49 protein-coding genes and 9 pseudogenes (2 of these 58 only partly in view) are annotated in these 57671 nt (G+C 36.3%); 21 read left to right on the top strand and 37 right to left on the bottom strand.

Translation table 11 applies throughout. The annotated features are described in order from the left end of the window. Positions 1-45, top strand: the 3' end of a protein-coding gene (locus tag RHABOEDO_RS08555) for an IS110 family RNA-guided transposase (protein ID WP_220017549.1). The gene continues 987 nt to the left of window position 1, outside the view; the window shows 45 of its 1032 coding nt (coding positions 988-1032); its start codon lies off the left edge, out of view; its stop codon occupies positions 43-45. A gap of 336 nt (positions 46-381) precedes the next feature. Here RHABOEDO_RS08555 and RHABOEDO_RS08560 read toward each other — a convergent pair. From RHABOEDO_RS08560 to RHABOEDO_RS08600, 9 genes and pseudogenes are all read right to left on the bottom strand, one after another. Next, positions 382-784, bottom strand: a pseudogene (locus RHABOEDO_RS08560) (transposase family protein); the annotation flags it as partial. A 303-nt stretch (positions 785-1087) separates the two neighbouring features. Further along, entirely contained in the window at positions 1088-5155 is a 4068-nt protein-coding gene (locus RHABOEDO_RS08565) for a hypothetical protein (RefSeq protein WP_215217290.1), read from the bottom strand. Continuing rightward, on the bottom strand, positions 5152-5511 hold the full coding sequence (gene gcvH, locus RHABOEDO_RS08570; RefSeq protein WP_215217289.1) for a glycine cleavage system protein GcvH: 360 nt from the start codon (positions 5509-5511) through the stop codon (positions 5152-5154). The genes RHABOEDO_RS08565 and gcvH overlap by 4 nt, the downstream gene beginning before the upstream one ends. Beyond that, positions 5508-6143, bottom strand: a complete 636-nt coding sequence (locus RHABOEDO_RS08575; protein WP_215217288.1) for a DOMON domain-containing protein — start codon at positions 6141-6143, stop codon at positions 5508-5510. Before RHABOEDO_RS08575 ends, gcvH begins: the two co-directional genes overlap by 4 nt. Beyond that, a complete protein-coding gene (locus RHABOEDO_RS08580) occupies positions 6140-8434 on the bottom strand; it encodes a hypothetical protein (protein WP_220017550.1) in 2295 nt (764 codons plus the stop codon). The genes RHABOEDO_RS08575 and RHABOEDO_RS08580 overlap by 4 nt, the downstream gene beginning before the upstream one ends. A 334-nt stretch (positions 8435-8768) precedes the next feature. Beyond that, positions 8769-9782, bottom strand: a complete 1014-nt coding sequence (locus RHABOEDO_RS08585) for an IS30 family transposase (protein WP_215216525.1) — start codon at positions 9780-9782, stop codon at positions 8769-8771. 132 nt (positions 9783-9914) lie between these two features. Beyond that, a complete protein-coding gene (locus RHABOEDO_RS08590) occupies positions 9915-10511 on the bottom strand; it encodes a helix-turn-helix domain-containing protein (protein WP_220017551.1) in 597 nt (198 codons plus the stop codon). 188 nt (positions 10512-10699) lie between these two features. Then, positions 10700-12214: a proline--tRNA ligase gene (gene proS, locus RHABOEDO_RS08595; RefSeq protein WP_215217475.1), complete on the bottom strand. Its 1515-nt coding sequence runs from the start codon at positions 12212-12214 to the stop codon at positions 10700-10702. 11 nt (positions 12215-12225) lie between these two features. Then, positions 12226-12915, bottom strand: a complete 690-nt coding sequence (locus tag RHABOEDO_RS08600; RefSeq protein WP_215217476.1) for a lipoyl protein ligase domain-containing protein — start codon at positions 12913-12915, stop codon at positions 12226-12228. Between the two features lie 241 nt (positions 12916-13156). Between RHABOEDO_RS08600 and RHABOEDO_RS08605 the strand changes: the two genes are divergently transcribed. Further along, entirely contained in the window at positions 13157-15679 is a 2523-nt protein-coding gene (locus RHABOEDO_RS08605) for an ATP-dependent Clp protease ATP-binding subunit (protein ID WP_215217477.1), read from the top strand. A gap of 59 nt (positions 15680-15738) precedes the next feature. Further along, a complete protein-coding gene (locus RHABOEDO_RS08610; RefSeq protein WP_215217480.1) occupies positions 15739-16017 on the top strand; it encodes a hypothetical protein in 279 nt (92 codons plus the stop codon). Positions 16018-16123: 106 nt separating this feature from the next. Here the strand turns inward: RHABOEDO_RS08610 and RHABOEDO_RS08615 are convergent. Further along, positions 16124-16360: pseudogene (locus RHABOEDO_RS08615) on the bottom strand (ABC transporter ATP-binding protein); the annotation flags it as partial. 2 nt (positions 16361-16362) lie between these two features. On the opposite strand from RHABOEDO_RS08615, the pseudogene RHABOEDO_RS08625 reads away from it, so the two are divergent. The 4 genes and pseudogenes from RHABOEDO_RS08625 to RHABOEDO_RS11870 all read left to right on the top strand — a co-directional run. Continuing rightward, positions 16363-17030 (top strand): annotated as a pseudogene (locus tag RHABOEDO_RS08625) (IS5 family transposase); the annotation flags it as partial. A 100-nt stretch (positions 17031-17130) separates the two neighbouring features. Then, positions 17131-17442 carry an IS30 family transposase gene (locus RHABOEDO_RS11585; protein ID WP_350339717.1) on the top strand — a complete coding sequence of 104 codons (312 nt, stop codon included), beginning with the start codon at positions 17131-17133 and terminating at the stop codon, positions 17440-17442. A 669-nt stretch (positions 17443-18111) separates the two neighbouring features. Then, positions 18112-19182, top strand: a complete 1071-nt coding sequence (gene mnmA, locus RHABOEDO_RS08635; protein ID WP_215217634.1) for a tRNA 2-thiouridine(34) synthase MnmA — start codon at positions 18112-18114, stop codon at positions 19180-19182. Between the two features lie 2885 nt (positions 19183-22067). After that, positions 22068-22202: pseudogene (locus RHABOEDO_RS11870) on the top strand (IS5/IS1182 family transposase); the annotation flags it as partial. Positions 22203-22284: 82 nt separating this feature from the next. Here the strand turns inward: RHABOEDO_RS11870 and RHABOEDO_RS08665 are convergent. Continuing rightward, positions 22285-23745, bottom strand: coding sequence for an amino acid permease (locus RHABOEDO_RS08665; RefSeq protein ID WP_215217711.1), 1461 nt, complete (start codon positions 23743-23745; stop codon positions 22285-22287). 401 nt (positions 23746-24146) lie between these two features. Here RHABOEDO_RS08665 and RHABOEDO_RS08670 point away from each other — a divergent pair, with 401 nt between their 5' ends. Both RHABOEDO_RS08670 and RHABOEDO_RS11605 read left to right on the top strand, forming a co-directional pair. Further along, complete coding sequence (locus tag RHABOEDO_RS08670) at positions 24147-24515, top strand: IS630 transposase-related protein (protein ID WP_215217710.1); 369 nt, start codon at positions 24147-24149, stop codon at positions 24513-24515. Positions 24516-24544: 29 nt separating this feature from the next. Next, positions 24545-24895, top strand: coding sequence for a transposase (locus tag RHABOEDO_RS11605; RefSeq protein ID WP_350339718.1), 351 nt, complete (start codon positions 24545-24547; stop codon positions 24893-24895). 167 nt (positions 24896-25062) lie between these two features. Here the strand turns inward: RHABOEDO_RS11605 and RHABOEDO_RS08680 are convergent. After that, positions 25063-25220: pseudogene (locus RHABOEDO_RS08680) on the bottom strand (integrase core domain-containing protein); the annotation flags it as partial. Between the two features lie 133 nt (positions 25221-25353). Here RHABOEDO_RS08680 and RHABOEDO_RS08685 point away from each other — a divergent pair. Continuing rightward, positions 25354-26367: an IS30 family transposase gene (locus tag RHABOEDO_RS08685; protein WP_215216525.1), complete on the top strand. Its 1014-nt coding sequence runs from the start codon at positions 25354-25356 to the stop codon at positions 26365-26367. A gap of 278 nt (positions 26368-26645) precedes the next feature. On the opposite strand, the pseudogene RHABOEDO_RS08690 reads toward RHABOEDO_RS08685, so the two are convergent. Continuing rightward, a pseudogene (locus RHABOEDO_RS08690) lies at positions 26646-27470 on the bottom strand (IS5 family transposase). A 75-nt stretch (positions 27471-27545) separates the two neighbouring features. On the opposite strand from RHABOEDO_RS08690, the pseudogene RHABOEDO_RS10990 reads away from it, so the two are divergent. Then, positions 27546-27851, top strand: a pseudogene (locus RHABOEDO_RS10990) (transposase family protein); the annotation flags it as partial. Between the two features lie 96 nt (positions 27852-27947). Here RHABOEDO_RS10990 and RHABOEDO_RS08700 read toward each other — a convergent pair. The 5 genes from RHABOEDO_RS08700 to RHABOEDO_RS08720 all read right to left on the bottom strand — a co-directional run bounded on the left by RHABOEDO_RS08700 (position 27948) and on the right by RHABOEDO_RS08720 (position 31322). Beyond that, entirely contained in the window at positions 27948-28682 is a 735-nt protein-coding gene (locus tag RHABOEDO_RS08700; protein WP_215216487.1) for a PTS sugar transporter subunit IIA, read from the bottom strand. Between the two features lie 16 nt (positions 28683-28698). Further along, positions 28699-29229, bottom strand: coding sequence for a PTS sugar transporter subunit IIA (locus RHABOEDO_RS08705; RefSeq protein WP_245397512.1), 531 nt, complete (start codon positions 29227-29229; stop codon positions 28699-28701). Then, a complete protein-coding gene (gene dut, locus RHABOEDO_RS08710) occupies positions 29207-29641 on the bottom strand; it encodes a dUTP diphosphatase (RefSeq protein ID WP_434062188.1) in 435 nt (144 codons plus the stop codon). Before dut ends, RHABOEDO_RS08705 begins: the two co-directional genes overlap by 23 nt. A 28-nt stretch (positions 29642-29669) precedes the next feature. Next, on the bottom strand, positions 29670-30617 hold the full coding sequence (gene accD / locus RHABOEDO_RS08715; RefSeq protein ID WP_215216489.1) for an acetyl-CoA carboxylase, carboxyltransferase subunit beta: 948 nt from the start codon (positions 30615-30617) through the stop codon (positions 29670-29672). Between the two features lie 93 nt (positions 30618-30710). Beyond that, positions 30711-31322, bottom strand: coding sequence for a superoxide dismutase (locus RHABOEDO_RS08720; protein ID WP_215216490.1), 612 nt, complete (start codon positions 31320-31322; stop codon positions 30711-30713). A gap of 232 nt (positions 31323-31554) precedes the next feature. On the opposite strand from RHABOEDO_RS08720, the gene metK reads away from it, so the two are divergent. Further along, positions 31555-32736 (top strand): methionine adenosyltransferase, encoded by a 1182-nt coding sequence (gene metK, locus RHABOEDO_RS08725; RefSeq protein WP_215216491.1) that lies wholly within the window; start codon positions 31555-31557, stop codon positions 32734-32736. Here metK and RHABOEDO_RS08730 read toward each other — a convergent pair. Genes RHABOEDO_RS08730 through rnc form a run of 4 tightly spaced genes read right to left on the bottom strand, consistent with a single transcriptional unit; the run spans position 32733 to position 36111 of the window. Further along, entirely contained in the window at positions 32733-33365 is a 633-nt protein-coding gene (locus RHABOEDO_RS08730) for a uroporphyrinogen-III synthase (RefSeq protein ID WP_256439891.1), read from the bottom strand. The two genes, metK and RHABOEDO_RS08730, sit on opposite strands and share 4 nt — an antisense overlap. Further along, on the bottom strand, positions 33362-34054 hold the full coding sequence (gene hemC / locus RHABOEDO_RS08735) for a hydroxymethylbilane synthase (protein ID WP_215216493.1): 693 nt from the start codon (positions 34052-34054) through the stop codon (positions 33362-33364). The genes RHABOEDO_RS08730 and hemC overlap by 4 nt, the downstream gene beginning before the upstream one ends. Then, a complete protein-coding gene (radA, locus tag RHABOEDO_RS08740) occupies positions 34041-35402 on the bottom strand; it encodes a DNA repair protein RadA (RefSeq protein WP_215216494.1) in 1362 nt (453 codons plus the stop codon). Before radA ends, hemC begins: the two co-directional genes overlap by 14 nt. Further along, positions 35392-36111 (bottom strand): ribonuclease III, encoded by a 720-nt coding sequence (gene rnc / locus RHABOEDO_RS08745; protein ID WP_215216508.1) that lies wholly within the window; start codon positions 36109-36111, stop codon positions 35392-35394. Before rnc ends, radA begins: the two co-directional genes overlap by 11 nt. 84 nt (positions 36112-36195) lie before the next feature. Between rnc and RHABOEDO_RS08750 the strand changes: the two genes are divergently transcribed. Together RHABOEDO_RS08750 and RHABOEDO_RS08755 are read left to right on the top strand one after the other, a co-directional pair. Then, positions 36196-37383 (top strand): LL-diaminopimelate aminotransferase, encoded by a 1188-nt coding sequence (locus RHABOEDO_RS08750; protein ID WP_215216495.1) that lies wholly within the window; start codon positions 36196-36198, stop codon positions 37381-37383. 4 nt (positions 37384-37387) lie between these two features. Then, positions 37388-38026 (top strand): phytanoyl-CoA dioxygenase family protein, encoded by a 639-nt coding sequence (locus RHABOEDO_RS08755; RefSeq protein ID WP_215216496.1) that lies wholly within the window; start codon positions 37388-37390, stop codon positions 38024-38026. On the opposite strand, the gene RHABOEDO_RS08760 is transcribed toward RHABOEDO_RS08755, so the two are convergent. The 3 genes from RHABOEDO_RS08760 to RHABOEDO_RS08770 form a co-directional block, all read right to left on the bottom strand. Then, on the bottom strand, positions 38023-38847 hold the full coding sequence (locus tag RHABOEDO_RS08760) for a hypothetical protein (protein ID WP_215216497.1): 825 nt from the start codon (positions 38845-38847) through the stop codon (positions 38023-38025). The two genes, RHABOEDO_RS08755 and RHABOEDO_RS08760, sit on opposite strands and share 4 nt — an antisense overlap. Positions 38848-38860: 13 nt before the next feature. Continuing rightward, a complete protein-coding gene (locus RHABOEDO_RS08765) occupies positions 38861-39691 on the bottom strand; it encodes a hypothetical protein (protein WP_215216498.1) in 831 nt (276 codons plus the stop codon). A 104-nt stretch (positions 39692-39795) separates the two neighbouring features. Beyond that, positions 39796-40206 (bottom strand): hypothetical protein, encoded by a 411-nt coding sequence (locus tag RHABOEDO_RS08770; protein WP_215216499.1) that lies wholly within the window; start codon positions 40204-40206, stop codon positions 39796-39798. 597 nt (positions 40207-40803) lie between these two features. On the opposite strand from RHABOEDO_RS08770, the gene RHABOEDO_RS08775 reads away from it, so the two are divergent. Further along, positions 40804-40980 carry a hypothetical protein gene (locus RHABOEDO_RS08775; RefSeq protein WP_220017555.1) on the top strand — a complete coding sequence of 59 codons (177 nt, stop codon included), beginning with the start codon at positions 40804-40806 and terminating at the stop codon, positions 40978-40980. 619 nt (positions 40981-41599) lie between these two features. Here RHABOEDO_RS08775 and RHABOEDO_RS08780 read toward each other — a convergent pair. Next, the gene (locus RHABOEDO_RS08780; RefSeq protein WP_215216501.1) at positions 41600-42142 is read right to left on the bottom strand and encodes a hypothetical protein; all 543 of its coding nucleotides are present in this window, start codon (positions 42140-42142) and stop codon (positions 41600-41602) included. Positions 42143-42727: 585 nt separating this feature from the next. Here RHABOEDO_RS08780 and RHABOEDO_RS08785 point away from each other — a divergent pair. Beyond that, positions 42728-43765, top strand: a complete 1038-nt coding sequence (locus RHABOEDO_RS08785; RefSeq protein WP_220017556.1) for an aminotransferase class I/II-fold pyridoxal phosphate-dependent enzyme — start codon at positions 42728-42730, stop codon at positions 43763-43765. On the opposite strand, the gene hemG is transcribed toward RHABOEDO_RS08785, so the two are convergent. Continuing rightward, positions 43751-45118, bottom strand: a complete 1368-nt coding sequence (gene hemG, locus RHABOEDO_RS08790) for a protoporphyrinogen oxidase (RefSeq protein ID WP_215216503.1) — start codon at positions 45116-45118, stop codon at positions 43751-43753. The genes RHABOEDO_RS08785 and hemG overlap by 15 nt on opposite strands. Positions 45119-45209: 91 nt before the next feature. On the opposite strand from hemG, the gene hemF reads away from it, so the two are divergent. Next, a complete protein-coding gene (gene hemF / locus RHABOEDO_RS08795) occupies positions 45210-45962 on the top strand; it encodes an oxygen-dependent coproporphyrinogen oxidase (RefSeq protein ID WP_245397514.1) in 753 nt (250 codons plus the stop codon). On the opposite strand, the gene hemE is transcribed toward hemF, so the two are convergent. Both hemE and tkt read right to left on the bottom strand, forming a co-directional pair. Next, positions 45952-46968: a uroporphyrinogen decarboxylase gene (gene hemE / locus RHABOEDO_RS08800; protein ID WP_215216505.1), complete on the bottom strand. Its 1017-nt coding sequence runs from the start codon at positions 46966-46968 to the stop codon at positions 45952-45954. The two genes, hemF and hemE, sit on opposite strands and share 11 nt — an antisense overlap. Then, complete coding sequence (gene tkt / locus RHABOEDO_RS08805) at positions 46965-48953, bottom strand: transketolase (RefSeq protein ID WP_215216506.1); 1989 nt, start codon at positions 48951-48953, stop codon at positions 46965-46967. The genes hemE and tkt overlap by 4 nt, the downstream gene beginning before the upstream one ends. A 274-nt stretch (positions 48954-49227) precedes the next feature. Here tkt and RHABOEDO_RS08810 point away from each other — a divergent pair, with 274 nt between their 5' ends. The 4 genes from RHABOEDO_RS08810 to RHABOEDO_RS08825 are packed head-to-tail and all read left to right on the top strand — an operon-like array spanning position 49228 to position 51443. Beyond that, a complete protein-coding gene (locus RHABOEDO_RS08810; protein WP_215216866.1) occupies positions 49228-49596 on the top strand; it encodes an IS630 transposase-related protein in 369 nt (122 codons plus the stop codon). Between the two features lie 5 nt (positions 49597-49601). Further along, positions 49602-50018 (top strand): IS630 family transposase, encoded by a 417-nt coding sequence (locus RHABOEDO_RS08815; protein WP_245397610.1) that lies wholly within the window; start codon positions 49602-49604, stop codon positions 50016-50018. Then, positions 50011-50991 (top strand): IS30 family transposase, encoded by a 981-nt coding sequence (locus tag RHABOEDO_RS08820; protein WP_220017558.1) that lies wholly within the window; start codon positions 50011-50013, stop codon positions 50989-50991. The genes RHABOEDO_RS08815 and RHABOEDO_RS08820 overlap by 8 nt, the downstream gene beginning before the upstream one ends. A 20-nt stretch (positions 50992-51011) precedes the next feature. Then, on the top strand, positions 51012-51443 hold the full coding sequence (locus RHABOEDO_RS08825) for a hypothetical protein (RefSeq protein ID WP_220017559.1): 432 nt from the start codon (positions 51012-51014) through the stop codon (positions 51441-51443). 25 nt (positions 51444-51468) lie between these two features. Here the strand turns inward: RHABOEDO_RS08825 and RHABOEDO_RS08830 are convergent, their stop codons facing one another. From RHABOEDO_RS08830 to RHABOEDO_RS08865, 8 genes and pseudogenes are all read right to left on the bottom strand, one after another. Beyond that, on the bottom strand, positions 51469-52905 hold the full coding sequence (locus RHABOEDO_RS08830) for a dipeptidase (RefSeq protein ID WP_215217374.1): 1437 nt from the start codon (positions 52903-52905) through the stop codon (positions 51469-51471). Positions 52906-53082: 177 nt separating this feature from the next. Further along, positions 53083-53232: pseudogene (locus tag RHABOEDO_RS11875) on the bottom strand (IS701 family transposase); the annotation flags it as partial. A 134-nt stretch (positions 53233-53366) separates the two neighbouring features. Then, a pseudogene (locus RHABOEDO_RS08840) lies at positions 53367-53979 on the bottom strand (transposase); the annotation flags it as partial. A gap of 387 nt (positions 53980-54366) precedes the next feature. Beyond that, on the bottom strand, positions 54367-54900 hold the full coding sequence (locus RHABOEDO_RS08845) for a hypothetical protein (RefSeq protein ID WP_215217371.1): 534 nt from the start codon (positions 54898-54900) through the stop codon (positions 54367-54369). Between the two features lie 10 nt (positions 54901-54910). Next, complete coding sequence (locus RHABOEDO_RS08850; RefSeq protein WP_215217370.1) at positions 54911-55996, bottom strand: hypothetical protein; 1086 nt, start codon at positions 55994-55996, stop codon at positions 54911-54913. Positions 55997-56009: 13 nt separating this feature from the next. After that, entirely contained in the window at positions 56010-56858 is an 849-nt protein-coding gene (locus RHABOEDO_RS08855; protein ID WP_215217369.1) for a hypothetical protein, read from the bottom strand. 12 nt (positions 56859-56870) lie between these two features. Further along, the gene (locus RHABOEDO_RS08860) at positions 56871-57305 is read right to left on the bottom strand and encodes a hypothetical protein (protein ID WP_215217368.1); all 435 of its coding nucleotides are present in this window, start codon (positions 57303-57305) and stop codon (positions 56871-56873) included. A gap of 8 nt (positions 57306-57313) precedes the next feature. Then, a protein-coding gene (locus RHABOEDO_RS08865; RefSeq protein WP_220017560.1) for a hypothetical protein crosses the window boundary here: on the bottom strand, positions 57314-57671 show its 3' portion. 173 nt of this gene lie beyond the right edge of the window; only the last 358 of its 531 coding nucleotides appear in the window; its start codon lies off the right edge, out of view; it ends in the stop codon at positions 57314-57316.

Genomic DNA, 57671 nt, shown 5'->3' on the forward strand with positions numbered 1-57671 from the left:
ATTGAACAAAAAGAATTTATTTACGGTGAGCCAAAGGCAGCTTAAAAACGCATTTTTTTAGAAATAAAAACATTAGGAAAAGTGACTAAAATTTTTTGCAGGAGAAAAACGAAGAAATAGGTAAAGACGACAAATGAGTTGGCTCTTAGAAGCCGTAATATACATTGTCTTGCCCATTTCATTTCGGATAGCATAATGGAGCGAAGAATCTAAAATAGTTTTCTTCAAAAAGACTCCGCAGAGAACCCTGGACTTATCTCCCGCATTAAACTTTGCTGTCCTAAGATCTTAAAAAACGCCTTTTATTTTGCAAGCAAAATATCGGCTCGGAGAGCTTATGAAGAATTAAGAGAATTTATATTCCCCTTGTGTGCAATTAGAGAACCCCATAGGATAAGAAGTAAACTTCTTCTTAAGGGGTTTTTCACCTTTTGTTTCAGGCAGACGACTTATCCCGTGCCTTTGTAAGCATCGGTAAAGGGTAGATCTTGTAAGGTTAAGGAATAGTGGACTGTAGAGTATATAAACAATCATCCAAAGAAAGAAGGGTATGCTTGCGAAAGGCAACAATTATAGCCTCTTCTTCATTGCTTAGGATAGTGGAATGAATCTTTTTAGGCCCCATAGGAGCATCGTGCTGAAACCCTCTCTTCCTCCACTTAAGAACAGTTTTAGGGTTGAGACTCAACTCATCTGCTAATTTGGCTATGCTTTTTTGACTATTTCGTATTTTCCGACGTATCGCCTCAGTTGTTTTGGCGCACCCATATAATATTTGTCCCATAATGTTTCCTTTGATGCTAAATGTTCATAGTATACACCATTATACTTTGGGACTAAACATCTAAGGTATTTCTAGAGCTACGAAGCGTTGTATCTGAAAATTTCGATTCAATCCTTATAGCTTTTAGGATTTTCACCGAGAAAAATCAGTTTATCTAATTGAAAAACAAAGAGATAAACTCAACATTGAGGTTGTTTAATTCAAAAGACATTCTCCACAATCTTTTCTACTTGCAAATAAGCTGTTTCGATTTAAAATTTTATTGTTAATATGAAAACGTATTTTAACAACAAAAACTATTTTTTAATTTTTTAATAAGATAAAGCCATATTTAGGATGATTTACATTTCCACGAATGGTGAAAGTAAAAGGATTCACCAACTTTAAAAGTTTTTTTTGTTTAAGTTCTAAATCAATAGATAAACTTCCATCAAAACCGATATAAGAAGTATGTTTTTTTCTTTTTGCTAGAGCAAATTTACAATGACCATTTTTACTAGAGGTTTTTACTAGTTGAGTCAAATAGCAGCGACTCTCTTGTAGTTTAAATTCCAACTCTCCTTCTACAGGCACAAAAGATCGCAAGTCTAAGCCAATTTTAGAGAGGATCTCTAAGGGAATTTCAAAACACTGATCTTGTTTCAAATATTGAAACTTGCATTGTCCTAAACCATACAGAGTCTGTAAATCGGATAACTGTGCTTGAATATCTTTAACTAGCATATCTATTACAAATGGCTTAGATTTTTTTAATACGTGATCTAATTGCAATTGCTTTATTTCAACTTCTGGAATCCACAGTTCCCAGCTGTTCAGATTTTTACAGCTCACTGTCTTGGCAAATAAACTACCTGCTTCATCGTCTAATCTAAAATCATAGATCTGTAGTTCTTTTGGAGAAAATTCTACTCCTGCACTAAACTTATTCACAGAAAAACCCTTTATTTTTATCTGATCTGCTTGCAAAAGTCCTCTACATCCTTGTTCGCTTACTTCCCCTTGGTAGATAAGATCGGCTTCGAGTTCTAAGGGTTTTATGATTTTTTCTAAATGAGGAATAAAGGAAGCGCATTCAGATGTGTGGATCTGTATAGTCCCTTGTAAGTGATTTGTTTCTTTTTTTAAATCAGCGGTTATACCACAGGCTTTTCCTTTGAGTGTATGTACTTTACACTTGTTTGATTCTAGATCAAAACATCCTTTTAAACCTGGTTGAAAAGGCTTATCTGAGATCTCAAAGGCTCCTTGATTATTTTCAAACCAGAGGGTCCCCCAAAAAGGCTTCTCTCCTAAGTTAAGTTCACTATTCAATGTAAAATGGGTATTCTCTAGAGAAAATGTCGTATTTTGGTACTTTACTAATTGCTGTTTTAAGATGAAATCTCCTTGTTTTAGATCTCCGTTAAGACGTACAAACCCTGGCATTTTTTTTATTTCTACGTTACCTACTAAATCCTGCTGCCAATTGATTTGTTCATTATGAAACGCTGGCAGGGAAAAATCTATGGTACTTTCCCAGGTTTTGTCCTGGTAAGATGTAGAGTGGCAAAAAACATTTGCTAATATTTCAGAACTTTTCAGATCTTGTACGCTAAGACTGATCTGTTTACTAAAAAATCCTTGCTCTGCAGAATATTCGCAAATGAAAGGAGAACTTTTTAAGCTAAAGCAGTTGCAATCGATTTGTCCGCAAACAGTATGACTTTGCAAGTCAAATACACCGCTGGCTAGAAAAGGATACCCTTCATAGCTTCCCTGCAGACTTTTGCAATGAACTGTTTTTTCATCTGATGTGAAAATACCAGCGGCTATTAAAGAGCCGATTTGCATTTGATCAATATGCCACTGAGACAAGAGCTTTTTACCAAAAATAGCAAGATCTTTACCCAAACAAGAAAAATCATATTGTTTAAATAGATCTTCTGTGGCTAGTTGCATGCGCCATGTTTCAGAATTAGCTAATCCCAAATTGCAATCTATCTGCCACTTATCTACTCCAGGATGAAGCAAGACACCCTGTGCTCGTAGAATAGGCAGTTCTTTTATTTGTAGGGAGCCTGTAAAGTCGGTAGGGGAAAAAGAATTGATAGCCCCTGCTAACGAATCTATTTGTAAACTACAAAACATTTTTTTATCTTGATAAAGCTTAGCACTTCCTTTCGTCATGCAAAGTGTTTTTGTAGAAGAAGTTAACTCTAGTCGAGCCATCCCCTCCCCTAACTTAAAGCTTGAGTTAATCGGCAAAGATAGATTTTTAAGATCGGCTATAACTTTATAATTAAAGCTAGATAGATGTATTTCAGATTCTGGACAAATAGCAATTTCTGCCGAAATAGGTTCCTCTATAAGATTCTTTTCCTGTTTCTTTATCTCTACAATTTGCAATTGCAGGTTCCATAAATCTTGATATTGTGCGAGCAAATCTGCCTTAATAGAAAAACCTTCTGTTTCTAAAGAAAGATCCTGTATGTGGAATTGAGGATACGTTGCATCAAGGGCTGTGCTAAATACATAGGTATCTTGCTTGTAAGATAGTTTCCCTTCTAATCTAGGGCAAGATAAACCCCACTTTCCCTTTTGATACAGAAAAGACAGCTCCGATACTTTGGGAATCTCTATTGTTTTATAAAAATGCTCTAAATAAATTTCTTTCGCTTCTACTTCAACCACTACTTTATCGGTATCAAATAAGCATTCTAATTGATAATTTCCTTTTACGATTAGCTCAGGTAAAAACTTTGCAAGCCATGGTTTATATTGCTCTTCTGTAAGACCTTTTAGCTTTAGATGACCTTGTATAGGTCTTAAGTGTAAACCATCTTCTAAAGAAATAGGTTTTAAAAATAGAGCTTCTGCTGAAAAAGGCGTATATCCTATAGAGCCTATTATCTCTAGTTTGTTTTCATAAATCGTGAGCTTTGTTGCTAAAGGAAGAGCTGGGGTTAAGCCAAGCATTGAGCTCAAATCCCCTTGTATATGAGCGCAAATAGCTTTTTTAGATCCTGGATAGTCTATGACAATATTTAAACCTTCTGCTTGCTGTAATTGGCAAAACCCTTCTTTTATTTGAGACTTAACAGCATCCCATCTTCCTTGCATCTGTACATCTTTTATAAAAAACTTATGAGAAGGATGATCAACCAATACATTTTTTGCTTGAAATTGTGTTAAATCTATGTTTTGTAATATTCGATCTGAAAATAGCATGGCTATTTTTGCTGAACAACTCTTCCATCTATAAGAAATAGATGAATCGATTTGGGGCAGAGAAAAACAAGATTTTGCCCAATCAAGATGTTTGCGTTCCATTTTTTGAATATCGCATTCAATGATGCCTTCTTGAGCCTGACAAATCGCTAAGCTTCCTTGAATATTTTTATCTATAGGATCGGAAAAAATAGCTTTAACTCCAATTCCTTGCTGATCTTTATGAATAGCAATGGTTTCTAAAATAAGAGGAAATGAGGTTTTTTCATGCACAGCCATTGCGCTTAAAATAGCTTTAGATCGATCTGTTATCCATAGATCTGCTTCCATGTACATCAACTGGTTTTGCCATTCTAAATTTTGAGATAAAAGAGCATAAGATCCATTTTTGAGTTGAAAGTGTCCTTTAAGAGAAGGCCATAGATTTTTTAAGTAAACCTCTTTTGCACTTAAATTCGCCTCTATTTGATCGCAGAGGAATTGTTTGTTTTCTTGCTGAACTTTCACATTCGCAAAAATGGTTTGTAAGTGTATGTCCTGGATATAACCATCTGATTGAATAGCAGCATTTAGCTCTACAGACATTTCTGCATGATAGTTCACAGATCTATTGGAATAACCCACTAGCTGTGTTAGTGGTAAAAGATGTTTTACTTCTTGGGATTTAATACTAAGGTATATATGGTTGCTAGGAGAATAATGAAGGGTCAAAAGAGCAGGGTATAAAGGATTTGGATCCATCGCTAACTTAAGCTCCAACTTTTTGTTAGCTACAGGAAGCAAAGAAAAATAATACCGTAATTGGTTTAATTCTAAAACACCGTGGTGCACTTCCACAGAAAAAAAACGGCTTAAAGCTAACACAGCTCCAAAAACATTTTGAGATGTAACACTGCGATCAGTTAGATATTGTGGATGCAGAACTCTCATATGAAAAGCTCCTTCTTGATAGAATAAATCTATACAATCCACACTTAATGCATTCTTTTCTTGCATTAGACCCTGTATTCGCATTACGTTTTTATCCCAAGCAATTTTCTGATAAGAAAATGTTTTTGGTAAAAAGCAATACAAAGCTATCTTGCAACCAGATAAAATAATTTGTTGATAAAATAGAGCCAGAACAACTAATAATCCCAAAATGCTTAAGAGCTTTTTTTTCATTGAATGAACTCTTTATATTGTTCTTCTGATAGGAGTCTTTCTAATTCCTTTTTGTCTGTTATTTTAACCTTAAAAAGCCAACCATCGGTTTCAGCTGCTTGGTTAACTCCTTGAGAAAGCTCTTGTAATTTCTCATTAATTTCTAGAACTTCCCCAGACACGGGGGAATAGATATCCGCTGCTGCTTTAGTAGATTCGAGTACAGCAATTTCCTGACCTGCTTTTACCAGTTTGCCAATAGAGGGCAATTCCACATACACGATCTCTCCCATTTCTTTTTGAGCAAAGTGGGTAATTCCAACTGTGCCTACTTCATCTTCCATTCTGATCCACTCATGTGACTCTGTAAATTTCATATAAAAATATCTCCTTTTATCAATTCACAACTAGCCCAATAACGAGGATGTTGTTCTGTTAATGGATGAGCAGAAGAAAAATGTTGCAGTAATCCTTTGCTCTGCAAACGATAGTTTATGGCTATACGAGAAAACTGCAATGGATCATAGCTATGTAAACAATGCGCTGGAATGGTAACTCTAACGAGATAAGATTTACGATTATCCTGTAGATCTACTTGTATATCTTCTGCTAAACAAAGAGGATGTGCATCTTCTGTACGAAAAACCGTTATCTCTTTTGCAAATGTCTCATCATTTGCTTTCTGAGGAAAAATGAAAAATTGATGACAAAAACGATGTGTAAAGCTAACCGTTTTTAAATCCCTTGTATCAAAAAATAGTTCTATTTTATCTGTAGGCTCTAAAAGCTTATCAAAAAATAGATCACAGTAAATCGCCTGTTCATTCCAAGCGATTGCAACCTCTACAAAAGGGACTTCATTGAGTAACTTAGATGTAGAGGGTAATAAAAACTTTTTCCTCATCATCTTAGCAGAGGGTTGATTTTTAGCATGTAAAAGCTTGCACTGAATAGCAAAACAATCAAGTGGTAAAATAGGATTTATCTCTTCTAATAGATCAATTGTCACTCAAGCTCCTTATCGGAAAAAACAATGCAATTTCCTTCTACTATTTTCTCTAATAAATGACGCATTACATCTCGACATGTATCGAAAGAGAGAAATTGAAAACCCTGTTCTATTTTTTCTAAAGGCACTTCTTCTAAATCCCCTTTAGAGCATATTTTAGCAAAGGCTAAAGAGCCCGAAGACCCTATAGAAATAGGCGACCATTGATTAACAGGAATCTCGATCCAATCATCTGTTGGAAAATCCAGTTTTTGGCTACGAGAAATGCATGATAAAGTAGAAATTAGCTCCCATTGCTTAGGTAAATGAAGCACAGCGCCCAGTTCTAATTGCTGCTTTACAGATTGCATGAATCCATACAAACGATATTTACAGTAAAAGATTCCAGGCAATTGTTTACTCATCCCTGGCAAATCCCCAAATACCTTTATATACTCCTGTTCAATATTAAGTAATAAAGGCTCATATAAAATACGTGCTATCTGCTCCTTCACCTCATAAAAAGGTTTAAAACTCCCATTTGCTTGAAGAAACAACTCTTTTCCTTTACGTATATTTGGGTAGGCATTTTCTAATTTTTGATCGAGAATAGAATCCAAAGTGCCATCCTGAAAAGCTTCTTCAAAAGAAATTAACTCTTTCTGAGTATCGCGGCTAACTAGCTCTATACGATAAAAATTATTTACATCCACACTGTAGCACTCTTTTATCGACTCTAATGGAGCATTCTCTAAAAAAACAATGAACTCTTTATCGTTGAGCAGCAAACTATAAGGACCTTGAGCTAATGGTTTTTTCCTTAAGGACAATTCGACGGTTTTGAGCGGTCTTTGCTGCAAAGCTTGCCTAATAAGCTCTTTATCTTGACGAACCATTTCGAGTCTTGCAACTCGATCTATAGAGCTGCGAGAATCTATTTGATCCAATGCTTCTCTACGATCTGTGCGGTTTTTAAGCTCAGGAAATCTGTTTTGTAAAAAAGACCATCCTTCATCTGTAGCTTCCCATTCCCAAGTGCTCTTAAGGCTAATTTGAGCAACAAGCTCTTCTATGTTAATAGAACTTAAATGAAGCTCTACTTTTTTTTGTACAAGCTCTGGTTGTCTTGCTTCAATGCAATCCAAAGAGGCAAATTCTAAGGGTAGATTCAAACTTTTTGGTTGCTCAAGAGATATAGCCTCTAAATATACCTGCAATTTAAGAAGTGCGGAAAAATCGCTTAAACGCAAATAAGAAGGCAGTTCATACAATTCAACTTCTACACTTTGATCTGCGAATAAATGAAATTGCTTTTGCGCTAATGGATCATTAAAAACGCTTCCAGAAGTATCCAATACCAAACGTCTAAATAGCATAACATGGCGCCAAGCATTTAAGACATCGGCTTCATTTAATCCAAGTACCCGCAATTCACGTTGAAAGTATTGCATAGCTTGGCTCGGCTCGAGTGATTTATTTTGAGAAAGCTGCTTATATCCCTTATAAATGTTTTGGAATAGATCGGTTTGTACTTCTTGTTTGGTAACCTGATATTTTTTTTGCTCTGCAAGAGAAGATACATTCAAAATAAACTGACTAGCTAAATGGATAAATCTATCCCCAAACCAATCTTTTACATTTTTGAACCCAAATAAAGACAGCTCTATTTCTGCTAAACGAGGATCTTTAGGGATCCCTGCTTTTTGTTCCTGAAAATGCAATACCTGTTGCATGGCTTCTTTAGGAAAAGCTATCTGATCGAGATACAACTGACATAATGTAGAAAATTCATGAACATCCATCTCCGAATTTTTCAGCTGCTCTAAGTGCTCTAATAATCCAGGGGAGTAATTTTTCCAAACAGCCCTACAGCTTAATTGAGCATCATAAGGATGGATATAGGGCTTAAATAAAGAGATCATTTGTTCCTTTTTTTTAAGCTCCGGCTCCAAATAGGAAAAATACTGTTCGGCTAACATCACAGCAAGCCCTGTCTCTAAAAAATTCTTTTCAATGACCCCATCATTTAATAAATGAGGCCAATTACTACGGTCGGTATCAAAGATGGAATGATTGAGCAATTGAGTTAAGACCAATAATTCTTTGAAGTAAATTGGCTTGCCATTAACGGTCTTGCCGATCTGCTTATCAGGATTGGATTCCACCATTTGCGTATTGATCCCTACTGCGGAAAAAGAGATTACAATGATAATAGTTACAAAAATAAAAAAAAATTTCTGATATTTGCGGAAAAATTCTAGCATAAAGCTTTCCTGACCTTTTAAGTGCTTTATATAAATGATAACTGCCATAGTACAAGGAAACAAAAAAATTGCCCAAACAAAAAAAAAGTTTTTAGCAAAATGAGAAAACAGAGCAACTGTTGATTGTGTTCTTCTCTTTTTTTCTTCCATGAAAGAGCGATATGAGAAGATTGTTTAGTCCCAAAGTATAATGGTGTATACATTAGATCTCTTGCATAACCAATAAGCAATCTAAAATTTTAAAGTATTTTAATCCAGGAGATATGATTGTTTGAGCGATATAGCTGGAAATGCTTTTGTTAAGATTAGGAATCTATAAATGAAAGGGCCCTTTCAACCTTGAAGTGCACAAAAAAGAACATATAAATACTTGAAAAAACATCTATTGTGCACCCGAGCATAGCATGTTTGTAGATAATCTCGTAAACACTTCTAGTGGAGTTTCGAAGTTGAGAGCCTTTCTAGGTCTGTTATTTAGTAAAGTTTCCACCCTTTCTATATCCTTGGAAGTCGTATCTAAAAAGCTTTGTGTTTTAGGAAAATATTGCCTAACTAGTCCGTTTGTATGCTCATTTAAGCCTCTTTCCCAAGAATGGTAGGGCGTTGCAAAGTAGAAGTCTGTCTCTAGCTCGAAACTAACCATTTGGTGATAGGCAAATTCTTTTCCGTTGTCTGCTGTTAATGTGTGTACAAAATCTTTGATAGGTTTAAGTTGTTCAATTAACGCTTGACTTACTTCCTCTGCAGTTTTATGAGAAACTTTGGCGAGCTTAGTTAGCTTGGAAGTTCTTTCTACCATTGATACAATTACGCCTTTATGTCCTGCCCCTATGACTGTATCTAGTTCCCAGTCTCCTAAACGAGTCTTTTTTTCTACAATACAAGGCCGTTGCTTAATATCTATACGACCAGGCATGTTCCCTCTTCCAGAAGCTCCCTTTCTCTGCTTGTTATATTTTTTCCCTCGATGACGGAGCTCTCTATAAAGCTGTCCTCCCTGTCGTTTATCTTTCCAGATATGATTATAGATGGTCTCATGACTAACATGTTCTTTACCATGTCTTTTAAGCCATCCGGATATTTGTATAGGGCTCCATTGCAACTTGATTTTTTCTTCAATACGGGTAACTATTTGAGGAGTCATTTTTTTATTGGGCTGAGAATTTTTTCTAAGAAATGCTTTTTCTTGAGCTTGCTGATGACGGTATCCTCGTTGCCCTTTATTTCTCTTAAGTTCCCTACTAATAGTGCTATGATGAACTTTTAGAATGTTTGCTATTGAGCTAGATGTATCTCCTCTAGCTTTTAAAATATAAATCTGACATCTTTGGTCATAGGTTAGGTGATGGTAGCCTTTAGGCAAGGTCTCTCCTTGTGTTTGATTGTTAAAAATCACAATAGAGATTCTTTCATCGCCTGCCTATTCTTTTTTTAATTCTTCTGTGCACTTCAAACTTGAAAAGACTAAGCTTTAAAATAAGGGGTTATGCAAGAAATCTATTCTCAAAAATTTAATTTCGAAAGAAGTCTATTGTTTCCCGGATGTCTGCAAAGTCTTTTGAACGCCTTTTTTGATCCATCCACATACGGCTTGGGACTGATGTTCAGGATGCACAGAATCTATGAAATAGATCTCTTCATCAGGGTTTAAGGTCTCCTTTAAAGCCCTATATTGTTCTATGAAAATTCGTTGTTTTTCAGGATCTAATTTCCTAGGAATCTTTTTAGGACGTTTATAAACAAATCCGTGCTGTATGAGCCAATCTGTCATGCCACTTCGGGAATATTTTATCCCATATTGCTCATGCACATAAGCTATGATCCCTTTGACTTTAAGATAGGTCTTTTCCTGTAGGTGTTTTAGTAGAGACTCTGTTTGGTCTTGTGAAGGTTTTGATTTGCTACCGCCTCGAGGGCTACTTCCAGTTTTATTTTCGGAATCATATTCTCTGAGGTATTCCTGAACAGTGATAGGGCTTATCCGAAGTGCTTTAGCAAGATTTTTTGTTGAGATACCCTCATCATAGCCCAAAATTACACAAAGCCTATTCCGTTCAGAATAGTCTTTTGGATGCTTTAACTTGTGTTCTAAGTCAGCTCTCTGGCTAGGGGTCAGTTTTTTCATACTCAATAGCTTAACACAAAACAAAATATTTTTCTATACGATTGAATCGGAACCACTATATTATGCCAGATCTCTGGTCATATTTGTGGGCTATTCTTTTTATCTGCTCCTAAAAAATTGTCCTGTACAGAGGGTTGTTAATGAAGTTCCCCTGTCAACTCAAGTTTTGTCTAGGACATTTTAAGATCTCAATACGACTTTGCAAAAAGCACCCGCCTTGTACTTTTTTTACCTGTAAATGGGCACTTCCCTTCTTCTTCTTCATTTAATGGAATACAACGAATCGTAACTCCTAGATCTTGTTTAATTTTTTCTTCTATGTTGGGATCTTCCGAGAAATGGGTTAAGGCAAACCCTGCGTGGATCTCAGGATTTTTAGGATTTTTGGGAGTAAAAAATGCATAGAAGTCTTCTTTAGTGTCAATTTTATGGGTATGGGTGTTTCTAAAATGCAACGCTCTTTGCAGAAGTGTATCTTGGATTGAATCGAGAATATTTTTGATGGATGAGAGAAGATTTTGTTTAGAAAATGTCTTTTTTTCTCGATGAGGGCAATCTCTCCGCGATAAAGGCAAGAGATCTTGTTCTATGTCCCGTGGACCTACTTCAATTCGAATAGGAATCCCCTTTTTAATCCAAGACCAGAGCTTTTCACCTCCTCTTATGTCTCTTGTATCGATGATGACTTCTAAAGACCTACCTGCATAGGATAAACCACGGAGCTCTTCTGCTAGGGTTCTGCAATATTTAAGCACCTCTTCTTTTTTCTCTTCTTTATGTATTACAGGGAGCAGGACAATCTGAGAGGAAGCAATCCTAGGGGGTAAAATTAATCCATCATCATCGCTGTGCGTCATTACAAGAGCTCCAATTAACCTAGTGCTTACTCCCCAAGAAGTAGTCCAAGCAAATTGCGATTCTCCTTGTGGATCCTGAAAAAGAATCTGGGAAGCCTTGGCAAAATTCTGTCCAAGAAAATGCGAGGTTCCTGCTTGTAGGGCTTTGCGATCTTGCATCATTGCTTCAATGCAATAGGTAGAAACAGCTCCTGGAAATCTTTCAGAAGCGGTTTTTTCTCCTTTAATGACCGGAATAGCCAAAAAGTCATATGCAAACTGCGTATATACGTCGAGCATGAGTTTTGTTTCTTCTTGCGCTTGCTTCTCTGTAGCATGTGCTGTATGTCCTTCTTGCCATAGAAATTCTGTTGTACGTAAAAACATCCTTGTTCTCATTTCCCAACGAACTACATTTGCCCATTGATTAATCAGAAGAGGAAGATCGCGATAAGAAGTTATCCACTTGGAAAAAGCATCACCAATAATCGTTTCTGAAGTAGGACGTACAACCAAAGGCTCTTCTAACTCTCCCGCTGGGACTAATTTCCCTTCTTGATTTTTTTCTAAGCGATGATGGGTAACCACTGCACATTCTTTAGCAAAACCTTCTATATGCTCTGCTTCTTTTTGCAAAAAGCTTAAAGGAATAAATAGAGGAAAATAGGTATTTTGATGACCGGTTTTTTTTAACATAGAGTCGAGCACTCTTTGCATATTTTCCCAGATCGCATAGCCCCAAGGTTTGATAACCATGCAGCCTCTCACAGAAGAATGCTCTGCGAGATCGGCTGCTTTTATGACTTCTTGATACCATTCTGCATAGTTTTCTTGGCGAGTAGGTTGAATTGCGGTGCGCTCTTTCATAATAAGCCTCTTTAACAATTTGCTTGTGAATATTTTAAGCAAATGCGGTTTAAATCACAGGTTAAAAGTGTTTGAAGATCTACCTTTGCTGACTCTATTTGCGCTTTTGAAACAGCTTGATCCCCTAAAAGAGGAAATGTATGCGCATACATAGCATCAATCACTTCTTTAGAACGAATGATTTGGTTAAGATATTTGCGGTCGGGAAGCTGTAGACAAATACTCCCCTGATGTAAAAAGCCCTTTTTTGTTTTACGCTGAGCAGCCCCTGCTACTTTTTTATTTTTTAACATCACATCATACTGGGTTGGCTTTGCCATACAAAAATGCTTACAATCCTTAACTAAAGATGCTCCATCTTGGGGAGTAAGGTAAAAGGAAGTGCTATTTCCTAAAAAAGATTCAATCGAGGATAGAACAATTGCATTAATCAATGCGTAATTATTTAAAGTATTTACTGAATAAAGAGCAGAACTAGCTGGTACTAAAATGCTAAAAGCAAAATCCCAAATATGAAAAATCACCCCCCCCCCTGTTGGCCTTTTTGCTAAATCAAGCGGCCCGATTTGATCTAAAAAAAGCAAGGAGGCAGGATCTGTAAAATAGCCATAGGTCGCGCTAGGAGATTCCCATTCATAGAAATGGAGCACTGGGATTAAAAAATTTTTCGCATTTTCTAAGAGCTCCGTATCAAAGCGCATATTTTCCTCGGCACTTTTTCGCTCAGTGTGTATAATTATGCATTCGGTAGTTTCCATGAATTCACTATATTTTTTTTAAATTCTAAAGCTCAAGAATACCTAAAAAAGAAAAATTGTTCATTTAAAATAACTTAATAAGCACGAAGAAATCTCTTGATTAACTTTGTCTAATTTGTCAAAAAAAGGAAAAGACCCCTAGAATTATCGGTTTATTAAGAGGATGGGATAAAAAAGGTAATATATGTTTGATAAATTTACTAACCGTGCTAAGCAAGTCATTAAACTTGCAAAAAAAGAAGCCCAACGCCTTAATCACAACTACCTTGGAACTGAACACATCTTACTTGGATTGCTCAAACTCGGTCAAGGAATTGCTGTTAATGTACTTCGTAATTTTAATTTAGATTACGATACTGTACGTGCTGAAGTAGAAAGACTTGTTGGCTTTGGACCAGAAATCCAGGTCTATGGAGATCCCGCATTAACGGGAAAAGTAAAAAAAGTTTTTGAATACTCCAATGAAGAAGCTGCCAATCTTAATCACAATTATGTAGGAACAGAGCACCTATTGCTAGCTCTTTTACGCCAGCGAGATGGCGTTGCTGCGCAAGTACTAGAAAATCTCAATGTGAACTTAAAAGATATTTACCGAGAGATCCTTAAAGAATTAGAAATCTTCAATTTACAGATCCCCCCTTCTGGTATGAGTTCTTCAAATAATCCTAATTACTCTTCTGCAAGTAAAGCCCCAGAAAAAGGAATGACCTCAGAAAAAATGCCTGCGCTGAAAGCCTACGGTCACGATTTAACCGAAGCTTGTCGCGAAGGGAAGCTTGATCCAGTAATCGGCAGAAAAGAAGAGGTGGAGCGCCTGATTTTAATTCTCTGTAGAAGACGCAAAAATAACCCGGTTTTAATCGGAGAAGCAGGAGTAGGAAAAACAGCAATAGTAGAAGGGTTAGCTCAAGCCATTGTTAAAGGTGAAGTTCCTGACCATTTGATTAAAAAACGCCTGATTTCACTCGACCTTACTTTGATGATTGCAGGAACTAAATACCGCGGACAGTTTGAAGAGCGAATCAAAGCGGTTATGGATGAGATTAAAAAGAATGGAAATATCCTTCTCTTTATCGATGAGCTACATACGATTGTTGGAGCAGGCGCTGCTGAAGGAGCCATTGACGCGTCCAATATTTTAAAACCCGCACTCTCTCGTGGTGAAATCCAGTGCATTGGAGCAACTACTATTGATGAATACCGCAAACACATTGAAAAAGACGCTGCTTTAGAAAGGCGTTTTCAGAAAATTCTCGTTACCCCCCCCTCTGTTGAAGAGGCTGTTGCTATTTTAATGGGCCTAAAAGCCAAATATGAAGATCATCATAAGTGCATTTATACCGATTCTTCGATTAAATCCGCTGTCTATCTATCAGATCGTTATATTACAGGAAGATTCCTACCAGATAAAGCAATCGATTTGATCGATGAAGCCGGAGCTAAAGCGCGGATTGCAACCATGCCCCAGTCTCAAGAAATTACAAAATATGAAACAGAAATCGAAAAAGTTCTTGTAGCTAAAGAAACCGCTTTAGAAAAACAAGAGTATGAAGAAGCTGCCAAATTACGCGATACCGAACAGAACCTACGAGAGCAGCTAAAGCAGATCAGTGAGAGATGGAAAAATAACAAAGAAGAACACCAAGTAATTGTTGATGAAGAAGAAGTTGCAGAAATCGTAGCTAAGCAAACAAAAATTCCTCTGACAAGGTTAACAGAAGGAGAAACTACAAAAGTGCTTAAAATGGAAGAGATCCTAAAGAAAAACATTATCGGTCAAGATGATGCAGTAAGCGTTGTTTGTAGAGCTATCCGCCGCAGCAGAGCCGATATTAAGGATCCCAATAGACCTATTGGCGCTTTTCTCTTTCTAGGACCCACAGGTGTGGGAAAAACGCTATTAGCAAAGCAACTTGCCATTAATATGTTCGGCGGTGAAGATGCCCTAATTCAGGTCGATATGTCTGAATATATGGAGAAGTTTTCTATCAGCCGCATGACTGGTTCTCCTCCTGGCTATGTAGGTCATGAAGAAGGTGGTCAATTGACAGAACAAGTAAGACAAAGGCCTTATTGTGTAGTGTTATTTGATGAGGTAGAAAAAGCACACCCGGATGTACTGAATATGCTTTTACAAATATTAGAGGAAGGGCGCCTAACCGATTCATTTGGCCGCCGAATTGACTTCCGTAATACCATCATCATTATGACTTCAAATTTAGGTGCAGATCTTATTCGTAGATCCTCTGAAGTAGGTTTTGCAGCGGGTGAAGGCACCCCTGACTATAAATCTATGGAAGAGACTATTAGACGCTCGGTTGCTAAAGGATTTAAACCAGAGTTTATCAACCGCCTAGACGGAATGATTATCTTTAAACCTCTGGATAGAGCTCATCTCTTTAACGTCATTGAATTAGAGGTGAAAAAAGTGTTAGAGCGTCTAGCTAGAAAACAGATATCTTTCATACTTGATGAAAAAGCAAAAGACTTTTTGGTAAATAAAGGCTTTGATCCTGCAATGGGAGCCAGACCTTTACGTCGTATCATCGAACAATACTTAGAGGACCCTCTAGCAGAACAACTTTTGCTAAATCCAGGCAAAGGCGGTCACTGGTTAATTTCAGCAAATGAGGATAAGCTCTTGCTCACTCCTCAGGAAGAATGTTTGACCATAGCTGATAAACAAGCTCCTGCAGAAGGTGGTTAAATAATAAAGAGGTGCGCTAACCCCCCCCCTTTGTTCTTATCGGCCAAAAATCTTGAAGAATGGCCGTATTACACCAGCTAAATCAGGAGCTGGCTCCTGTCGGTTTACATGAATTACTTGAAAAACTCGGGAGTAATTATGTAGAGCATTCTTTTGCATGGCTGGAAAAATGTGCCGACGCTTATGGAAAAACTGCGAAAGAAAGCTCAATACAAGCCTCTAACAGATCTTCTTTTTCCCATCGAATTATTCCTGCTTGCATTATTTTTAATTTTTTCCAAAAAGCAGAAATTACGAGGTTTATTTATGTTTTCTCATATATACTCGTTCATATTTAAATTAAGAGTTTGAATATATAAACATTTTTATACAAAAGATAACATCTTCTTGCAAGATAGAGCATTTTTTTCAAAAAAACCTAGTTATACAATTCTTAATTTGAAATCAAACTAGTATAGATGCCTGAGGCAAAAAGCCTCCTACTTGCATGTTCCACATTCTGGCATATAAACCATCTTTGGACATCAAAGCCGCATGAGTACCTTCTTCAATAATCTTTCCTTGATTAAAAACTAAAATCCGGTCCATGCGGGAAAGTGTTGAAAGGCGATGTGCAATCACAATGGTTGTTCGATTCTGCATGAGCTGAATATACTTTTCTGTTACAGAATCCAAAGACGAATTTGTACATTTTAAAAAGTGGGTGCCAGTGGCGTATGTTACCCATAGAATATCCTAAATGGGAATTATGTGATTATTATTTCCCTCTTTGGAATAAAAAAGATGATAAAAATTCTAAGAGTATTCTTGAAATAGTTTTAAAAAAAATTGGTTGGCGAGGTCAGAAAAAGCAGTGGTCGGAAAGAGAAAACAAGCTTTGTAATTATTGATGCTCAAAGTGTTAAAAATACTGATACAGCGGAGAAGAAAAGGATATGATGCAGGGAAAAAAATATCAGGAATAAAAAGACATATAGCAGTCGATACCCAAGGGCTTCCTCATGCGATTCACATTACCACCGCTAATATCACTGACAGAAATGGGTGTATAGAAGCATTTTCACTACATAAAAACCATTTGTTCGGTGTAAAAAATGTTTTAGCAGATGGAGGATATTCTGGAGAAAAATTTGCAAAGAGTGTGCAGGAGATATTAGGATGTATAGTAGAAATAGCTAAAAGAAATACACTTCATACTTTTACAGTTATTCCCAAAAGATGGGTTGTAGAGCGTTCTTTTGCGTGGATAGAAAAATGTCGCAGGCTATGGAAAAATTGCGAAAGAAAACTACATACAAGCCTGAATATGGTGGTTCTTGCTTTTATTGCTCTACTTTTGAAAAGATTTTAAACAGGCTCTTAGAAAAAATTCTCAGCCCAATAAAAAAATGACTCCTCAAATAGTTACCAGTATTGAAGAAAAAATCAAGTTGCAATAAAGCCCTATACAGATATCCGGATGGCTTAAAAGACATGGTAAAGAACATGTTAGTCATGAGACCATCTATAATCATATCTGGAAAGATAAACGACAGGGAGGACATCTTTATAGAGAGCTCCGTCATCGAGGGAAAAAATATAACAAGCAGAGAAAGGGAACTTCTGGAAGAGGGAACATCCCTGGTCGTATAGATATTAAGCAACGGCCTTGTATTGTAGAAAAAAAGACTCGTTTAGGAGACTGGGAACTAGATACAGTCATAGGGGCAAGACATAAAGGCGTAATTGTATCAATGGTAGAAAGAACTTCCAAGCTAAATTAAGCTCGCCAAAGTTTCTCATAAAACTGCAGAGGAAGTAAGTCAAGCGTTAATTGAACAACTTAAACCTATCAAAGATTTTGTACACACATTAACAGCAGACAACGGAAAAGAATTTGCCTATCACCAAATGGTTAGTTTCGAGCTAGAGTCAGACTTTCTACTTTGCAACGCCCTACCATTCTTGGGAAAGAGGCTTAAATGAGCATACAAAAGGACTAGTTAGGCAATATTTTCCTAAAACACAAAGCTTTTTAGATACGACTTCCAAGGATATGGAAAGGGTGGAAACTTATACTAAATAACAGACCTAGAAAGGCTCTCAACTTCAAAACTCCACTAGAAGTGTTTAGGAGATTATCTACAAATATGCTATGCTCGGGTGCACAAAAAAGAACATATAGTGGTTCCGATTCAATCGTATAGAAAAATATAGGATTAACGACAAGTTTCAAGTCGTTGACTTGAAACCCATTAAGCTAGCCGTTTGAATTGGCACTACTATGTTTTTGGAATTAGCTAAGCCTTTTGTGCTATTATGTCTTTTTTAAACAAAGAGGTACGGTATGGTAGAGGTTTCAGAAGGAGAAATTCAAACGACAGCAATGGATCATCATGGCTTAGTGGCTGCCAATAGAACGCGGTATAATTACTTAAAAAAAAGTCATTCATATGAAAAAAACGGTTGTTGTGGGGATGTCTGGAGGAGTAGACTCCTCTGTTGCCGCCTTGTTGCTTAAAGCAAAGGGCTATCAAGTCATGGGCCTTTTCATGAAGAATTGGGAAGAAAAAGATGAAAAAGGCATCTGTCTTTCAGCTTCTGATTTTGAAGATGTCCAGAAGGTTTGTGCCCAGATTGACATCCCTTGCTATACAGTGAATTTTGTCAAAGAATACCAAGAATCTGTCTTCTCTTATTTCCTTTCTGAATTAAAAAAAGGTTATACTCCCAATCCAGACATTCTCTGTAACCGCGAAATTAAATTTAAGGTTTTTCTCGATAAAGCAATGAGTCTTGGCGCTGATTACCTAGCAACTGGTCACTATTGCACTATTGAAGAAGAAAAGTCTTTTTATTTACATAAAGGCCAAGATCCCAATAAAGACCAGAGTTATTTTCTCTATACCCTCTCACAAAAAATATTGGAAAAAGTTCTCTTTCCCATTGGACATCTAACCAAACAAGAAGTGCGCTCAATTGCTTTATCTCACAATCTTTTTACAGCGAAAAAAAAAGATAGTGTAGGGATCTGTTTTATTGGTAAACGCAACTTCAAAAATTTCCTTCTTCCTTATCTTGGTTATCAAAAAGGGGCGTTTGAGAACACGCAAGGACAAGTCCTGGGTTATCACGACGGTCTTGCTTACTACACAATAGGCCAACGCAAAGGACTAAAAATTGGAGGAGCTGGCGATGCTTGGTTTGTCGTTGCCAAAGATATAAAACGCAATGTCATTATTGTTGAGCAAGGCTTAGACCATCCTAGCCTTTATCAATCAGAGCTTATTGCAACGGATTTAAGCTGGGTAGCGGATCTTTCCCCTCAAACGCCTTATCCTTGCTCTGCTAAAATCCGTTACCGACAGAAAGACCAAAACTGTGTCATTGAAAAAATTTCCGAAACAAAAGCTTTTGTACGCTTCTTAGAACCTCAAAGAGCAATCACCCCTAGGCAATCGATTGTGTTCTATGCTGGCAATCGTTGCCTAGGTGGTGGGATGATCGAGCCAGAAGCCCCCTAACTTTTTTCATCAGATATAGATGGATATTCTAGGGAACAGAGATCCACTTTAACAGCTTGGTGAATACTGCTCTTAAGCTCTTTGAGCTTTTTCTTATCTGGACTCTTTGCAAATAATGTTTTTTCGAATCTGCTTCTTTTCTCTAAGCAACTGTTAATATTGCCTTCAGAAATCAATGAAAATAACTTTTTTTTCTTAACCCTATCCATTCTATTCCATTTTTCAGGTGTTATATTGTTTTCAGAATCAAGGTCATAAATTGTCTGTATAACAAATAGCTGCTCTTCTTTTAATGAAATTTTTTCTTTTAACTTGATTCCTTGCTTAGTTGCTTCCTGGTTAAAAGTTTGAACGCCTTTGTCAATGACCTTTTTTAATCCTGGCCAAGAAGCTAACAATTGTTCTAATTGTTCTTCTTTAAGTAAAGGAACCTTTCTTCCTTCATGCATAATCTCGGTGAAAACCCCCAATAAATGCTGAGGAGAGCGTATTTTATCGCATCTTCTTTTCAGTCTTGCAAACTCTGTATTTGAAAGATTTTTTAACTTATCTTTTATATAGCCTTTTACTTTTACTGCATGATAAATATTCCATCCTAAAACCTCTTTAATACGCCCCTTGTATATAACGTGTTGTGTAGTAGGATATGTAGGATTAAATCTTTTTATAAGCTGATTTCCCTTCTCAAAAATATTTTGAGAAAGTGTTAATTTTGGTAAGCCGGAAATAAATACGCCATTCAAAGAAGATAAATCTGCCTTACTGGTTTTTAAAGGAGTTAAATCTTTATTAAGATCCATAGCAGCCTGAACAGCATTAATTAATAGTAACATGATAAAATCCTGTATTAAATTATTTATTTTCATAACTAGCGTTATGACAATGAACCATATCATTTTCTTTATAAAAATCAAGCCATTTATTTTTAATTAAATTAAATTAATTATATTTTAAAAATGCAAAACAATAAATAATTTAATATATTAATTTGTAAATCAAGCATTTGGATTTGATTTAAAAACCAGATAGGGCTATGATTCCCCTTTATCAAAAGCTGTTTTTATACAAGAGCTCCTCTAACCTTCCTGTCAGGTTAGGAAAGGTGCAATACCCGAAACTTAAACCGGTTATAAAGCTTTAGCCTTAGAGCCTGTTTAAAATCTTTTCAAAAGTAGAGCAATAGACCTCTTGCGTAGTTAAATAAAAATTTCATAATTGTAGATTCCAGCAATAAGATTGAACCGTAAACCAAACCTTTTTCTTCTGTTCCTATATTTGCCACTTAAAATTTTACATCTTTTTAGACTGCCAATCACGTTTTCATTAACAACTCGCTCAGAGGAAATCTCTTGATTCTGCTTTTTCTCTTCTTTTGTTAACGGCTTCTTCTTACTGGATTTTTTTGGAAGTCTTGAGTTTTTTTGAAAAAGCTGCTCTATCTTGCAAGAAAATGTTGTTCTTTTTATAAAAAAGTTTATATACTCAACCTCTTAATTTGAATGTAAACGAGTATATAGTAGTGCCAATTCAAACGGCTAGCTTAATGGGGTTCAAGTCAACGACTTGAAACTTGTCGTTAATCCTATATTTTTCTATGCGATTGAATCGGAACCACTATATCCTTTTTGGGGAGGAGACCTCTCTTGAAATTTCTTGGAGAACTATGAACCTATCTCATGCAGAACAGGGTACGCTGATCGAAGCCTTGGATAAGGCAAGAAGTAAAGTCTTTCAGAGAGGAGATCTTCCTTATATTTCTGTGGAACGACAGCTAGAGCTAGTTGAGGAGCTTTCGCAATTCGGCTTAGGACGCTTTGTTTTGGAAAGAGGAGGCTTGAATGGATATTGGACACATTACGTTGTCACTCATCCTCAGCAAGGGCTCTTGACGAGACTAGATGCTGAAAACAAACCTTTTACTGCCTTGGAGTCATTTATCCTGGATCAAGCCCCCACCAGCCTTGCCACTCAGGAACGCTTTCAGATTTTTAAACGAGAGATCCAAAAAAGACTGAGCAATAGCATGTCTTTAGCATCTGTCCCATGCGGCTTAATGGCCGATCTATTAGATCTGGATTTTTCTCAAATCTCTGGCTTTTCTCTTTGTGGGATAGATATTGATCCTGAGTCCATAGCTCAAGGCCAAGCGCTTGCCAGAGATCGTGGATTAGAGAGCAGATCTTCTTTTCTACAAAGGGATGCTTGGGACTTATGTTGTGATGGTAAATTTGATCTGATCACAAGTAATGGACTGTCCATCTATGAGCCCGACAATCAAAAGATTGTGGATCTATATCGTCAGTTTTTCTTCGCTTTAAAACCAGGTGGGTGGCTCATCACAAGTTTTTTGATTCCTCCACCCAAGTGGAATGCGGATAGGATCAATCCCGAACATGCACTCTTACAGAGAGCGATTTTTTCCGATATCCTCGAAGCGAAATGGCAAATATTTCGATCAGAAGAATTGGTAAAATCTCAGCTACTGGATGCCGGATTTGACGAGATCGAGATTATTTATGACCAAGCCCATATTTTCCCAACAGTAATAGCCCGGAGAATCTGATCATGAATACTTTCATCTCTAACTTCTTTTTATCGTTGTCCCTTGCCTGTGCTTCCTTGCTTTCGGCAAATGAAGTGCGCGATCACTGGAAAGGCAATGAATATGCAAAAAACTCTGAATCACAAAAAGCCATAGAATATCCTAAATGGGAATTATGTGATTATTATTTCCCTCTTTGGAATAAAAAAGATGATAAAAATTCTAAGCGTATTCTTGAAATAGTTTTAAAAAAAATTGGTTGGCGAGGTCAGAAAAAGCAGTGGTCAGAAAGAGAAAACAAGCTTTGTAATTATTGATGCTCAAAGTGTTAAAAATACTGATACAATGGGTTGTAGAGCGTTCTTTTGCGTGGATAGAAAAATGTCGCAGGCTATGTAAAAATTGCGAAAGAAAACTACATACAAGCCTGAATATGGTGGTTCTCGCTTTTATTGCTCTACTTTTGAAAAGATTTTAAACAGGCTCTTAGTATTTTTAGGAAGAAGTAAAAAGCCCTTACCAGAACCATCGGTTCTGGCAAGGGCTAGTCATGAATAACCTTATTTCTTAACCGGATGACGGATTTTACTATTTTTTATACCATAGGAAAAATAAATAATACACCCTATCACCATCCAAATAAACATTTGCCACCAACTAACAGCTGGAAAAGCTAGCATCTGAATAATACAACATAAAGTACCTGCCAAAGGGATCCAAGGTACAAAAGGAGTTTTAAATGGGCGGTGCAATAAAGGTTGTTTATAACGCAGAATCAAAATACCAAAGCAAACAATCGCAAAAGCTAAAAGAGCTCCCATTGAAGTCAACTGACCTAAAATACCAACTGGGAAAACCCCTGCTAATAACATAGCAGCAAGAGTGACTACAATGGAGGTAAAAAATGGAGTATGAAACCTTTTACTAATCTGGCTAAAAGGTTTAGGCAACAACCCATCATTTGCCATTGTATAAAAAATGCGAGATTGCCCTAAGATCATGACTAGTACAACAGAAGTTAAACCTGCTAAAATAGCAAATTTAAGAACTAAACGTAGCCAAATAAATTTAGGGCCTAAAGCATTTACAGCTATTGCAATGGGATCTGGAACATCTAGCATAGTGTAAGGTACGATGCCAAGTAGAATAATTCCAATGACGATATATGCAAGAGTAGATATGCCAAGCGATCCTAACATCCCGATCGGTAGATCTTTTTGTGGATTGCGTGCTTCTTGTGCTAGAGTAGAAAGGGCATCAAAACCGATAAAAGCAAAGAAAACAACTCCGGCTCCACGTAAAATACCACTAAATCCATACGCTCCAAATTCCCCTGTATTCTCTGGAATGAATGGTATTAAATGATCTAAATTGATAAAAGCAACCCCACAGCCAATAAACAGCAAGATTACTCCCATTTTGATAATTACCATTAAGTTATTAAAACCAGCAGCCGCTTTAATTCCGATGCAAACCAAAGTCCCCATGATAGCAACAATAAACATGGCGGGAAGATTCATGATAGCATCTGTTGTTGTCCATCCTATTCCTATTTCATAACTTAATGGAGAACCGGCTAAAAAAGAGGGTAATTGTATTCCAAAATCTTTTAGTAAGCTCACAAAATATCCAGACCATCCCACAGAAACGGTTGCTGCAGAAAATAAATATTCCATGGTTAAGCCCCAACCAATGATCCAGGCGGTCAATTCACCCATGGTAACATACGCATAAGTATAAGCACTTCCTGCAATAGGAATTAAAGAAGCAAACTCTGCATAGCAAAGAGCTGCAAAAATACAAATCATCGCTGCTAAAACAAACGAAATAAGAATTCCAGGACCTGCGTATTGAGCTGCTGCTTGTCCTGTTAATACAAAAATTCCAGCACCTATAATGGCCCCTACTCCCATTGCTGTTAAATTAACCGGTCCCAAAGAGCGCGTAAGACCACGACTAGATTGTGAGGCTTGACCTAATAAATCTTTTAAAGATTTTTTGACAAATAACTGTTTAGACATAAAAAAGGAGGTTCATTTTTTAGTGGAAAAGTTTAAGATAAGGATAAGATAAGTTTGTTTTTATGAATAGAAAAATAAATAATAGATCTCTTGCATAACTTGTAGATAATCTATAAAACGATTAAACCTTTAAAAAGCTTTGTCATGAAATACGATTGTTTAAAGGATTTTAAGAACGAAGAGTTTCGTCGATTAACAGGATTAAAAAGAGTCATATTTCAAAAGATGTTTAGTCCCAAAGTGTGATGGAGTGGGTTGATTCTAAAACTTTTTGGTTTTTTTTGCCAACTTTTGATAACATGCTCAAATGGTGTCAATCGCTTTAGAGCTTTCAATCTTTTCGCAAAGTTATATAGTGAATTAAATTTATTTTTTCTTAAGTAAGTTGTATAATTCAAAATATGACATACTCAAGAGAGTTAAGAATAAAAGCTTTAAAATATTTAAAAAGATGTGGTTCTCCTTTAGCGGTGGGTCAGGCTTTTGGAATTTCTCCTCGTACTCTTCTAAATTGGAAAAAGTTAGAAAAGCAAGGCGATTTAGCTCCCAAGTTGAAGCAAAGATCACCAAATAAACTCAATAATGAAAAGTTAAAACATTATATTCAAGAACATGCTGATGCTTATCTTAGAGAAATAGCAGAGACATTTGGAACAACAATTCCTGCGGTTTTTTATGCATGTAAAAGATTGAAAATAACCTTAAAAAAAAGACATCTTTCTATAAAGAAAGAGATGAAAAGAAACGAGAAGAGTTTAAACAAAAGCTAGAAAATATTCCTGAAGAGAATCGAGTTTACATCGATGAAAGTGGAATTAATGAATACCTCCAACGCGAGAAAGGAAGAGGTATTCGTGGAGAAAAAATATATGGGTCTGTCTCTGGTAATCGTTTTTTCAGAGAAAGTTTTATAGCAGCAAAAAGACAATCCTCTATTGGAGCTCCTTTTTGTTATACAGTGACATGCAATACCGATTTATTTAATACATGGTTAGAGAAAATTCTCATTCCTGAACTTAAAGCCGGTCAAGTTATCATCATGGACAATGCAAGTTTTCATAAGTCACAGCTGAGTTTAGAAATAATCAAGAAGGCTGGTTGCGAAGTCTTATTTTTACCTCCCTATTTCCCCAGATTTAAATCCAATTGAAATATTTTGGGCTAACTTTAAGAGAAAAGTACAATCAACTCTTAACACATTTTCTACTCTTTCAGAAGCTATTGATCAAGCGTTTTTAGAAATATGTGCTTAAAAGAAAAAAATAAATTTAAACCACTATAGGCATTTAAAAAATTATATAAATGCTCTTTTAACTACTGATGGGTTTGGTAGTGGTATCTTTTCACGGTAGCCTCTTTAAGGGTTCTGTTCATCCGTTCAACTTGGCCATTTGTCCATGGGTGGTTTACTTTTGTTAACCGATGCTCTATCTCTGGTTTTCATCACATACTCGATCGAAAATGTGTGTAAAAGCATATAAATTATGAATTACAAGAAAAAAAATAAACTAATTATTTTAATTATGTTTATTAAACATAGTCTTTTCAAGTTTGAAGTGCACAGAAGAATTAAAAAAAGAATAGGCAGGCGATGAAAGAATCTCTATTGTGATTTTTAACAATCAAACACAAGGAGAGACCTTGCCTAAAGGCTACCATCACCTAACCTATGACCAAAGATGTCAGATTTATATTTTAAAAGCTAGAGGAGATACATCTAGCTCAATAGCAAACATTCTAAAAGTTCATCATAGCACTATTAGTAGGGAACTTAAGAGAAATAAAGGGCAACGAGGATACCGTCATCAGCAAGCTCAAGAAAAAGCATTTCTTAGAAAAAATTCTCAGCCCAATAAAAAAATGACTCCTCAAATAGTTACCCGTATTGAAGAAAAAATCAAGTTGCAATGGAGCCCTATACAAATATCCGGATGGCTTAAAAGACATGGTAAAGAACATGTTAGTCATGAGACCATCTATAATCATATCTGGAAAGATAAACGACAGGGAGGACAGCTTTATAGAGAGCTCCGTCATCGAGGGAAAAAATATAACAAGCAGAGAAAGGGAGCTTCTGGAAGAGGGAACATGCCTGGTCGTATAGATATTAAGCAACGGCCTTGTATTGTAGAAAAAAAGACTCGTTTAGGAGACTGGGAACTAGATACAGTCATAGGGGCAGGACATAAAGGCGTAATTGTATCAATGGTAGAAAGAACTTCCAAGCTAACTAAGCTCGCCAAAGTTTCTCATAAAACTGCAGAGGAAGTAAGTCAAGCGTTAATTGAACAACTTAAACCTATCAAAGATTTTGTACACACATTAACAGCAGACAACGGAAAAGAATTTGCCTATCACCAAATGGTTAGTTTCGAGCTAGAGACAGACTTCTACTTTGCAACGCCCTACCATTCTTGGGAAAGAGGCTTAAATGAGCATACAAACGGACTAGTTAGGCAATATTTTCCTAAAACACAAAGCTTTTTAGATACGACTTCCAAGGATATAGAAAGGGTGGAAACTTTACTAAATAACAGACCTAGAAAGGCTCTCAACTTCGAAACTCCACTAGAAGTGTTTACGAGATTATCTACAAACATGCTATGCTCGGGTGCACAATAGATGTTTTTTCAAGTATTTATATGTTCTTTTTTGTGCACTTCAAGGTTGAAAGGGCCCATTAAGGAGATTAAAGATGGATTTAAAAATAGGAAGTTTCTTGAGTGCTGCCCGTACTGCTACCACAACTGCAGGGCTTACGCATGAAGAATTTCCTTTGCACCTACTAGATCTAATAAATAATCTTTACGACATGATGCAATGAAAGGCTTACTAAGGCTAGAAGACAAGCTTTTAATGACTTTAGAATATTTGAGAGAATAGACCTCTTTCAAAACCCATTAACATAGCTCCAGATTATAAATGCCCGCAATTAGATTGAACCGAAGACCAAACCTTTTTCGTCTATTTCTATAACGATCAGCTAAAATTTTGAATCGCTTAAGCAGACCAATAGCATTTTCATTAATTACACGTTCTTTGGAAAGGAATTGATTATTTTTTTTGTCTTGTTTTGTTAAAGGATTTTTCTTGCTTCTTCTTTTAGGCATTTGGGTTTTAGCATGAAGCTTTTTAAGTCCTAGATACCCTCCATCTGTTAGAAGGTTTATTTCGGAATGAAACTTGATTTTAGAATCCTTAAATATCCTAAAATTATGTCTTCTACCTTTGGAAAAAAAGGTACAAATAATCTTTTTTGTGTCCTTGCTCATTATCAAGCTGCGTCTTTAAGGTGTGCCTTTTCTTCTTCCCTGAGTAAAAATGTTTTTGTTTTTTTTAGGGCGCTCTATGGGTGTTTCTTTGGCATCTATTAAAATAACATCATATTCCATATCGCTTTTTAATAGCTCTTTACGTCCAAGCAGTGCAAATAGGGGATGTTTTATCAGGGTGTATTCTACCCATTTTATTGTTTTATAAGCTGTACTTTCACTGATATTATAGCTCTGGCTTATGTGAAAATAGGTTCTATACTCTCTTAGATACTCTAAGGTCATCAGTAACATGTCTTCTATTTTTAATTTATTGACGCGGCCTCCTCGGGCTTTTTTCTCTTTGTGACTTATCTCCAAAATCAAGCTCATTTGATCAAATGTCCTACGTTTTACTCCGGTTAATCTTCGGAATTTCTCGTTGTCTAAACTTTTTGCTTTTTCAAATTTCATCATGCCCTTACGTATTTTTAAGGGCATTATTTTATACAAGGGCTTTTTTATTTCCTAGTTTTGAAAGAGCTCTAATATCGAACGTATTTTCACACAGGTTGTAGTTACGATCTGAGTGAAAGTGCATGTTATTGAGCCTGCAGATGGGTAGAAGACACATGGATTAAAAGCAGGAAGTTTTCACTGCCTGGGAAAAAAGCTCTTCTTAAGAGTGACATGGAATACGAAGTAATTCTTATAGATGCATCAGAAACACCTATAGAGCGTCCCCAAAAAAAGTCAAAGATAAAAAATCGCAATAATAGACAGAAGCATTTTTACTCCGGAAAAAAGAAAAAGCATACGATCAAAAGTCAAATAGTCGTAGATAAGAAAACGAAATAGAAATCGACGGAAACGCTTTTGCCTAAGATTTAATCTTATAGCAGGAATCTATAATTGGGAGCTTTAAAATTCAGGTTATGCAAGAGGTCTAATCTATCCAATAGAACGGATCTGTCCTTCCCAATTTCGAACAAAATCTAATAGAGTAGCTTTATCAGAACGGTCTAGTAACAATTGAAATGCCTCTTTATAACTACTTAAATGTGCTAATTTTGCCAGAAGTTGAAGATGCGCTTTATCACTCCCAGCAAATAAGAAAAATAGCGTGTGTACTGGCTTAGAATCTAAAGCTCCATATTCCAGAGGTGATTCAGGATACACAATAAACACCATGTCAAATGATCCTTTCGCCATTGCTTCTCTTGTATGGGGAACCGCAAGACCATTTCCTAAAGCTGTTGGGCTTAAGTCTTCACGATCGATTAAAAGCTCTGTTAATATATCTGCATCCACATTGAGTTTAGGAGCTACAATTTTAGTTACAGCAGAAATGATCTCTTCTTTCTTATTTCCTTTGATATTAGTTAAGACGTCTCCTTGGTGAAGAGCGCGATATAGACAAAACTGCACCATTCCACCACTCACTGGATTCTCTATTTGCGCTTGCTGCTTTTGGTCGGTTAGAGGGTAGATTTGTTGATCGCAAGAAGCTGTTTCTTGAAGCTTTTTCAAATCAAATTTTAGCATCCAGTTTTCTATTTCGATTAAGCCAAACCGGTGCTCTCCATTAATACAATAAGAAGGAATTTTATTATGAAGCAATAATCTATGAATCGCGGCTTCTGAAATATTGAACAACTTAGCAACGTCTTTAATTGTAAGATCCATGGTTTTTCCTCTTAGTTTAACATCCGTTAAACATTTCGATTACTTCTTTAGCACAATGGCATTTAAGCAGTTTTTTGCGCCTTTCTTTATTTTTAACCGCCATTGTCAAATGAGACAAAATGCGCAAGTATTCTGTTTGTCGATTATCGGGACCTCCAATCATAAAAATGAGTTGGACTGCTATACCATCAAGAGCGTCCCATTCTAAGCCGTGCTGTACCTGAATTCCTACTGCGATAAAGAAATCCTTATAGCTATGTAGCTTCGCATGAGGAACTGCAACCCCAAGCCCAATTGCAGTAGGAACAATCTTTTCTCTTTCTAAAATTGCCTGATAAAATCGTTTAGAATCTTGAAGCTTTTTTTTCTCTTCTAGTAGACTCACTAAGCGATTTAAAGCATCATCACGATTGTTAGCTTGCATAAATAAAACGAGATCTTCATTTAAATAATCAGAAATTGCCAACGTACTATCCCGTTTAAAAAAATTCCTTAAATCACTAAAACCTAATGAGATTTGATGATTAATGCGTGCCAGTATGGCCAAACCCACCCTCTCCTCTTTTAGTTATGGCTAAATCATTTTTCCTGGTAAATACAGATTGTATAACAGGTGCAAAAACCATTTGCGCAATACGCATACCAGGAGTAATTATAAAATCTGACTTGCCATGATTTATTAAAATAATCTTAATTTCTCCTCGATAATCAGAGTCGATGGTACCAGGAGAATTTAGTACTGTAATTTGTTGTTTTAACGCAAGTCCGCTTCGAGGGCGAACTTGCGCTTCATAACCATTTGGAATTTCCAAATAGATCCCTGTGGGAATAAGAAGAGAAGCTCCGGGCTTCAATACCTTTTCTTCCGTTATATGCGCTTTTACATCTGCTCCTGCTGCTTGCTGAGAAGCATACTCTGGAATACACTCTTCTTTTTCTAAATCAATTCCTACTTCCAATCTCTCAGACATCTATTTTCCTTTAAATTTAACGTTTTAGTCCTTGTCCTGCAATAGTACTTAGTTCTAACAGATCTTGTAGTTTTTGAGGGATTTTTTTCAAAGGTTTTTCTAATAAAGAGGTTTTTGTTTTTTTTTGATGTGTTAAAAACATTAAGAGGTCGCTTAAAGTTTGTTTTAACCGATGACGGGACACAATACAGTCAATCATTCCTCTTTCCAAAAGAAACTCTGAGCATTGTGCGTTTGAAGGAAGCTTTTTTCTCATGGTTTGTTCTACTACTCGAGGGCCTGCAAAACCGATTAAAGCATCTGGTTCTGCAATAATAATATCTCCCAAAGAAGCAAAGGAAGCTGTAACGCCGCCTAATGTAGGGTTTGTCATTACAGAAATAAAAGGCAGTCCTTCTTCGTGCAGTTTTGCTAAAGCAGCAGATGTTTTTGCCATTTGCATCAAAGAGAGCGCCGATTCTTGCATTCTGGCTCCTCCAGAAGCAGAGACAATAACTATCGGCAGTTCGTGATTTAAGGCATATTCAATCAGTAGGGCAAGTCTCTCCCCCACTACCGATCCCATAGACCCCACCATAAACGTAAAATCAAGCACTCCTAAAGCAATCTGTGTTTCGCATATCGTAGCTTTCCCTACAATCACCGCCTCATCACGACAAGAGGTTTTGGTCGCTTTCAAGATTCTATTTACATAAGACTCTGCATCTGTAAAATCCAAAGGATCCATTGGCTTTAGATCTGTAAAAAGCTCTTCAAAACTATCCTGATCCGATAAAAGTTTAACCCTTTGAGAACCTGACAAACGATAATGGTAATTGCATTTCGGACAACAAGAGAGATTTTCTTGTAATTCATTTGCATGGATGATCTCATGACAGTGCGTGCATTTAATCCATCCACTATAACCATCTTTTTTAATTGTTTGAACTTTAATCTTTGGCTTATTCTTTGAAAAAAGACCCATAAATAAAACCAGTTAATTTGTAAGTAAAAAGTAATTATATATTTAAAGCTATTCTTTAAGCAACAACTAAAATGAAAAAATCTCTATTTAAATTTATTTTTTTGCAGAGAGAAAGCGTTCTTCCACATTTTTCCAATTGACCACTTTAAAAATATTTTTTATATAATCAGCTCTAACATTCTTATAGTCTAGGTAGTAGGCATGCTCCCAAACATCAATCCCTAGCAATGGTACATACTTTTTTATACAAAGAGGATCTTGATTAGCGCATGTAGTCATTACGATTTTTTTTTCTACCCGATTATAGCCCAACCAACCCCAACCAGAACCCTGAATAGCAATCGTTATAGAGCTAAGTTGCTCTATTAGATGCTCTAACGAACCAAATTGCTCTATAATAGCCTTTAAAAAATCCCCCTTGGGTTTTTCCCCTCCTCCTTTATCTATAGGAGCTAAGTTGGTCCAAAAAATACTATGGTTGAGATGACCGCCGCCATTAAATTTAATAGCCTGCTGCAATTCAATCGTTGTAGATAAATCCCTCTTTTTTTCCGCTTCCGCATATTTTTCTAAAGCAGCATTTAAATTGGCTACATATCCAGCGTGGTGCTTAGAATAATGCAATTTCATAATCTCTGCAGAGATGACCGGTTCTAAAGCAGAAAAATCATAAGAGAGATCGGGTAATGTGTAAGGGGCAGACATGAAAATAAACTCCGCTATTTTTAAGATAAATGATGTGATTCTAAATATAAACCGCTTACTAATATTTTGCAAAAGTCTACGGATAAAACAGGGCATTTTTTTAGTAAAAACCAATTACATTCACCTTAATCTCTTATTTTTTATCTAGAAATATTCTTTCTTTAGATTGACAAATTTTCTCAAAAAAAATTAAAAACTTTCTAAAATCTACATACAACCCAAGAGATTTCTTATGCTAAAATCCTATTTATTCACTTCGGAATCTGTTTCTGAAGGACATCCTGACAAAGTAGCAGATCAGATTTCCGATACGATCTTAGATATTGGTTTGGCTCAAGATCCTAAAGCAAGGGTGGCTTGTGAAACTTTAGTGAAAACATCTATGGTTGTTGTTGCAGGAGAAATCAGCGCGCAGGCGCAAATAAATTGGGAAAGAGCTATTCGAGATTTACTCCTAAACATAGGCTATGACAACATAAGCTCAGGTCTTGATGCAAATTCTTGCTCTATTATCAATGCTATTAGCCAACAGTCTAGTGATATTGCTATCGGCATAGATCGAATAGAAGATGATCAGGGCGCTGGAGATCAAGGTCTGATGTTTGGTTATGCTACTAATGAAACAGATGTGCTGATGCCAGCACCGATTACCTATGCTCACCGCTTAATGCAGCGTCAAGCCTTTTTGCGTAAATCGGGTAAATTATCTTGGCTACAACCAGATGCAAAAAGTCAGGTCACTTTTTGTTATATCGATAAAAAACCAGCTTATGTAGATACCATTGTTTTATCTACACAACACAAAGAAGAAATTAGTTATTCCGATTTAAAAGAAGCTGTCATCGAAGAGATGATTAAGCCAGTAATCCCAGCTAAATGGATTACAAAAGATACACGTTATCTCATTAATCCTACAGGCCGTTTTGTAATCGGTGGTCCTCAAGCCGACTGCGGTTTAACAGGTCGTAAAATTATTGTAGATTCCTACGGTGGTGCAGCGCGTCATGGAGGAGGAGCTTTTTCTGGTAAAGATCCTTCCAAGGTAGATCGCTGCGCTGCTTATATGGGAAGATATGTAGCTAAAAATATTGTAGCTGCGGGATTTGCCGACCGTTGTGAAATTCAAATCTCTTACGCTATTGGCGTAGCGAAACCAACTTCTGTTTTTGTAGAGACATTTGGCACTAATCACATCGATGAGAAAAGAATTATGCAACTTATTCTACAACATTTTGATTTAAGGCCCCATGCTATTATCCAACAGCTTAATTTATTGCAGCCAATCTATGCAAAAACCGCAGCATATGGACATTTTGGAAGAGATGATATCATTTTCCCCTGGGAAAATACCGATAAAACAGAGGAGTTACTAGCTAGCTTTAAACCTAAACCTTTGGAAATAGCAACGCCTTAAATTATCTCAGATAATGCCTTTTGCGTAATAGGTCCCATGGTTATAAGCTTTTTATCTAAGGGAATAGCAGAAAAAATCTCTAAAAAAGCTTTGATAGTCGAAGGGCTTGTAAAAATAATTTCATCTATATCTTCTAGATCAGGAATAGGCTGATTTTTTTGAACAACTGTATCGTAAATAAAACAATCTTGAAATGAGATATTTGATTTTTGAAAAAAATCCATGATTACATTTCTAGAAAGACTGGAACGAGGGAAAAAAAAATGGGTTTTTTCTAAAGACTGTGTACGCAAAAAAGCAACTATTCCCTCTTGCGTCTCTTTTTCTGCAACAAAAGAGCAATGGGCATATTTTTTTACATAACTAGCAGTAACTTGGCCAATGGCAATGATGGTAATCGGCTCTAAAAGATTTTTAGATATGCCAAGGTCGTTTAACTGCTGAAAAAAAACCTGAACCGTATTTTTACTAGTAAATAGAAGATGTGTATAGTTTGATAACTTGCTATAAGCTGCCTTAACATAGGAGTCCATTCTGGGCACAATTTGAATCACGGGGTAGTGAATGATTTGGGCCCCCTTTGCTTTATAATACGAAGGATCTGTTCCCAGATAGAGAACTTTCTTCACAAATAACTATTGATGAGATCTAGTTCTTGGAAAGTATTTATTGCAGAAAAAACCTGCAACATCTCTTGATCGTCTTGTCTAGCAACAACGGCTAATTTACCTTGCAACGCAGCTACTTCTGTTGATAAAAAAAACCGATTTAAATGTGTTAAATGTAAGCGAATCAATGCAGCTTCAGCCATAACCAGCCCCTCAATTTCTCCTCGGTAAAGATAAGCCAAACGAGCTTCAATGACTCCGCGAATATCTACACAAATCAAATCATCTCTTAAATTTTTAATAGCTTTTTCACGACGCAGAGTAGAGGTAGCAATACGCGCTTTTTTTGGCAGGGTATCTATGGTTTGGTGGGGAGGTAAAACCAAAACATCTCTTGCATCTACTCCTTTCGTGATAGCAACTATTTTTAATCCTTGTTCTAAAGGGTCTGGTAAATCTTTAGCTGAGTGAATTCCTACTCTACAAATCCCGGATAACACTAACTGATCTACTTCTTTAGTAAAAAAATCGATTTTACTTAAAAATCTCAAAGAAAGATCTAATCTGTCATCTCCTGTTGTCCGAATCCAAGTAGGCACAAAAACACGATTTGGATGAATCATTTGCAGCTCTTGGCGCACTTCTTTTACTTGGGCGCGCGATAGACGAGAGTTTCGCGCTGCTACAAAGATTTGATTACATAAGTGCATGAATAGCATCCTCCACCACTTCTACTTCAATGAGACGAATTTTATGTAACAGATCAGAAGAAATACCTTTTACATTGCGTTTAGGAATAATACATTGCTTAAATCCCATATGAATGACCTCTCGAATTCTATTTTCAATCCGAGAAACACTACGAACTTCACCTCCTAGTCCCACTTCACCAACAATGGCTGTGGAAGGATCTATACAACTATTACAAAAAGAAGAGGCAATAGCTAGAATAACCCCTAAATCAATAGCTGGCTCAAAAATCTTCAACCCTCCTGCAATACATACAAATATATCACAATTATAGAGTCGGTAATCCATTTTCTTCTCTAATACTGCGAGTAGCAGGCTTAATCGATTAGGATCTAATCCTGTTGATTTGCGCGTTGAGGTAGAAAAAGAAGAAGGGGCAACCAAAGCTTGTGCTTCCACTAGTAGTGAGCGACTCCCTTCTAATGCAGGAATAATTACAGAGCCTGGCAACTCTTTTGTTCTCTCTTCCATAAATAATAAAGAAGGATTATGCACTTCGGTAAGTCCTGTTGTGTTCATTTGAAATAAGGCAATCTCATCTGTAGGACCAAAACGATTTTTCACAGAGCGAAGCATCCGATATCCCTGTTGTTTTTCTCCTTCAAAATCCAATACGGTGTCCACAATATGCTCTAGCACTTTAGGTCCTGCAATTTCTCCTGATTTTGTCACGTGACCTATAAGAAAAGTTGCAATTTTTAACCCTTTTGCTAGATGCATAAATTCCATAGCTAATTCTCGCACTTGGCTAACAGAGCCCGGGGCAGAAGGAATTTCACTTTTATATACAATCTGTATCGAATCAACAATCATTATATCAGGTTTTAAACGCTCGATCTGCAGTTTAATATGAGAAAAAAGAGTTTCACTTAATAGAAATAGATGTTCATCTTGCACTTTGAGTCTTAAAGCTCTTAAGGAGGTTTGTTCAACGGACTCTTCTCCACAAATATAAAGAACGGTTAATCCTTGTTCAGCTAGTTTTTGAGCCAGTTGCAACATGAGAGTGGATTTACCAATTCCAGGATCGCCTCCAATGAGTGTTAAAGAGCCAGGGACAATGCCTCCTCCTAGTAAACGATCCAGCTCTATCAGCTTGGTTGAGATACGCATGGATTCTTCGAATTTGATCTCTTTAATTCGTAAAGGTTGTGATTTGCTATGTGCAAACCGCTCTGATTTATCAACTGCTTGAACCTCTTTTTCAAAAGTGTTCCACTTTTGACAAGCGGGACAACTCCCCGTCCATTTAGCTTGGGTAAGCCCGCATTCTCTGCAGCACCAAATTGAACGTTGTTTAATCGTCATACTTGTTTTCCAATTTATTCAGCGCATTTTCAGCGGCCGCTTGTTCTGCTTGCTTTTTAGAAGGGCCTGTCCCCTCTCCTATTTCTTGATCTTCAATATAAGCAATTACTTGAAATATTTTGCTGTGATCGGGCCCTGATTCTTTTAGTACTTTATAAGTAGGCGGTTTTTGGTGTTTTTTTTGTGCATAATCTTGTAGTTCTGCTTTCCAATTTCTCAAGGGCTTATAAATAATCTCTTTAATATTTTCTTCAAAATGATGTAAAAAAAACCGACGAGTGGCTTCTAGCCCCCCATCTTTGTAAATGGCTCCAATGAGCGCTTCAAATAAATCCGCTACAATTTTTTCCCGACCGCGTCCATCGTTCATCCTTTCACCTTTACCTAATAAAATAAATTCTGCAACATTTAGCTTAATTAGAAGCTGAGCACAATTGCTTGCCTCTACAATAGAAGAGCGTAAATTAGAAAGATGACCCTCAGGTTCTGTTGGTAAATGTTCATATACATAATCAGAAATAATTAATTCTAGAACCGAGTCTCCTAAAAATTCTAAACGTTCATTATGTTGATCTACAACCGCTCGATATTCATTAAAAAACGATCGATGCACAAAAGCTAAAATAAGAATTTTTTTGTTTTTAAATTGATAGCTTAAGCGTTCTTCAATTTCCGATATTTTCTCAAGTAATGTTTCAAATGGATTCATCTTATATGTCATGCTCCACGCTTATCTTCTCTCTCTTTACTTTTTCATTAAGTCCAGACATACTATATCATCTTAGGGGTTTTCATGGTTGCGATTAATTCTTGTTTTCAGCGTCTAAAACGCACATACATTTTTTCATTAATTGAAGAAAAAATAGCCACGTTGCATAAAAAAATCTCCCCTGATCCATTGATTAATTTAAGTATAGGGGATATAGCGCTACCTTTAGTCCCTACTGTAGCCCAAGCAATGAGCCGGGCTGTACTAGAGATGGGAACCTTCTCAGGCCTAAAAGGATATAGCCCTAGCAATGGTTATCTATTTTTACGAGAAGCCATTGCAAATACGCACTTTGCTATCCTACAAATCACTCCCGATGAGATTTTTATTTCAGATGGCATCAATACCGACATCACGAATATCCTAGATTTGTTTTCTCTATCCTCTATTGTAGCAATCCCCGATCCTACCTATCCCGCCTATCTCGATGCGACAATTCTTTCAGGCCGAACCAAAATCATGACTCTACCCTGTTTAGAAACCAATCAATTTCATCCCTATCCCCCATCTGAAGCCTGTGATCTGATCTATTTATGCTCTCCTAATAATCCGACAGGCGTTGCTATGAATAGAGATCTTCTGGCTACCTGGGTGAATTATGCTTTAAAGCACAAAGCTGTTATCTTTTTTGATCATGCTTATGAAGCATTTATTAACTCAGTAGACGTTCCTCATTCTATTTTTGAAATTCCGGGTGCTAAAGAATGTGCGATTGAGTTTTGCAGCTTTTCTAAATCTGCTGGATTTACAGGTCTGCGTTGCTCCTATACAATCCTTCCTAAAGCTCTTAAAGCGCGCTATGAAGATCAAGAAATCTCTTTGCATACTTTATGGCATCGAAGACAGGCTGCCAAATCCAACGGGGTTGCCTATCCTATTCAAAAAGGAGCTTTAGCTACTTTGCTTCCACAAGCTCAGAGTGAAATAAAAGCGCAAATAAACAGTTACCTTGCTCAAGCCAAAGCGTTAAAACAGGGTTTGATCCAATTAGGACTTGACTGCCATGGAGGAATTGATAGCCCCTATATTTGGGTAAAAACCCCTAAAGGGAAAAGTTCATGGGAATTTTTCGATGAGCTTTTGATTAAATGCCATTTAATTAGCATTCCAGGTGTAGGCTTTGGAAAATACGGCGAAGGATTTGTTCGCTTTTCTGCCTTTACCACTCCTGACAAAGTAGATTTAGCTCTTAAACGAATCAACCAGTTATAGACTTATGCGCCTTGTGTTAACAGATGACCAAAAAGAATTTTTCCAGAAAAACCGTTTTATTGAAATTGAAGGATTATTGCCTCTAGAAAAAATCACTCAAATAGAAAAGCTCTCCGATCTAACCCTAGCTAAAAGAACGGGCTCAGGAAGCTCTTTTCTGCAAGGGTATGATCTATGGCGCGATAACAAAGAGCTCAAAGAAATCCTGCATAAACGCTCTTTAATTAAGATTATTGCTGAGCTTTTTAATACCTTTCCCTTAAGAATAGCTTTTGATCAATACATAAAAGCTATTTTCCCATCTCCCATTCAAACCACTTGGGCCTTAGAAGAGCTCTCTTGCATTAAACCGCTAGCTGGAAGCATGTTGATTCCTTTATCCTTTTCCAAACTATTAAAATCCCATTTTCCTTTCCCCCAAAAAGGAAATGTTTTATTTCTAGCTCCAGATTATCCCATTCCGTGGCCTTCACTTTTTGGATTAGAGGACCTAAAACTCCTTATTGTAAGTTTTGCTCCTGAAAAAGCACTCTACCAACAAGAGATAAGAGACCCTCACCAACACGTGCTCAAAAAATGGGGCTACGTATTTGGTGATAGTCTCAGTAATCAACTTCATCCTCTTCTCATTGTAAGTCGCTAACCTATCTGCCGATTTAAAGAAACTCTATCTCCTATTAAAGGAATGGAATGTAAAACTTTTGGCTGAAAAGCCAAATTAGCAGCTATCTGTGCACGTTCTTGGGAATTTGAGCGATTATATTGATCTACAACTTCTATTTCTCTTTGCTTTAACACATTTGCTTTGTTTACAGCTTGAGTCAAATTGTGAATCTCTTGACGAATCTCTTGAACCAACCCTTTATGATTCATTCCATCGAATTGCTCTAATTCTTTAGCCAAACTATCCCAATGAGTGAGTTGTTCGCTCATACCTTTTCTTAAATCTTGTTGCTTATTGGTCAGATCTTGAAAATGGCCTACATGCTCAACAAGCCGGATTTCCTGTTTATGAAGATTTTCTAAAGTACCACCAAGAGAGGTAAATCCATTCTGATAGTCTTTGATCGCTTTTAGAGAATTTCCTATTCGAACTAAACGCCTTTCTTGCTCGCTAAGCCTCGTATCTACCTTTGGCATTAAACCATCTACTTTATTACACACATCTTTAAGACCTGGCACTTGATCTTTTACTTGTTGTGAAAGATGATCTAGCTTTTGCAGCGTACCATCCATGCTGCTTAAACTGCTCTTTAACGTTTCAATTTGAATATCTTGTTTGGCATTATAGTAGGCACCTAGCAAAGCCCCCCCTAAGAGCAAAGCTCCAGGAACAGGTGGAATGGCGCTGCCAGCAGCAGCAGCTGCTGCTGCTGCTAACATAGCCCCACTTGCAGGAGACAGGTGTCTACCCAGATTAACTATTCCCGAAAGCGCTCGACAACCAGTAGAAATGATGCTCATCTTAAAAATCTCCTTATCTTGGTCTGCTATTTTTTGATCGAATGGAATGTGCAATCTTTTCTAATTCTGTGGAAGGTTGTTCGAGGGATAGTTTTATCCCTTGTAAATAAGTAAGGTCTTTTTTTAATTGGTGTAGTTCTTTACTATGCTCCTTAAGACTTGGTTCTATGCGAAGTACATTCTCATTCAGCTGATCTAGCTTTTTAGTCATTTTACCTATCTGCTTTTCTAGTGTTTTTATTTCTTTATCGGAAGTAGAAAGATTTTGAAGCTTTGTTAATGCTTCATTTAGAGAATGGGTTAAGCTTTGTACCTCATACAAGTCCTTTTCCCATTCTTTTTTTTGCTTTTTAGTGTGTTCTACCTTTTGCTCTACTTCCCTTAGTCCTTGATCACCTTGATCTAGTGTTTTCTCTAAGTTTCCTGCTTGAGTTTTTAAATTCTCTAGTTTTTCTGCAAGAGATGCAGCTACAGGGCCTTGTTCTTTAAGTTGCTGCTCTAGGTTTCCTGTCCCTTGCTCGATTAAATGAGCTGCTACCAACACTTTTTGAGCTGCTCTATTAACTTTTATAGAACTAAGTACACATCCAGAGCTGGTAACGCCTGCAGCTCCAAGAGCACCTAATACAAAGGGAGCAGCAATAGGAATAGCCAGTCCACCTGTACCAATTCCGACTAATATAAAACCTGTTAGTAAAGATGCTCCTCCTAATATCATACCGGTTACTGCTGCTGTTTTTTTTGCAGTGTATGCTAATGAATGTTTATTCACTTTTTCATGAAAACTTTGCGAATCATATTGAGTCAGAGACGTTGATGAACTATGCAACTCTTGTGTTAACATAAACCATCCTTATATTATGTTGGATTAATCACCCTACGCTGAAGACCAAACTACATCTAGAAAGCGTAAGGTGAGTTAGTCATTAAATAACTGTTCTAGCCGGGTTATTCCGGGTTATTCTTGATCTTCTGCCTTTGATAAAGGGCACTGTTTTGCATTTCTTTAAATACATCTGCAAAAGAACTTTCTAGAATGCGCACTTCGGGGTTATTCTTGATCTTCTGCCTTTGATAAAGGGCACTTTTTTGCAGTTCTTTAAATAGATTTGCAAAACAACTTTTTAGCATGTGCTCTTCGGGGTGCACTTCTTCAAAATTATAATACCCAAATGATACTAAATATGTACATTTGGATAATATTGATTGAACAACATGATTTATAGACTGAAGACTATACTGCCTAGCATCAGAAATTTTATGAAAAGCCCTTCCCAAAAAGGTGCTCTTTTGAAGATTTTGCGTAGGATTGTCGATTATCTCTGGAAGGTTCTGCACCGAAGTAATACTACTCATCATTCATACCTTGGGTAATTTATTTTAACAAAAGACTAAGTATATATTTAACTATTTTTTTAGTTAACTTCTCCATAATAAACAAAATTTACTTTTGTAGTAGAAACTTCCCTTAATAGAAGCTTTTAAGAAAAATTCCAGAAAGCAATAACTCCTCTGCATTTTCTTTGTAACTAAAGAGACTTTCTTCTCTTAGAGCCTGTTTAAAATCTTTAGCAACTTTCTTCTTTGAACTTCTTGCATAACCCCTTATTTTAAAGCTCTCATTTATAGATTCCTATCTTAACAAAAGCATTTCCAGCTATATCTCTCAAACAATCATATCTCATGGACTAAAATCCTTTAAAATTTTAGATTGTTTATTAGTTCTCAAATAAATCTTTTACTTTTTTCAGACCCTTACGAACTCCCTTAAGTAGATTTGGGCTAAGTCCGAGATTGGGAGGGGGAAATTTCTTACGTTCTTCATCGCTAGATTCAGAATGTTCCTGTCTTGCTACATGACTAGCATCTTCATTTAATGAGCATCTAAAATGATTATTACTACCTTCTAATGTAGGACTGATCTCATCTTCTTTTGGAAAATTCTGTGTAGAATTATTGTTAGATTTCGATTTTTGTAGTGGTGGTGGTGGTGGTGGTGTTGTTGTTGTTGTTGTTGTTGGTGGTGGTGGTGGTGGTGGTGGTGGTGGTGGTGGTGGTGGTGGTGGTGGTGACAATGATCTCTCTGAAATGGTAGAATTTGTTGGTTCATTGCCTTCTACAAAATTGGTCTGACTTGAAAAGAGATAGCTCTTTAGGCTATCTAAATTATAATGCCCAAATGATATTACATATATGCATTTGGATAATATTGACTGAGCAACTTTATTTATAGACTGGATAATATATTTTCCCCCATCAGTAATTTTATGAAAAGCTCTTCCATGCAAAGAGGTGCTCTTTTGAAGATCTTGCGTAGAATTTGCACTGTTAACCTCTTGAGAATTCTGAACTGAAGTAGTACTACTCATAAATTTATGCCCTACGTAATGTATTTTAACAAAAGATCAAATATATAAATTTTAGCTAATTGAATTAGCTAACTTTTTTAGTTAAAAAGCATTAGAACTAAAAGTTTGAAAATCTCTTTTAGTTTGCTTTTCTATACAAACAAAATATTAATATTACTTATTTCTGAAGTAGAAACCTCTTTCAAATAGAAGCTTTTTAAGAAGGATTCCAGAAAGCAATAACCTCTCTGAACTTTCTTTGTAACCAAAGAGTTTTTCTTCTTTTGGAGTATTTTATTAAACGAGCTTTAAAATAGTTTATTGGATTATTTGTTTTCTTTTTTCGATTAGAAATAAATGAGCTGATTTTTTTAATAAATGTACTTAATCTTGCCATTTTTAATTTACCCTTGTTCATTTACAGATTTTTCCATTGCCTTAAGCCTTTTCTCGGGAGTCTTTGAATGAGTGGATAGAGTAAGCGTTTCTGCTACTTTTTCATAAAGTTCTTGATAAAGAGGATTGGAGGCGTCTGGAGAACGAAACTTTCTCAAAATAGAAGAATTCACAGACACATTACTCTTACACCTTTTAAGCTTAGATTTGGCTTCTTCTAGATCTTTATTAGGCACATCATTTCCTAAACTACCATGCTTATTAAGCTTGGATTGAGCTAAATCTTCATGTGTTTTTGAACTGTTATCAGAATTCTCTAGAGAACCCTTAATAGAAAAACAACCTTTTAGATCATCTAATGTATATCGCCCCAATGACCCTACATATATGAAATTAGACAGTATAGACTGCGTTACAGAACCTATAGAAGAGATTAAGTAATTTGTGGTTATATAAACCTTAGTAATAACTCTTCCTATTAAAGAACCACTTTCTTGTAAGGGAGACCCCAAATTATCGGGGTAATTATTGGAAATGTTTGAAATACCCATAATCCTATAAAAATTTAATCTAATTGTTAAAGAAGATAACTGTTTTTTAGAAACTTTTTGTGTAAATAGAACAAAAAATATTTTACACTGTTTGGTAACAAATTTGATGGATTTATGCCCGCTCTCTTTAAAACTACGATAATGACTAAAATTGGATGGAATCCTTTTTTTAAAAGAGAAATATTTTCTAGAAATCTAACTCTTAGAGTTGATAAAACAGCATTTTTTTCATCATAAAATTCCAATATAAAATATTGTTAATTTCTTATTAAATTAATATATATATATTAACACCGCTTTATAATTTATATTATTATTATAAATATAATTAAGATCAACATCTTTTAATTTTAATAAGTAAATGATAAATGTATTTGTTAAAAATATTGTGAATACTTCCTCTTGTTTTTTTCTCATCTGGATTTTCTTATGCTGTAATTTTTTCTTGAATTTTATACCTCGATACGTGAAAAGTTTTAAAATAGTAAAAAATAAATTGAAACGAGGATTATGAAAAGCAATCCATTAGATATGCAAGAAAGTGTATTCCAAGAAGACGCATTACTTCCTTTAAGCCCAACTCATGTGATTTGGCAAGGAAAAAAAATGCTCGATTTTTCTTCTCAAGATTTTTTAGGATTATCTAATCACCCAGATCTGAAAAAACACATGATTAAATATTTATTGCATTACGGCAATGGAGTCTGTTACCCGGAAATCCCAGGGAGTTTTATCGAATGTCAAAAAACGCTCGAAACAAAAATTGCAGAACTAATCAACATGCCTTATTTGTATTTTTTCTCGAATCGTTATTTAGCACTATGGCATCTGCTCTCTTCATTAAGTTCTGATGTTCTTTTACTGCTTGCTGATGATCTAGATCCTGGTTTAAGTAAAATCCTTTACACTTTCCCTTTGAAGATTCTTACCTATAATCAGAACTCTTTAGCTAGTTTAGAAGCTATTTTAAAAAGAGAAGGGCAATCTATCTGCTCTGTTAAAATGATCTTTTGTGAATCTATTAGTAGTGGCAGTGGGACTTTAACCGACTTAAATTATATCACCTCTTTATCTCAAGCCTACAATGCTTTATTGGTTGTTGATGATTCGCTAGCTTTTGGTGTTAAAGGCGATAGAGGCTTAGGTCTTGCAGCTAAACGAGAGGATATCGATTTAATTTTATGCTCTTTAAGCAATTCTGCAAGTGCAGATGCGGCTTTTCTTGGTTGTTCTTCTTGGATTAAAAACCTCATTAAAAAAAATGTTTTTTATCGAGAATCCAGTGTAACCTATGCTTCTTTAGGTGCCATAGAAATGGCTTTGGAGCTCATCCCTTCTTTAGAAGGGGAAAGGTATCAATTAGAACAGAGATGCCATTGGATAAAAAAACAATTGCAAGGTTATGACATCAGTTCCCCTACACATGTAATCTGCCTACACTTTTCTCAAGAAGAAGAACTTTGCTATTTTTGGGAAAGCCTTTTGCAAAGAGGAATTCTCTCCCAGTGGATGGTCTGCCATCAAAAGAGATCTTATACTCTACGGCTTTTCATTAATATTCACCATACTCCGGATGATTTAAGAATGTTAGTAGAAGAAATCAAAGAATTAAAAAGCGGTTAAAGATTTATGCCAATTCTGCACTGTTTCTTTAGAACAACGAATGCAGTAATCCACACTTACCCCTATTAAATAATTACCTAATAAATAACACCGGGGTATTTTTTTTTGAAATTCAGGATATAGGCTTGCCATTCTTTTTAAGTGGCCTACTGTATATTGAGGAATAGCAGAAAGGGCTCTTTTAAAAGAAACAACATCTGGCTGCATAGAAATTTTTAAGTGTTTACGAATATTTAAAAGCGCGGTTTGAATGGCTTCTTCTTCTGATTGTCCTAAATCTTTAAGTTTAATGGTAAGACGGGTTTCCTGAGGATAATTATTATGTTGTTTTAAAACAGAAGAATCGAATACAACGCCTAAGATATCTTCTCTAGTACAATGAGGTATTAAATACCCAAATCCCTTAACCGGTAAAACATGTTCCTTATATCCAAAGTTAAGAATGATAATTCCCTCGCTTTTCAAAGAGACAAGTTCTTTTCCAAGAGATGGCATATCTTTGATAAAAAGATTTCCTGCTTGCAATGCGGGCAGAGCACAAAATACATAATCTGCGGCAAATTCTCCTTGATTGGTTTTAACAACTACTTTTTTTTCTGTTTGTACAATTTCTTGTGCTTCATGCTGGTAATAAATGGAAGCCGGTGTCTTAGTTAAGAGTGTAGAGGTTAATTGCTCTACCCCTTCGCGAAAAGAAAATATAGCAGATAAAGGAGCATTTGGAAGATAGGAAAATCTTTTAGGTGCTCTTTTTTTTTGCAACCAATTCTTTAAAAACCCTTTGGTTATGCTCCCATATTCTTCTTCCCATTCTTTGAGTTTAGGAAAAAAGGCTTGGATGGAAATGAGTCGAGGATCTCCACCAAAAATTCCTACAACCATCGGATCGAATAATCTTTGGGCTACATCGTAATTAAAACGACGTAAAACAAATTCCCAAACGGTTTCATCTCCCTGTTTAGTAGGGCGTTTCCATTCTGTAATTAATGCTTGAATAAATCCTTTTGTTAAAGGAGACCATAAAAAGGAAATAAGATTTGTAGGAAATTTATATAATTTTTCATTCCACCACAAATATCGATTATGAACAGGTATTTCCGACCAAACCACTTCTTTTAAGAGACCTAATTCTTCTGCCAATTGTAAAGTTGCAGGACATCGATTTATTTTAAATGTACGTGGCCCTTTTTCAAAATGAAACCCTGTTGTATGATCTGTATGAAATAAGCCTCCTATCCGATTTGATTTTTCTAAAATCAAGATATCTAATGGTAAGGAAATTTGGCTTAAATACCAAGCAGCAGATAAACCAGAAATACCCGCTCCTAAAATAATGATCTTCTTTTTCTCCATAATAAACCTTAAAATTTAAGCTATGCAAACAAAAAGCATAAAGGATTGTCCAGATAAAATAAAAGATGAGATAATCAATCATCTAAAAATATTGCAAAAAAAATTTATTACAGCTTTTGAAAGCTTTGAACCTCAAGCCACTTTTATTAAAACTCCTTGGAATTATGCAAAAGGTAGCGGAGGAGGAGAAATGGGCTTATTACGCGGAAAAGTATTTGAAAAAGCTGCGGTAAACTGGTCTGAAATACAAGGAGATCGCTTTCCCATGGCAGATGCAGATGGGGGCTTTTTTGCAACCGGTATTAGCCTAATTACCCATATGTTAAATCCACATGCTCCAACAGCACATTTCAATATTCGTTTTATTCAGACACAAAACAACTTTTGGTTTGGAGGAGGATATGATCTAACTCCCATGGGATTTACCTACCCAGAAGATACTCTACATTTTCATACCACTACGCAAAAAGCACTAGATTCCATAGACAAAAAGATCTATCCTCTCTTCTCTAAGCAGGCAAAAGAGTATTTTTTCATCCCCCATCGAAATAAAGAAAGAGGAGTAGGAGGTATTTTCTTTGACCATTATCAAACAAAAGATCTAGAAAAAGACCTGCATATCTGGAAAACGGTTGGGGATACTTTTTTAAAGGCTATTTTGCCAATCTATACAAAACGCATACAGATGGATTATCAACCCCAGGATAGACAAAAACAACTAGAAATGCGTGCTCATTACGTGGAATTTAACTTGCTGTACGATAGAGGTACAAAATTTGGATTCCTTTCAGGTGGCAACGTAGATGCTATTTTATGTTCCATGCCTCCGCTTGTTAAATGGTAGCTGATTTTGCCATATCGACAAATAACTTGACACTCTCAAAAGGAATATCGGGAAGCACTCCATGTCCTAAGTTGGCAATAAATCCCCTACCTCCTTTCATAGAATTTAGAAAAGAACTCACTTCTTTTTCTATTTCACTAGAAGGTTTTTTTAAGAGCTCAGGCCTTAAATTTCCTTGCAGAGCAATAGAAGATGAAATTTTTTCTCTTAAAACTTTCATAGGTAAATGCCAGTCTAAACTAATAGCTGTCGGCATAAGATCTGCTAATTGCGCATAACGTATACTAGAATCACGACAAAAGAGAATGACAGGAACTACCAATTGCAGCTCTTTTACTATTTGATGCAAAAAAGGCAGGCAAAATTGCTGAAACTCTTCTTCCGAAAGAATACTCGCCCATGAATCAAAAACCTGCACTACATCAGCACCTGCTTGTACCTGAGCTTTTAAGTAGGTAATGGAAGCTTTGGTTAAAATAGCAAGAAGCTCCATGAAACTTTGCGGGTCTTTTTCCATCCATTGTTTTGTATAAAGAAACGGTTCTTTACTAGTAGAATCGATTAAATAGGTAGCAACGGTAAAAGGACCTCCACAGAAGCCGATTAAAGGTACTTGAATCTGTTTTTTTACAATTTGTAATATCTTAAACACAAAGGTCAGTTTTTCTTCAACTGCCTGAGTAGATAATTGCTTTACTTGCTGTTTAGTACGAATGGGGGGATAAATACGAGGTCCGCCTTTATCTGAAAATTCTAATTTAAGTCCAAGACCTTCTGCAAGAACCAAAATATCTGAGAAAACGATCGCTGCATCTACATCTAAAAGGTCTATAGGTAGATAACTAACCTCTGCTGCTAATTCAGGAATATGAAAGAGCTGCCAAAGAGAGTATTTTTTACGTAAAAGCTGATATTGGGGCATGTAACGCCCCGCTTGTCGCATTAACCAAATGGGGGCTCTTTCTACTTTTTCACAACGCAGCGCCCTAAGGAGCAGATCATTCATGACAGCAATCGATTTAAAATAGCATCAACGGTAAACCCAAATTCAGCAGCTAGATCACCCATTGGAGCAGATTCTCCAAAAGATTCCATACTAATAGAGATTCCCTCGGCTCCAATCCACTTAGACCAACCAAAGCTTACTCCTGCTTCAATACTTACTCTTACTCCTAAATCTCCACCGATAATCTTTTTTTTATATTCATCATCTTGAAGTTCAAAAATCTGCCAGCAAGGCATAGAGATCACTCTGACTTCTTTATCTACTTTTTCCAAAGCAATGGCTACTTCTAATGCTAAGGAAACCTCTGATCCTGTTGCAATTAAAGTGAAATCTGGTTTGGTTTGTTCTTTTTTAATAATATAGGCACCTTTACTCATTCCCTCTTCATAAGGCACATTACACACATCTAGCTGAGACAACGCTTGTCTCGATAAAACAAGTATAGAAGGTCCTCGGTAACGAAGAGCTGCCATCCATGCCATTTTCACTTCCCAATGATCCGCAGGTCGAATCAAATGAATATTAGGTATGGCTCTTAGAGAGGCTAAATGTTCAACAGGCTGATGAGTTGGTCCATCTTCTCCCAAAAAAATAGAATCGTGTGTAAACACATAAATCACTTGAATTCTAGAAAGAGCTGCTAAGCGAATAGCATTACGCATATAATCAGAAAAGGTAAGAAAAGTTCCTACATAAGGAACAATCATATTTGTTTCAGCAAGCCCAGTAGCAATTGTTGCCATTCCAAACTCTCTGATTCCATATTTAATGTTTCTGCCTGCATACTGCTCTTTTTCAATAATAGGGAATCTCTTCATCATAGTCATATCAGAGGAAGAAAGATCAGCAGAACCTCCGATTAATTGAGGCATTAAATCTGCTAAAGTGTTTAAAACAACTTGTGAACTTACACGAGTAGCCAAAGGAGATTTCATTTCAATTGCACACAATTTCTCTTCTAAATCATTGGGCAATCTTTTTTCTGCCATTTGAAGAAACAATTTATAAAGATCTGGGTATTCTTCCGACCATTTACGAAACATCTCTTTCCACTTTTGTTCTAAAGCCACACACTTAACAAGTTTTGTTTCAAAAAACTGATAAACAGCTTGAGGAACATAAAAATCTTTTTCAGGCAACCCAAGTGCTTTCTTCGTCTCTTCAATCTCTTCCGCTCCCAAGGGAGAGCCATGCGCTTTTGAGGTTCCTGCTTTGTGGGGAGATCCTTTACCAATAATAGTTCGCATCATGATAAAACAAGGTTTTGTTTGATGATCGCGAATATGCGTAAATATCTCTTCCATCTTATCAAAGTCATAAGCATCTATTTCGAACACATCCCATCCATAAGCGACGTAACGCATCTTTACATCTTCTGAGAATGATTCTGCTAAAAACCCATCTAAAGTTACTCGATTAGCATCGTAGATCAATACCAGGTTATCTAGCCTTAAGTGTCCCGCAAAAGAGCTTACCTCAGAAGAAACCCCTTCCATAATACAGCCATCTCCAGCTAAGCAATAAACCTTACTTGTAAATAATGGGTAATCATCTCGATTAAATCGCTCTGCTAATATTTTAAGTCCAAGCGCTTGACCAACAGCATTCCCAACTCCCTGACCTAAAGGACCAGTTGTAGCTTCTACACCATCTGTAATATGATATTCTGGATGACCTGGTGTTTTAGAATGAAGTTGGCGAAAATTTTTAATATCGTCTAAAGAAAGATTAAACCCCGATAAATGCAGTAAAGAATATAACCACATAGAACCATGGCCTGCGGATAAAACTATCCGATCGCGATTGAGCCATTTAGGGTTTTTTGGGTTATGTCGCAGAAGAGATCCATATAAAAAAGCCCCAAACTCCGCACAGCCCATAGGAAGCCCAGGATGTCCAGAATTCGCTTTTTGAACCGCTTCCATGGAAAGAGAACGCACTGCATTAGCAATTTTACTTAAAGTTTTTTTTAAATCTGCATCCATTTAGAACAACTCCTTAGAGCCTTGTTTAGATGGGATTAAGGTTAACAAACAGCATAAAGAAGAGCAATAGCAAAAAAGAGCTTTATTATTCAGAAATTAAGGAGAATCAAAATACCTAACACGCTAGATAATGTAAATAAGCTGTTATCTTATTCTAAGAGCCTGTTTAAAATCTTTTCAGTGAAGGAATGGCTGAGCTAGGCATTATAGTTATTTAAAATATTATTGATAAAGTTGTATATTTTTCTCCAACAAAATATATGGAGGTAGAGAAATGCCTAAACCTTATTCAATGGATCTAAGAAAACGAGTGCTTCAATACCTAGAAGAAAATAACGACAAAATGAAGGCCAGCCAGCTATTTCAAGTTGGGATTGCAACTGTCTATCGATGGGTAAAGCGTAAGAAACAAAGAGGAAACGTAGAACCTCTAAAAAAGAAAAGCACTTATAAGAAAATTGATGATCAGAGATTAATCGCTTATGTAGAAAAAAACCCCGATCATTTTTTATCAGAGATTGCAAAGCATTTTGGTTTGACTTTGCAAGCAATCTTTTACGCTTTGAAAAGACTCAAGATCACAAGAAAAAAAAGATTGCGTTTTATAAGGAAAGGAATGCGGAAGCAAGAGCGGAATATCTAAAAAAGATAGAAGCAATTTCTCCTGAAAAAAGGGTCTATTTGGATCAGAGCGGAATCAGTCAATATGTGCATAGGCAATATGCGAGGAGCGCGAGGGGAAAACAAATATTTGGAGGAATTTCAGGAAAACGATTTGGTAGACAGAGTGTAATTTCGGCACTACAAGGGAAGAAATTGCTGGCACCGATGTGTTTTGAAGGAACTTGCAATACGGATCTATTTAATGTATGGCTAAAACAGGAATTGATTCCAAATTTGACTCATGGCCAAGTTTTGATTCTCGATAACGCGAGCTTTCATAAATCAAAGACAACTAGAACATTGATAGAGGAAAGTGGATACGAAATGCTCTTTCTCCCGCCTTATTCACCGGACTTAAATCCTATCGAAAAATATTGGGCCAAAAGGAGAGACCTTGCCTAAAGGCTACCATCACCTAACCTATGACCAAAGATGTCAGATTTATATTTTAAAAGCTAGAGGAGATACATCTAGCTCAATAGCAAACATTCTAAAAGTTCATCATAGCACTATTAGTAGGGAACTTAAGAGAAATAAAGGGCAACGAGGATACCGTCATCAGCAAGCTCAAGAAAAAGCATTTCTTAGAAAAAATTCTCAGCCCAATAAAAAAATGACTCCTCAAATAGTTACCCGTATTGAAGAAAAAATCAAGTTGCAATGGAGCCCTATACAAATATCCGGATGGCTTAAAAGACATGGTAAAGAACATGTTAGTCATGAGACCATCTATAATCATATCTGGAAAGATAAACGACAGGGAGGACAGCTTTATAGAGAGCTCCGTCATCGAGGGAAAAAATATAACAAGCAGAGAAAGGGAGCTTCTGGAAGAGGGAACATGCCTGGTCGTATAGATATTAAGCAACGGCCTTGTATTGTAGAAAAAAAGACTCGTTTAGGAGACTGGGAACTAGATACAGTCATAGGGGCAGGACATAAAGGCGTAATTGTATCAATGGTAGAAAGAACTTCCAAGCTAACTAAGCTCGCCAAAGTTTCTCATAAAACTGCAGAGGAAGTAAGTCAAGCGTTAATTGAACAACTTAAACCTATCAAAGATTTTGTACACACATTAACAGCAGACAACGGAAAAGAATTTGCCTATCACCAAATGGTTAGTTTCGAGCTAGAGGCAGACTTCTACTTTGCAACGCCCTACCATTCTTGGGAAAGAGGCTTAAATGAGCATACAAACGGACTAGTTAGGCAATATTTTCCTAAAACACAAAGCTTTTTAGATACGACTTCCAAGGATATAGAAAGGGTGGAAACTTTACTAAATAACAGACCTAGAAAGGCTCTCAACTTCGAAACTCCACTAGAAGTGTTTACGAGATTATCTACAAACATGCTATGCTCGGGTGCACAATAGATGTTTTTTCAAGTATTTATATGTTCTTTTTTGTGCACTTCAAGGTTGAAAGGGCCTTTAGCATTGCTTTAGATAAGCTATACAATAAAGATTACACCATGTGTCTTTCATGCTGGCTTTCTGATTATGATGATCCTATGTGTATCCTTCAAATGTTTAAGTATAGAAATTATGGAAGGAATTGCACGGGTTGGGAACATCCTAAATTTATCGAATTAATCAACCTCTCTAACCACAAGGAAGGCGATAAGCGCTTATCAACTCTAGAAAAAGCTGAAAAAGTTCTAATCGATGATATGCCTGTCATTCCCTTATATCACAGAAATTATGTATATCTTATGAACCCAGAATTGGAGTTTAATGTATCTCTGTGGGGAGATAGGCTCTTATTTCCCATGTCTCCGGAGCAAAAACAAATCCAAAATGAAAATAAACAACGCTCAAAAAAATAAGAACGGAGAAGTTCTGTCTGTCAACTCAAGTTCTATCTAGAGAAACGCCCTTCGATTGCTTTTCTTTTGACCAAAAATCTTTTTCCTTATCTCCTTGCTCTGACAATCGTGTGAAAATGTTCGTCATTACTAAAAAACCTAGCTTAAAGCATTCCAGGCTAAAATGCTCATTAGGAGCATGAATATTATTCGTGCTAAGAGATACACCCATGATTATTGTTTCTGCAGAACTAGCGGTTGTCAGATCTGGTATAATGGGTACAGATCCTCCACATGCAATATATTTGCAAGGGTTTTTAAATATTTCTTGATATGCCAAAACAACTGTTTTGGCAATCACAGAATCAGGAAAACAACAAAAAGCTCCATATCCCTCTTCTGTTTTGCAAGAAATGTTAATACCTGGTGGCGCCTGTTTTTTGAAGTACTCTACGATACTCTGAACCACTTTTTGAGGATCCTGCTTGGGAACTAATCGACAGGAAATTTTCGCATGTGCCACGGAGGGAATCACTGTCTTAAAGCCAGCTTCTATATAGCCCCCCCACATACCAGTTATTTCCACAGTAGGTCTTAACCAATTTGATTCTAAAAAAGAGTATCCTTCTTCATGAGCAAAAGCATGTACACCAAATTCTTTAGTATATCGATTTTGATCAAATGTCATATCCAAAAAGCTCGTCCAACTTTTCAAAGCGGGCTGCACTTCATCGTAGAAATGCGGGATAGCCACCCTACCTGAAGAATCCCACATATTGGCTAATAATTTGGCCAAAACGCGGTTCGGATTTAAGGCTATTCCACCATGGCTTCCCGAGTGTAAATCTACAAAGGAATTCTTACAAGTTACTTCAATCGTTGCTATTCCTCGCATTCCTAAAGTAATTGCTGGAGAGGCTAAACTTGGGATTCCTGAATCTACAATAACCAGATAATCTGCTTTTAGTTCTTTGGTCTTTGTATTGAGAATTTCCTTTAGCCCTTTACTATTTGATTCTTCTTCTCCTTCAATGATTATTTTAATGTTTATATCTATTTGCTTGCTTAATTCTAAATAAGCTTTTAAAGCGGTTAAAGAATAAAAACATTGTCCTTTATTATCAGAAGCTCCGCGCGCATATACACAATTGTTTTTTAAAATAGGGTCAAAAGGATCATTATCCCATAAGTCTATAGGGTCAACTGGTTGCACATCGTAGTGATGATAAATCAGCAAAGTAGGTCGATTAGAATCTGCTTTTAGATAAGAACCGAAAATCACAGGAAAATGGGAAGTTTCCCATATGTCTACTGTAAGCCCTATCTTCTTCATATATGCACTCAGCCAATCCACTGTCTTTCTAATGCCCTGTGCATACTTCTTGTTTGTGCTAATACTGGGAAAACGTAAAAACGCAAAAAAATCATTCAAGATTTCCTCTTGATGTTTTTGATACCAATCTTCAAATAGAGATTTTGACATAAATAGTTACTCTTATTTAATAAACAAGAAAATGTTAAAACATATTATCATTTTGTTCAAATTTTTCCTGTGCGTTTTTAAAAAAAATACGATGGCATAAGATTAAACAATGAGAAATTCCGATGTTTAATAGGAGTAAAACGCAGTAGCTTTGACCAAATGAAAACTATTCTCTTGTCGAGCATGTTCCCATAACAGGGATGCAGTCAACTTCTCTCTTTTCCTCAAGTATCTATTGATCGCATCATGATTAATATCACGGGCATGTTCAGCAAAATAAGTTAGGATATAATTCGTCTGTTCGCATTCCCTCAAAAAAAATCTCATTTTAAAGAAAACTCTTTTTTGCGTTAAGTCTAGCCGGTTTTACATGCATCATCAAAGGATAATATTGCGAAAGAAAACTACATACAAGCCTGAATATGGTGGTTCTCGCTTTTATTGTTCTACTTTTGAAAAGATTTTAAACAGGCTCTTAAATTTGTGAATAATTGCAAACCTCTATCCATATTTTCCTGAAATGTATCCTTTATCGCCGTATAAGTTCCCAGTAATTCCTTTCGACAAAATACCAGCTACAGAAACGTCTGATGTATTTCCAGGTGTTAATTGAAAAGCTAGAATTTCTCCTACTTCATTAATTATTAAATGAAGTTTAATTTCCAAGAACTATCCTGCTCCTGTTTTTCCCATTTTTGCAAATCTTGCAAAAACTTTATTTCTCCTAATTCTTTTGTTAAAGCTAATTCCAGTAATTTTACCTTTGTTATGTAAAAGATAAGCGAATAGGGGGATAAAAATATTTTTTACAAGGTAAACAAATCTGCTGTAGCTAATAAGAGTAGGAAACTCTTTACGGAGATGAACCATTACATAAATGCAATAGAAGTGTTTGAAATTCCTGTAGTTTGATTGGTGAAACAAAATAGATATTGTCATCATTTCAGGAATAGACATTTTCCCTTTAGGGCCTCTTGAGAATTTGCCTTTGGTAATTAAATGTTGCTCCCATTGCTTGTTAAAATCCTTCCAAAAATCATCTATAGAGCAGTATAATTCGACAAGCTTTTCCATTTTTGACCTCTTTTTGTTGTTGTTTTTTCGCAAATGAACTTGTACAACATTAAGTGGTCTTTTTGCACTGCTTTTTTGTCTTATCTTTCCTATTCTTAGTTAATTAAACTTAACACTGAGGTTCCTAGCATTTTTAAGTAACTTTGTTGTCTACTTTTTAGATCTACCTTTATGTTGATTATCTCTTGTTTATTATATTAACACATTTTAATATAATTAACAATTTATATCTTATTAAGTATTAATATAATAAAGTTGGGTTCTCTATGAAAATAATCTGTTGGCAAAAAGGCTTAAAAAAAAGAGGTTCTTGTACGCTATTCAAGAACCTCTTTTAAAAATAGAAAAGTCTTTAACTTGTAAAACAAGTTTAATTAAAAAGATTTTTTATTGCATGGTCTTTTGAGCAGCTATTTTTGCATCATTATTAAGGATTTTAATAACCCCTTCTGTGTATTCTTTGGTTTCTTCCATTTCTTTTTCTACGGTCTTCAAGGTATCATCGCTATTTGTCTGCAGGGCAGCGATACTTGTTTTATCTTTTTGTATGTTCGCTTTTTTTTCGCTACTTGTAGTTTCTAATACACCTTGAGTTCCACCAAGTACTCCCTGCGTTAAGTTTAGAGAGCCTTCTGCTCCAGCTACAGCTGCTTCGCTTAAGAGGCCAGAGAGCGCTCCTCCTGCTGCTAAGATTCCACCAAGTACTAGAAGAGGACCTAAGAAAAGAGTAGCTATTTGTACATAACCCGCTATTTTTGTAATAAAGGCCATTTTTTCTGCTTCTGAAAGGCTCTGGTCAGCTAAGGTTTGCAGCATTTGTGTCAACTGATTAACAGTCTCCATTTGGGTTACTTGTACTTTGGTACTAGCTCCTTGAAGATGCTGCAAAAGAGAGCTTGTTTCTAAGATGGATAATGACATGATTTAACTCCTATTTAGTTTCCATGATTCTGCCCATGTCAGTAATAGCTTGTCCTGCTTGCTGACCTAACTGGGCAGATCTATCGGAGGCATTTTCCACAAATATTTTTTCCGTAGAGCCAAGTTGAGAAGAGAGTTTTTGCGTTTGCGTGTTACAATAAGCAAGCAGAGCTTGTAACTTACTCATTATTGTTGAATCAGGACCTGTATCTGTTACCCCTTCCAGTCCTGGAGCGTTAGAATTATTGCCTGCTACACCTGCAACAGCTCCGATTGATATGGCTCCTGCGGTAGCTCCAAGAAAAGCTCCTAATACGAGACTACCTGCTCCTCCTGTACAAAATGCAAATAGCGCGCCTAGGGCGACTGCAAGCACTCCAAAAATAAGCGCTTTCGTATTACTGAAATGCCGTCCTTGGGTCGATTGACCAGCGAGATCTTTTTGTTTCTCAGCTTGCAATTCCAGCTGGGTCGTTTTTACTTTGGTTTGTTGGATTCCAGCTAACATGGCTTTATCGTTTTGATCCATTTGAGCTTTTGCAAAGGCTAAAAAGAGGATTAAGACATTCGCTTCTTCGGGGTCTACTTGTTTATTTTTGATCAGATCGATTACCTTTTCTTTGAGAGCATCAATTGTGTTGTTTAATTTCTGTTGATCATCTTTTGAGAAATTTTGTAGATCTTTGGAGCCAAGGGTATCTATAGTATCTAAAATAAGCTCTGCTTTTTCAGGATCTATTTTTTTTTGTTTTTTTAGCTCGGTTAGAGTAGCTTGTAATTGACTAAAATGTTTTTTCAATTGATTCATTAGATCTTCTAATTGTTTGGGGGATAGATTAGCGATTTCTTGTTTGATTTGTTGTAGATCTTTTTCACTAAATTTCTTGAGAGCCGCGACATGTTTTGGTGCGTATAAACGGGCAAGATCTTGTTCGATCTGCTTTAACTGCTCTGGTGGAATCGGATCTGTTGATCCTGTATAAGGTAATTCTCCTTGTTGCTGCGGGAGGTTTGTTTTTGACTTAACAGGTTTAATAGGCTCTGAAATAGGCCCTATTATTTTTTTAGAAGAAGTAGTTGTTGTTATATCCGACATAAATTCCTCCTTGTTAGTTTTGACTGATTTGCTCCCTCACCATGTTTTGTACTTCTTTTTTACAAGCCTGTAGGGATGCTTTCATTGTATTATTATAAGACGTGATTAGAGTCATATAGGATTTCATTTCAATAGAGTTTTGTTGAGACTGTCCAATGAGCATTTGCATACTAGCATTGTCATCTGCATTCCAATCTTCCAGTGGATTCTCCGCTTTTGGATCTTTGATTTTTCCTTCATTAATTAAATAAACCTGTGTCATTGCCCAAGCAATCATGCGATTAAATTGGGTAGGATCTTTTTTTTGAGCATTGGGTTGAAAATGCAAATCCGTTCCATGAAAATTTAGATCTTGATCTTCTTCCCAATCGGAAATAGCATCTATTATACTACGGCTATCTATGGGGTTAAATTGCTCGTTAAAACATCTAAAAAGATCTTGCGTAGATGCTAAAAGAGTTTTGAGATCAGGATATTTTTTTACACGTTTTTCAAGCTCTGTAATATTTTTCTGAAGATCCAAAACCCCTTTTGCAAACTCTTTGATGATATTGCCTATTTGATCTTTTTCCCAAGACTGCGCAGTAGGCTCTTTTTCCGCAGATAGTTGAAATTTACCTATCTTTTCATTGAGCATGATCAGGTTATCTTGAAAACCTCTTAGCTCTTCTGTTATACGTGTTGCTTCTTCCATTTTTTTAACAACCCGATCAAGAGCTCCCGTCCCTTTAGAATTTGTAACCAAAACAAGAATGGCAAGTACTAATAAAAGATTGATGTCATAACCTTTTTCCTTTTCGATAAAAAGGTTATTAGGATTTGCTTCTTCTATAAATGGTATTTGTTGTATCTGTAGAGACATAAAAAAGCCTTCTTAAGATTGAACCCAGCTGGACTTCTGGGCATATTTTTTTAATGTACCTCGCTTTTTTTTCTGAGGTATTTTTGCATCGATAAGTTTTTCTACTTCCTTGCTATTTTTTTCAAACTCTTGTTGAAAAATCACAAGCCTATCTCGATTCGGCGAGACTGTATTAAAAAAATAGGACAAAATCAATTGTAGTTGATCTTGTTCTAAACCTAGTTTCTCTGTTGCTGATTCGAGATAATCATATAACAAGTGTCTTGCTTGCTCTAATTTCTCAGCAGCTATTTTCTGCTGTTCTTGGCTTCCTTTGGACACCGCTTCTTTTAGATCCACCATCAATTTGTTCATCAAATTCAATAACTCTTCAAAATGGGTGTCTTTATACTCCACCCCTTCTTCTAAAAACATTTCGATTTTTTCGATCTCTTTGTCTTTTTTCATAAAGTTCCCTATATGTAAAGAATTGCCTTTGCCATAGATCCAACAGTATCTTGAGCCTGGGTCCAATGATTCAACTGTATTCTATCTTTAGTTAGCGCTTGACTATTTTCTGATTGTAACTTGGTAAGAACGGTATTTACACACGCTTTAATTTTTCTCACATTATCATTGAGCTTTGAATCCCCCGGAGAGCTTTTTGATGCTTCTTCTGCATTGCAAAGCTTATTTACTTTTGGCATAAGGATATCTAAACAATTACGTACGCTATCACTAAGTCCTTTTGTACTTGCAAGATTTGTTAGAATGCGTTTCAGCTCTTGAGGGTTGTTAATTTCCGACAACGCATTCCTTAGAATGCTTTTTATG

Origin of the sequence: Candidatus Rhabdochlamydia oedothoracis (assembly GCF_019453995.1) — a bacterium.
Taxonomy (GTDB): Bacteria; Chlamydiota; Chlamydiia; order Chlamydiales; family Rhabdochlamydiaceae; genus Rhabdochlamydia; species Rhabdochlamydia oedothoracis.

Excerpts from the sequence above, each read along its gene's own strand:
- accD (WP_215216489.1), bottom strand. The coding sequence starts at position 30,617 with ATGGGTCTTTTTTCAAAGAATAAGCCAAAGATTAAAGTTCAAACAATT.
- hemE (WP_215216505.1), bottom strand. The coding sequence starts at position 46,968 with ATGAATGATCTGCTCCTTAGGGCGCTGCGTTGTGAAAAAGTAGAAAGA.
- gcvH (WP_215217289.1), bottom strand. The coding sequence starts at position 5,511 with ATGAAATTTACAGAGTCACATGAGTGGATCAGAATGGAAGATGAAGTA.
- RHABOEDO_RS08720 (WP_215216490.1), bottom strand. The coding sequence starts at position 31,322 with ATGTCTGCCCCTTACACATTACCCGATCTCTCTTATGATTTTTCTGCT.
- RHABOEDO_RS08755 (WP_215216496.1), top strand. The coding sequence starts at position 37,388 with ATGCGCCTTGTGTTAACAGATGACCAAAAAGAATTTTTCCAGAAAAAC.
- hemG (WP_215216503.1), bottom strand. The coding sequence starts at position 45,118 with ATGGAGAAAAAGAAGATCATTATTTTAGGAGCGGGTATTTCTGGTTTA.
- RHABOEDO_RS08770 (WP_215216499.1), bottom strand. The coding sequence starts at position 40,206 with ATGATGAGTAGTATTACTTCGGTGCAGAACCTTCCAGAGATAATCGAC.
- metK (WP_215216491.1), top strand. The coding sequence starts at position 31,555 with ATGCTAAAATCCTATTTATTCACTTCGGAATCTGTTTCTGAAGGACAT.
- RHABOEDO_RS08605 (WP_215217477.1), top strand. The coding sequence starts at position 13,157 with ATGTTTGATAAATTTACTAACCGTGCTAAGCAAGTCATTAAACTTGCA.
- proS (WP_215217475.1), bottom strand. The coding sequence starts at position 12,214 with ATGAAAGAGCGCACCGCAATTCAACCTACTCGCCAAGAAAACTATGCA.
- RHABOEDO_RS08565 (WP_215217290.1), bottom strand. The coding sequence starts at position 5,155 with ATGAAAAAAAAGCTCTTAAGCATTTTGGGATTATTAGTTGTTCTGGCT.
- rnc (WP_215216508.1), bottom strand. The coding sequence starts at position 36,111 with ATGAATCCATTTGAAACATTACTTGAGAAAATATCGGAAATTGAAGAA.
- hemC (WP_215216493.1), bottom strand. The coding sequence starts at position 34,054 with ATGCACTTATGTAATCAAATCTTTGTAGCAGCGCGAAACTCTCGTCTA.
- mnmA (WP_215217634.1), top strand. The coding sequence starts at position 18,112 with ATGAAAAAAACGGTTGTTGTGGGGATGTCTGGAGGAGTAGACTCCTCT.
- RHABOEDO_RS08825 (WP_220017559.1), top strand. The coding sequence starts at position 51,012 with ATGTTCTTTTTTGTGCACTTCAAGGTTGAAAGGGCCTTTAGCATTGCT.
- RHABOEDO_RS08760 (WP_215216497.1), bottom strand. The coding sequence starts at position 38,847 with ATGAGCATCATTTCTACTGGTTGTCGAGCGCTTTCGGGAATAGTTAAT.
- RHABOEDO_RS08780 (WP_215216501.1), bottom strand. The coding sequence starts at position 42,142 with ATGGGTATTTCAAACATTTCCAATAATTACCCCGATAATTTGGGGTCT.
- tkt (WP_215216506.1), bottom strand. The coding sequence starts at position 48,953 with ATGGATGCAGATTTAAAAAAAACTTTAAGTAAAATTGCTAATGCAGTG.
- RHABOEDO_RS08700 (WP_215216487.1), bottom strand. The coding sequence starts at position 28,682 with ATGGATCTTACAATTAAAGACGTTGCTAAGTTGTTCAATATTTCAGAA.
- RHABOEDO_RS08590 (WP_220017551.1), bottom strand. The coding sequence starts at position 10,511 with ATGAAAAAACTGACCCCTAGCCAGAGAGCTGACTTAGAACACAAGTTA.
- radA (WP_215216494.1), bottom strand. The coding sequence starts at position 35,402 with ATGACGATTAAACAACGTTCAATTTGGTGCTGCAGAGAATGCGGGCTT.
- RHABOEDO_RS08860 (WP_215217368.1), bottom strand. The coding sequence starts at position 57,305 with ATGAAAAAAGACAAAGAGATCGAAAAAATCGAAATGTTTTTAGAAGAA.
- RHABOEDO_RS08855 (WP_215217369.1), bottom strand. The coding sequence starts at position 56,858 with ATGTCTCTACAGATACAACAAATACCATTTATAGAAGAAGCAAATCCT.
- RHABOEDO_RS08600 (WP_215217476.1), bottom strand. The coding sequence starts at position 12,915 with ATGCGCTTTGATACGGAGCTCTTAGAAAATGCGAAAAATTTTTTAATC.
- RHABOEDO_RS08810 (WP_215216866.1), top strand. The coding sequence starts at position 49,228 with ATGCCTAAACCTTATTCAATGGATCTAAGAAAACGAGTGCTTCAATAC.
- RHABOEDO_RS08850 (WP_215217370.1), bottom strand. The coding sequence starts at position 55,996 with ATGTCGGATATAACAACAACTACTTCTTCTAAAAAAATAATAGGGCCT.
- RHABOEDO_RS08610 (WP_215217480.1), top strand. The coding sequence starts at position 15,739 with ATGGCCGTATTACACCAGCTAAATCAGGAGCTGGCTCCTGTCGGTTTA.
- RHABOEDO_RS08665 (WP_215217711.1), bottom strand. The coding sequence starts at position 23,745 with ATGTCTAAACAGTTATTTGTCAAAAAATCTTTAAAAGATTTATTAGGT.
- RHABOEDO_RS08765 (WP_215216498.1), bottom strand. The coding sequence starts at position 39,691 with ATGTTAACACAAGAGTTGCATAGTTCATCAACGTCTCTGACTCAATAT.
- RHABOEDO_RS08580 (WP_220017550.1), bottom strand. The coding sequence starts at position 8,434 with ATGGCAGTTATCATTTATATAAAGCACTTAAAAGGTCAGGAAAGCTTT.
- RHABOEDO_RS08750 (WP_215216495.1), top strand. The coding sequence starts at position 36,196 with ATGGTTGCGATTAATTCTTGTTTTCAGCGTCTAAAACGCACATACATT.
- RHABOEDO_RS08845 (WP_215217371.1), bottom strand. The coding sequence starts at position 54,900 with ATGTCATTATCCATCTTAGAAACAAGCTCTCTTTTGCAGCATCTTCAA.
- RHABOEDO_RS08670 (WP_215217710.1), top strand. The coding sequence starts at position 24,147 with ATGACATACTCAAGAGAGTTAAGAATAAAAGCTTTAAAATATTTAAAA.
- RHABOEDO_RS08830 (WP_215217374.1), bottom strand. The coding sequence starts at position 52,905 with ATGTCAAAATCTCTATTTGAAGATTGGTATCAAAAACATCAAGAGGAA.